Raw genomic sequence first — 57,671 nt, forward strand, 5'->3', positions numbered from 1 at the left:
TGTGGGCTTAGATAGGTCTGCTTTCTTATCAAGTATTTGAGTACACTCATGAGAAAAACGCTGTCGACACTCTTCACAGAAAGTTTCGAATTCTGATTTCTGTAACAATAAATAGCTTTGGTAATCTTGTTCTAGCGACTCCATAGCCTCGAAGTCTTCCTCCAATGTCTTAGCCAAAATATTTAGCTCTTCATGAACTGCTTCAAACTGTTGGTTAACTTCTTCCTTTATCTGAGAGACCTTCCTCATTGCTTTTGACTTAAGTGATGTAAATTTTTTTCTAGCTTCAATAGTTTCCCTCGTAATTTTTCCATAAGCTGGATACAGCTCATCTTTCAAAATAAGCTTGACTACAAAGAAAATAAAAATGCCGATCGTAACTGCAGTAAGCAACCAGCTCTCAAAAGTCCCAATCCCAAATGGCTCAATCAACCAACTGTCCACTGCGAGTGTGCTGGCGGATTCAATGTTGTCGTCCAAGGCCGATCGATAATGACCGACTAAGAGAGCGATGCCTAACATTATGAGGCCCGAAACGGCCATCCCTACAGCACCAGCAAGACTTCTTCCAGTCTTAACATGACGAAAATTTTGAAGCCCTATTACGAAGCATAACGCCATAGCCAAATTCACAAAGGATATTGCAAAGGCGAGTGCAAAACCGCCGGCCAATCCGAATTCACTGGCTTTGGAAAGAAAAAACGAATTGATGAGCCCTTCGGCTATCATTGCCAGGATAACGTGACCCCAAACTTTTCCTGGGTTATCGCTATATGATGCTGCGTGGGTCAATTTGTTATCTTCACGGAACTTACTTAAGCTAGCTTCTTTCTCATTCTTTGCTCGAAGACCTTCCTTTACTTCTCTTGAGATAGCGTCGATATATTCTTTTGCCTCAGGCAAGGCTCTTTGTTTTACCTGTTTTATTTTGGCAATACTGGACTCTATCTTCCCGCTCTTTACCAGTTCTTTGTGAGCAGCAGCGCGATTCAAAAGGACTTGTCTACTCTCGCGTTCACTATTCAGAACTTTATCGCGTCCTTTTCTTTCTATTACACCGTCATACATTTCACTATTTTGGTTCTGTAGAGTTGTTGTAATTATTCGATTCGCGTCAGTTTCACTTAAGATAGCTTCTGACTTAAAGACATCAAAAATTTTCATCAATAAATTCCTTGAAGTAAGAACCTCTATAAAGAACAGTTATCTCTTTCAGGAGTTCTGTATTCCACCAGAGGTTCACCTTTGTTTGTTATTGTTATCCCTATATCATCATCCCCAGGCAAGTCCTTGCAGGCCTCATATCGGCTGTCTTCCCAGTCATATGGGCTATCTTCAGCATCTTTAAAGTCAGTTCTGAAAATATGACTGATAGGGACACCATGCTGGGTATATCGCTTCTTGGCAGAGAGGGATGGATGACCATACCTGTGCCCTGATTGGAAAATCACATATTCAGGAGACACGGCTTTTATAAAACAAGAACTGCTGGATGAATCTGAGCCATGATGGGGAGCTAAGAGAATATCAGCGTCCAGAGACAATACAGCGTTGTTTAACACCATTTCCTTTTCCGAATATGAGCAACTATCATTGGCTGCGCCCGGTTTTCTCCCAACCGCATCGCCTGGAAAAAGAACAGCGCGGCCTGCATACTCTAATTTAGCTACTATACTGACCGCATTTCGTGCCTCAGAGCTTGATAAGTGCTCTCCATCCCAACGCTGTTTACCGTAAATAATCGTAATACTGGCCTCACCAAAACTAAACTCAAGCCCGGGTAAACTGCTCTGGGAGGCATCATATACCTTGGTTCCCGTGCGCTCAGCCTTACGAACTGCCTGGTCAAAATCCCTCCAGGTCTTTGAGTTGCGCTTGACTCCTGTTCGAAGTATGGTCTCAACCTTATAATTAGCCAGGATCGAGGCGGCGTCACCGATATGATCAGCATCACTATGCGATAACACTATTAAAGCAATCTTTTTGTTACCGATAAGTGCGTCTAGTGCTTGAATACAACGTTTGCCGCGCCAATAACCAGCATCGAAAATAACTATGCCTTCATCGCCAGGTAACTGAGCTATAGAACAGCTTCCTGACCCGACATCAACCACTGTGATCTTAAGCGTATGGCTAGAAGCTGGTGAACTTGGTACAACAAGCAAAAGCAACAGCAGGGAAAACGCAATGAAACAAAACCGATGCAATCGCCAATCCTTTTACAGCATTTATTATTTTTCTGGGTGTCCCATCATCCACATTTAGGTAGATAATGCGCGATTAAACTACTACAAAGCACAATTTCTACATATGTATCATACGTCTATGCGAAGAAGCATTACAAGAGTTCTTATGACCTGCCCGTTACATAACTCTCTTAAACAAATAGTATTTTAAGGCCAAAAGCGTCCTACGACGATACCGGATGGCGCTTGTGCGTTTGTATAAATGGTGAGGTAAATAAATCAGATGTGGTGCCCGGAGCCGGAAAATATTGCCGGGAGCAATATTTGACAGCTTTAGCTGGCCCGCAAAGCGGGTGAGCCACATGGATGTGGCGAGCACCTGAACCATACGCGAAGCGTCGGTTTAAGGCCGGCTATCCTGGATATAAAAATGATAGAAAGGTCTTGAATTACAGGGAGATACAAATCTATAGAATGGTGCCCGGGGCCGGACTTGAACCGGCACGACCTTACGATCGAGGGATTTTAAATCCCTTGTGTCTACCAATTTCACCACCCGGGCATCGGGGGATACTTGCTTGTATAACGAAGATATAAATATGGAGGCGGAACCCGGAGTCGAACCGAGATCCACGGATTTGCAATCCGCTGCATAGCCATTCTGCCATTCCGCCTGTGTAAGAATTGGAGCGGGAAACGAGATTCGAACTCGCGACCCCAACCTTGGCAAGGTTGTGCTCTACCAGCTGAGCTATTCCCGCATAATTCTGTTTTAACTTTTTAAAATCAGTCCTTTGCACTACTAATACCCGTTACCGGGATTCAGCAGCATAGCTGTGCTGAGCTATTACAAAATACGTCCTGTATTTTGCCACCGCCGATAAATTGCCAGCGGTAAAACGTGACGCTGAATTCTACCTTCAACGCCTTGTCTGTCAACCACAAAAGTGGCTTTTTCATGCCGAGTGCTGGTTTTTTGACTCAAGTGCGCTGTTTTCACACAAGTCTTATCGTCATCAATGACTATTCTGCCACCAGATGCTTCCATGCGGCTTTCAGATAGAGCAGCATTGACCAGACCGAGAGCACAGTGGCAATCGCCAGCAATATCTTGCCCAGCGTCACCCAGTAAATCGGTATGCCCATAAACACTTCCAGTTCAGATAACAGACCAATCAGCGCCAGCATCTGCGCCATGGTTTTGGCCTTGCCGATAAAAGACACCCGTACCTCGGCGCTTTTTCCCGATTCAGCCATCCATTCTCTTAGCGCAGAAACAAAGATCTCCCTCGACATCAGCAAGATCGCCGAAACGGTAATCCAGACCGTGTCGTAATGATGGATAATCATCAGCAGCGCGGCGCACACAATCAGCTTGTCGGCCACCGGGTCGAAAAACGCACCGAACGCAGTGGTCTGCCCTAATCTGCGGGCCAGGTAACCGTCAAACCAGTCGGTGATCGCGGCCAGCCAGAACAGCAATGCCGCAGTCTGATGAGCCCATTGCCAATCGAGAAAATACACGATAACAAATATAGGGATCAGAAAAACCCGCAGGGTAGTAAGAATATTGGGAATGGTCCACATACTGAATATCTGTCTCTGACTCTTAATGCTCTTTTCTGGGGCCAATATTAACCTAATCCGACCAGCTTGACCTGACTAATTTAATGATGAAGATGCTGATAGATATCCTCTGCCAGCTCTGCGCTAATACCCGGCACTTTTGCCAGTTCGGAAGTGCTGGCTTTGAGTACTTCCTGCATACCGCCGAGATATTTGAGCATACTCTGACGTCTCTTCGCCCCTACTCCGGGAATACTCTCAAGTCGCGACTGCGTTTTCACTTTCTGACGACGGTTGCGATGGCCGGCAATGGCAAAGCGGTGTGCTTCATCACGAATATGCTGAATCAGGTGTAATGCAGATGAATCGGCATTGAGCGGAATAGTGGCATGGCTTCCGGCCAGTATCAGCGTCTCCAGTCCGGGTTTACGACTGATCCCTTTGGCCACGCCAATCAGCATCGGCATTTTCTCGTGTGTCCAGTTTTCAAAACAGCTTTCGGCCTGGGCCAGCTGGCCCTTACCACCGTCGATAAACAGTATGTCGGGGATTTTCGCCGGATCTTTGATATTGCGGTAACGCCGAGTCAGTGCCTGCCCCATGGCCGCATAATCATCGCCGGGTGTAATACCCTCAATGTTATAGCGTCGGTAGTCGGTCTTAAACGGTCCTTCACGGTTGAATACCACACAAGAGGCCACGGTTTGCTGGCCCGACGTATGGCTGATATCAAAACATTCCATGCGCTGAATCGGATTATCCAGCTCCAGTACCTGCTCCAGTTCCAGGAAACGGGCAAACACCGACTTCTGATTATTCTGCTGAGTCTCCAGTGAATTCATCGCGTTGGTATTGGCCAGGTCCAGATAGCGGCGTTTCTCGTCACGCACACCCTGAAAAAACTTAACATTGTGGCCAGCTTGTTTACTCAGCACTTCAGCAATGGCTTCAGGTTCCTGCAACACCAGTGGTAATACGATCTGCCGGGGTATAGATTTGTTACCGGAAAGATAAAACTGCAACATAAAAGACTGAAACACTTCCTCTGGCTCCGCATCCCCTGGCACTTTCGGGAAAAAACTCTTGCTGCCGAGCAGTTTATTGTCGCGGATAAAGAAGCCCTGCACGCTGGCAATACCGTTTTTATAGGCAAAGCCAAATACATCCATTTCGGGCTGATCGCCACTTACCCATTGTTGCTCCTGCACCTTACGTAGTGCGCTAATCTGATCCCGGTAACGGGCCGCCGCTTCAAAATGAAGGTCTTCGCTGGCGCGCTCCATTTTTTTAACCAGAGTGTCTATCACCTCGGCATTGCGGCCCTTAAGAAACATCCGCGCCAGTTGCACCTGCTGAGTGTATTCTTCTTCGCTGACTAATCCCTCAACACAGGGGCCTGCACAACGCTTCAACTGGTATTGCAAACATGGCCGGGTGCGGGCCTTATAATAACTGTCTTCACACTGGCGAATGGGAAACAATTTCTGCATGGTGCGCAGGCTTTCGCGTACCGCCGTGGCGCTGGGATACGGACCAAAATACTCACCTTTTTTCTTGCGTGGCCCACGATGTACTGTCAGGCGAGGATGCTCGTGGTCAGTGAGCAGTATAAAGGGATAGGACTTATCATCTCGTAGCAGCACGTTATAACGAGGCTTGTACTTCTTGATGTAATTGTTTTCAAGAATAAAGGCCTCGGTCTCGGTATGGGTTACCGTTACGTCCATATCAGCAATCTGGCGCACCAGTGACTGGGTCTTTACACTGTCGAGATTGGCGCGAAAATAACTGGCCACACGCTTTTTAAGATTCCGCGCTTTACCCACGTAAATCACCTCATCCCTGAGGTTGTACATGCGATACACCCCGGGTTGCGGGGTCAGGTTTTTAATAAAGGCCTGATGATCGAAGCTGACGCTGTCTGTCATAATGAGTCGGGTCTGATTAGATGTCGCAAAGCTGTTTACAGATATGGCTTATGATTGCTCGTGGCTTATCAGCTTATGACGCAAGGCCAGGTGGGTCAATTCCACATCGCCGGTAACACCGAGTTTTTCAAACATACGGTAGCGATAGGTATTCACCGTCTTGGGTGTGATACTAAGCTTGGTGGCAATATCCGGCACTTTAATGCCCTTGGTGAGCATAATCATAATTTGCAGTTCACGATCGGACAGGTGCTTAAAGGGATCATCGTCATTAGAGTCAAGCCTTCCCAGTGCTATCTGCTGAGCAATTTCCGGGGCTATATATTTTTGCCCGGCACAAACCTGAAAAATAGCCCGGTTCATTTCTTCAGATTCTGCGTCCTTGGTGATAAATCCCCAGGCGCCTGATTGCATGACCTTACTGGGAATGGGGTTTTCCTTATACATTGACAGCACAATGACTTTTACATCCGGACTATATCGTAAGATTTTTTTAGTGGCTTCAAGCCCCCCCATGCCTGGCATATTCATGTCCATCAACACCACATCGGGTTCCTGACTACGGCAAAACTTAACAGCTTCCTCACCGCTGTTGGCTTCGCCGATCACTTTGAAGGAGGTTTCTGCTTTGAGGATCAATCTGATGCCGGTTCGCACCAAATCGTGATCATCCACCAGTAATATTTTTATCAAGGGTTAGCTCCGGCTATTGTTCTTTTCGAGCTTTATAGTGTTCCCTGACCACAAATTCTCTTTAGGTTCACTATGTTGCAATAAAACAAACTCCTCTACTTGCAACAAAATGTAATCAACGATAAAAGCTACTACTAAGTCGATTCCAGCCTTTTATGACGTCCTCTTTGCCCTGCCCGGCATTCATTGCCTCACAGACTTCCACAACGCAGGATATTCGCCATCGGTTATTGCACCCTGGCACTTCAACAGGGCCTTCAGCCTTACCACCACAGCGGCAGTCAAAAACAATCAGCTTAACTTTTTTTACCATCCGGCATTCTACCTCATCTAGTAACCGCAAAGAAACACTTGGGTACGGTTGCCTGTCTTCTACGTTCAGCACTAAGGCATTCAGGGGATACATACCACAAATTTATACCGATATGCAGGGCGTTTGGAGATATTACTGCTGATTTGTATTGTTCATCGTTACTACTGCCGATCTGGTATCGACAATCCGCCGTGTCATCAAAGGTTGTTCTCAGCACTGGTTGAGAATGCCCATAGCCAGTAGAATATGGCCAAATTCCTGTTCCGGCGTGTAATTTATGAAGAAGAACATTTACGTAGCCTATACCGGCGGCACCATCGGCATGCGGCCTTCCAGCAAAGGCTATGTTTGTGTACCCGGTTTTTTATCCCAGACCCTGGCAAAAATGCCGGAGTTTCATCGCCAGGAAATGCCCAACTTTACCATTCATGAATATGATGAGCTAATGGACTCGTCGGATATGTCGCCCTCTGACTGGCAGCATATCGCCGATGATATCAAGGCAAATTACCAGGATTATGACGGTTTTATTATTCTTCATGGCACCGATACCATGGCCTATACCGCCTCAGCATTGTCATTTATGCTGGAGAACCTCAGTAAGCCGGTAATTGTAACAGGATCTCAGATACCACTGGCAGAACTGCGTAGTGATGGTCAGGTAAACCTGCTCAACTCCTTGTTTCTGGCGGCCAACTACCCTATTCACGAAGTTTGTCTGTTCTTCAACAATCAGCTCTTACGTGGCAATCGCAGTCGTAAAATCCATGCTGATGGTTTTAATGCCTTTGGTTCGCCTAACTTTGGCCCGTTACTGGAGGCCGGCATCAATATTGAGGTGGTTGAGGGTAAAGTTCAGCCTATCGAAGCGCGGGAGCTACAGGTCAGCCCAGTCAAGGCTCAGCCTATCGGTGTGGTAACCCTATATCCCGGAATTAGCGCCCAAGTGATACGAAATACAATACAACAGCCGGTAAATGCGCTGATATTACTGAGTTACGGCGTCGGCAATGCCCCCCAGAATCCGGCCTTACTGGAACAGCTTCGAGCCGCCCGCGAGCAGAATATTATTGTCCTGAATTGCACGCAGTGTCTGCGCGGCAAGGTGAATATGGCCGGTTATGCTACAGGGAATGCCTTAGCCGAAGTGGGTGTGGTGTCAGGTGGTGATATGACCCTTGAAGCGGCGCTGGCCAAACTGCACTACTTACTCAGCCAGAATCTGAGTATCGATCAGGTCAGGGAAAAACTGATTACCAATCTGCGCGGGGAGCTCACTGGTTAACCCCTGCTGTTGTCTGACACAAAGGCGCATAAACTGCGCCTGTCAATTTACACAGCGCTTCAGGGGCCAATTCTATCTCCAGTCCGCGCTTCCCCCCGCTCACATAAATGCTATCAATATGTCGTGCGCTTTCATCTAACAGGGCAGGCAGTGCTTTTTTCTGCGCCAATGGGCTGACTCCACCGAGCAGATAACCAGTACTGCGTACCACCTGTTGCGCCTCTGCCAGCTTTGCTTTTTTCCCGCCCGCCGCTTTGGCAGCCTGTTTCAGATTTAGCTTTTCCAGCACAGGCACCATCGCCACCAGCAGTTCGCCACAATCAAGCTGCAACACCAGTGTTTTAAAGATATATGATGCATCTACCCCTAGCTTCTCGGCAGCCTCACCACCAAAGGATTCGGCGTCAGGTTCATGAGTATACTCATGCAGACAAAACGGTACCTGTTTTCGTTCAAGCAGTGTGATTGCTGGTGTCATCAGCGGTTACCACATCAAATCGTCTGGAATTTCATACTCGGCATACCAGTCATCGGCCTGTTCATCATTGCTGTTGTCCACCTTATCGGCTCTGAACAACAGCAGATCGGCATCTCGCTCAGCAATTTTCTCGGCTACCGGCATGGGTACCACTTCATAGCTGTCGGCAAATTTGACGATGGCCAGCTTGCCCTGACTGATATGTTTATGGGTGGTCTTGTCTACATAGATATGTTTTACCTTGGCGCCGTCAGTGAAATTGCAGGCAATATCCCCATTTCCTTTAGGCTGACGATTCACCTCAATCAGCTGCCTGATCTGCGCTGCTATGGCCTTTTTCTCCGCTTCCAGCCGGGCCTGCTCGTTCAATTCACGATCTTTGATCTTTTTGGCTTCCAGTGCTTTTTCTGCTGCTATCCTGGCTTCATCGGTTTGTTCCAGTTTGTGTTTTTTCTGTTGTTTAGCCTTTTTGCGCTTTTCCGTTTTGATCTTCTGCGCTTTCTGCTTATCCGCCAGGCCGGCCTTAAGTAATTGTTCCTGAAGAGAAGGTGCCATTTTGGGACTTACCTGTATTAGAATCAGGCGGTTATACTACCCCATTTCAACAGTTCGGAAAAACCTGCTCTGTGCAGATAAGTCACACTTAAAAGGAAGTCGCTATGGAAAAAATACGTCATGCACAATGGATCACCCTGCACCGCCAGTACGAGCACTATGAATACCTCGCACTGGTGATCAAGCTCGCAGGCGTGATGACCGCCCTTACCGGTTTATTCAGTGCAATGGATTGCTGGCCCGTATTACTGATACTGGCCGTGTTATGGCTGCTGGAAGGGATCTGGAAAACATTTCAGGCCAGACTGGAGGTCAGTTTGATGGCATTGGAAAACACCCAGGCCGAGACTACCTTGTTCCCCGTGTATAACAACTGGCAACAAAATCGCCCCGGATTAGTGACGCTGGTAGGGCAATATCTGCGCGCATCCCTGCGCCCCACAGTGGCCTTTCCTTATATTGTGCTGATGCTAATCATCCTGCTGCCTCTAATTTATTAGGCCGCAGTAAATTGCGTACACGGCAGAATACTCAGTGACAGCGGCCATCGTCTCCCCGGGGCTTGTCCCTCTCACAACCTGCTGACATATCTTGCTGATGGCTACAAAACCGGTCTAATCCAGGCCCTGTAGCCACTGAGCTACAGCTATCCATTTCCACTCCTGTATACCACAGCACTAAAGTAGTAGGTCGTTTTTTAACCTTCCGTCCTATTGTAGGGAGACTCATCCGAATCAGACTCTCCCTGAATCAGGGCAATAAGTCTCAGTTTGATGAGCGTTTTAAATGAAGTGATCTTCCGTAATCAGGGAATTGTTAGTTTCAGGAGCTGCATTGGGAGATAAGTACTCAAACACAGAGCTAATGACTGATTCAGCGCCTTGTAATTTAACTGTCGCACTAACCACAAAGCCAGTCATTCGCTCTTCGTCGGGGTGCTGGCTTCATCCGACAATAATTAATAATACGGAGAAAACAATGATTAAACGAACCCGGCACTGTATACAGTTGCCTTTTCTCGCTCTGGTAGCCCTTAGCGCAAGCTTTTTTGCCCAGGCGGGAAGCTGGCAGAATAACGTCAGCATCGGAGGATTTAGCAAAGTCCATATTTACACCCCGGATTCCACCTCAGCCATCGGCACAGGAAAAGGCCTGTTAATCGTGTTACATGGCTGTACTCAGAGTATTGATGCCTACCTGTCGGCCAATTTAGCGGTTGCCGCTGAAGAATTTGGTTTAGTAATTGCCGTCCCCGATGCTATGAATAAAGCAGGATTCGGTTGTTGGTCATATTGGCAGGGTACTAAGTCGCGAACCGCGGGTGACTATAAGAATCTGATAACGCTGGCCAACACCTTATCTGGTGACACTAACCGCGGTATCGATTCTAATCAGGTCTATATTGCCGGGCTTTCATCCGGTGCCAGCTTTGCCAATACCACCGCCTGCCTGGCTCCGGATGTATTTGCCGGTATGGGCGTCAGTGCCGGCCCCAGCATCGGAACAAGTTCCAATGGTGCACTTGGTCCCTGTGAAACAGCCGACGTGCAGGCAAGATGCAGCCAGTATGGCGTAAGCTATGGCGGATTTTTTGACTCGCAAATAGCCTCACTGGCCTTTGGTCGCGACGATGCCACAGTCAATCAGTGTTATAACGAACAAAACGCACAAGGAATGGCGGCGCTATATGGCGTCAGTCAACTACCAGGTACAAATCAGATTAGCGAAGGTGCTGGTCGCACCGCAGATGAAACACTGTGGCAGAATAACCGGGTTTCCATGCTCTGGTTTGATAATGTCGATCACGCCTGGTCGGGTGGCCAGGGAGCCAGTGGCAGTTATATCAATGGCAGCGGCATCAACTATGCCCGCTACCTCGGCCAATACTTCCTCGACAATAATCAGAGAGTGAACCGCAACACCGGCCCTGCCCTGTCAGATATTAATGTCAGTGTCAGCGCCGATGTCATCAGCGTCATCGGTAAAGCCATCGATACCGAAACCTCAGTACAACACGTCGAAGCTAGCTTTACCGACACCTCAGGTGTTGAGATCATTGTCAGTACTTCCGTGGATACAAGTAACAATTTTTTGCTGAACAGCCCGGCCCTTGTTGATGATCTCTATCTGCTTAGCGTCATCGCCACCGACAGTGAGGGATTGGCCGGTGAATCCTATCAAACTACAGCCAGAGTCGGCCCCGAGCCGCCACCTGAGGCTCCGGTATTAAGCAACCTGTTTGTCAGCACAGATGCTCAGTGTGCCACCGTCAGTGGTAACGTTGTGGATATAAACCAGGATCTGGCAAGTGTGATCGTCAGTTTCGATAACGGGGATGTTTCCGCCACAATCTCAGGTAGTGAGTTCACAGCCACCGCTTGTGATCTACCCGGTGGAAGCAATACCGCTATTGTCACGGCATCAGACGATACCAACCGGCTGATATCCGATAGTCTGAGCTTCGATATTGATGCCGGCCAGATGGCAACGCTGGACCAGCATATCAACGCCGGGCGCCTGGATTATACAAATTACGCCAATTGCTATCTGGAATACGGCACTGACAGCTTTAAACTTAACGAACTCAGCGTTGCCGCGAACCAGTGCCAATGGCAGGACGATGACAATTCCTGTGCCGGCCCGGTACAAAGTTGCAGAGATGCGTCTGGTGAGAACGGCGATGATAACAATCCACCACAAGCATCCTGTGAAGAATTCACCACCAGTAATTACTACCACAAAGTAGCGGGTCGGGCCTACAGCACGGGCAATTATTACAGTCCAGACTACTTTGCCAATGGCAGCGATGATGTCATGCCCGGTTCCACCTGGGGCAGCAACACACTCTCATCAGAAGATGGCGTAAACTGGTATCTGAGCTCTTGTGCTGACCAGACTTAGAAGCACAAACAAATGAACTGGCACATTGGCGCAGGCGTGTTTTTTAAACCTGTGCCTTACAGTATTTCTGCAATTCTGTGCAGGTACTTGATAAAAAACACCGCAATACCCGGTTTCACAGGCATTGCGGTGTTTCTGTAAAAAAAGCCGTTAACGTCAAAGCTTTCGTAATACTAAATGTCAGAGGTTATTTCTTGATAAAAAGGTACAGGCCCACAATAAAACTCGCGGCGCCGCCAATCAGCATCATCATGGTCTCGTCAGTATATGAACCGGTTACCGCTTCAGTGACCTGACCCGCCGTCGAATCCGCGTCTTTGAATCCCCATACCGCCAGACCAATGCCAACGATCATTAACACCAGACTGATGACTTTAGTGGTTGTATTTGTTGCCATGTTTTTTCTCTTTTTCAGCCTACAGGAAATCTCAGATTAACGGCTTCTTCGCGAAGTGTACAGTAATAGCGAATTCACTATTGACTCAGCCAGTGCATCCCCTGAATAACAGTGGTAGGAAAAGCCGTTGTGTTGTCCGCATCCGGCACCAGCAACAGCTTCAGTTCCAGGCCCGGATAACGCCAGGCCGCCAGGCGGGTGCGCAAACTAATGGCATCGCTGACCAGATCTTGTGCTCCATCCTGATAGATGGGCGTTTCCAGCTGTCCCACACCAATAAAAATCCTCGCCTGAGTCACTGAACTGGCATTTACTGCTTCAATCAACTGATTGAGACTGTTGTGATCGTCATACCAAAAAGCGGGGCTGCCAAGCAGCATATTGGTAAACAATCCCGGTTCATTGGCCATCAGATAGAGTCCCAGTAGTGCACTGCCATTCTGGCCAATAAAAGTTCTTTCTTTATCGGTAGCCCGATAACGGCGCTCTATCAGTGGGATAAGCTGGCGGGTTAAAAAACGCTGATATTCAAATAACTGTTCGCCATAGTGAACACGCTGAATGGCGGTTTCCGGCGCGCTGAAAGGCTGGCGGTTATGCTCCCGGGTCAGGCCCACCAGAATAGCAGGCCTGATACTTCCTTTCTGCATTGCCTTGCGGCTTGCACCCACCACCAGAGCAAAATCATTAATATCACCGAGCAGGTAGATAACCGGATATTGCTTTTTAAAGCCGCCAGGCTGGTAATAATCCGGCGGCAGTTGAATAGCAACCTGAAAACTCACTCCGGTACCGGCATCGGCTACGCTCAGCAGGTCTGTACCGGGTAAACTGACAGAGGCCTGCAATGCCCCGGGCAGAAAAACTAACACATATAACCACTTCAGAGTTTTCACTTTATTACCTTTTCATGGTAGTCAGGACAATATTCCATGGCCACATCGCAGCGCTCATAAGCACTGCCATAGCGTTGCATAATGCGCTGGCTATGTACAAATCCATTTTTCTCATAAAGGTGGATGGCAGCGGCACATTTCTTATTGGTCAGTAAATAAAGGCATGCAAGTGAAAGCTTTTCACTTTGCTCTAGCACATGGCGCAATAACTTCTCACCAACTTTAAGACCTCTGTTATGGCCTCTTACACCCATTTTTGTCAGCTCAAATACGCCTTCTGCCTGTCTGTGCAACGCACAGGTGCCCAGTATCCCCAGCTCCTTATGAGCGGCAAACCAGATATAGCCGCCTGGGGCGATAATATAGCGATACGGATCTTCCAGCATGGCAAAGTCCGAAGGCTCCATGACGAACATGTCTTCGATCCACTGACGATTAATGGATAAAAAATCCCCTGAAAGCGCCGTATTAAAAGGTACAAACTCCAGTTGCTCAACAGACATAATGTGCTTCTTGAAAGGCCGGAACAACGCCGACGGATTACCCGACAGCTTCTGATTTGCGGGCATACAGTGCCTGTTTGTCCTGCTCAGAAATAAACGCCGCAGTGACACCATTACGCTGAACCTGCTCAAGCTGGGCGTCACTCAGGCCGATTATTTCCTTGGCCACCCGATATTCATTTTCAAGATCGATGTTGGACACCGCGGGATCATCAGTGTTGAGCGTCACACACAATCCCCGTTCTATAAACAATGGCATAGGCGAGTCTGCAATAGCGCTCAGGGTAGCAGTCTGATAATTCGATGTCGGGCAGGATTCAACGGCTATCCGGTTTTTCGCCATATACTCCATCAGTTTGTCATCCTGAGTGGCGGCGACACCGTGACCGATACGACTGGCACCGAGCTTTTCAATGGCATTCCAGATGCTCTGTGGACCATCTGCCTCGCCGGCATGTACAGTAATTTTCCAACCGGCATCGCGTGCCAGTTTAAAATGTTCAAGAAACAGTTCGGCCGGATAACCCAGCTCGTCACCGGCCAGATCCAGGGCAGTGATTCTGTCTTTACACGCCAACAGGGAGTCCAGTTCTTTGCGGCAAATATCGGCACCAAAAGTACGGCTTAGAATGCCGATAAGATTGGCCTGAATGCCAAACTTCTCGCTGCCGGCCCGCACGCCGTCAATGACAGCTTCAACAACCTGCACCATATCCAGGTCGAACGTACGCGCCATATAGTAGGGTGAGAAACGTAACTCAACATAATCCAGACCCGATTCGTGAGCGTCTTCCATATTTTCCATGGCAACCCGGTAGCAGGCGTCGATATTCGCCAGCACGGAAACGCCATAATCCAGCTTTTGCAAAAAATCCAGCAAATCACTGGTTTGGCCCTGAACCTGGGTAAGAGGTAATAAGGCCTCATAGCTATCAGCAGGCAGCTTAATACCGTGCTGTTGGGCCAGTTCCCAGATAGTGCGGGGACGAATATTACCATCCAGGTGACGGTGTAAATCTGTCAGAGGCAGATTGGCATTGATCATAATGACTTCCCTCAGAGGTGCCTAAAAGGTCAGTATATCAATCCGCCGTGGCATTAACAGTGTCGGGATTCAGTCACCTGGTGCTGAGGATTGGGGGGGTTCCAGTTGTAATTTCTCAGCCAGTAATACCGCCTGGGTGCGGCTGTAGACATCCAGCTTGCGGAATATGGCCGTTACATGAGCTTTAACGGTAGCTTCGGTGATCCCAAGTTCATAGCCGATTTGCTTGTTCAGCAGACCGTTATGAATAAAACACAGAACTTTATATTGTTGCGGGGTCAGTTCCGCCACTTTGGCGGCCAGTTCACGGTTCTTCTCATCGATATGCTGAATTTCCCCCTGCAATTCCTGTGGCACCCAATTGTCACCCTGCAAAATCGCATTGATAGCATCGGCGATTTGTTCTGAGGAAGAAGATTTCGGGATAAAACCCAGCGCACCAAAGCTCATAACTTTGGCCACCACCTGTGGGTTTTCACTACCTGAAATTACCGCCACCGGTACCATCGGAAAGTCCTGACGCACCCGGATCAGGCCATACAGATCACCAGAACCGGGCATATGCAAATCCAGCAACACCAGATCCAGGTCTTCATGTTCCTGCATACAGGCCAGTGTGCTATCCAGTGAATCAGACTGTACCAGTTCAAGTGGAGAGAAACGCTGTTTTAACGCACCAGCCAGCGCTTCTCTGAACAAAGGGTGATCATCGGCAATCAAAAACTTAGCCATGAATTACTCAGTAAATCGGTTTAAACCGTCTGCCAGTGTCCAACATTTTCATGCCGGACACCAGTGGTGTGATATCACAAAGATTTACTTATTCAGCCGGTTTTCAATCAGCTCATCCACTACTGCCGGGTCCGCCAGCGTCGATGTATCTCCCAGGCTATCAAACTCGTTGGCGGCAATTTTACGCAAGATGCGGCGCATAATTTTACCGGAACGGGTTTTTGGCAAGCCCGGCGTCCATTGAATAAAATCCGGACTGGCGATAGGGCTTAAATCATCTCTTACAAACTGACGCACTTCTTTTGTCAGTTCCTCGGTAATCTCTGTGCCATCAGTGGGCAGCACATACACATAGATCCCCTGCCCCTTAATGTCATGAGGATAACCCACCACTGCCGCTTCAGCGACGGCCGGATGTTCAACCAGCGAGCTTTCAATTTCAGCCGTCCCCAGACGATGGCCTGAAACATTCAATACGTCATCCACACGGCCGGTGATCCAGAAGTAACCGTCTTCATCGCGACGAGCGCCATCACCGGTAAAGTACATATTGTCATAGGCACTGAAATAAGTTTGTTCAAACCTGTCGTGATCACCCCACACCGTCCTGGCCTGACCCGGCCAAGAGTCAGTGATCACCAGGTTGCCTGACACTGCCCCTTCTAAAAACGACCCGTTACTGTCTACCAGCGCCGGTTTTACTCCAAAAAATGGCAGCGTCGCCGAGCCCGGTTTAAGATCTGTGGCACCGGGTAACGGCGTGATCATGATTCCACCGGTCTCAGTCTGCCACCAGGTATCTACGATAGGACACTGACTATTACCGATTTTATCGTGATACCAATCCCAGGCTTCAGGATTAATCGGCTCACCTACGCTACCAAGGAGACGCAGAGACTCCCTGCTTGTACCCTGTGCCGGCAGATCACCTTTAGCCATCAGAGCACGGATAGCCGTAGGCGCGGTGTAAAGAATATCCACCTTGTGTTTGTCCACTACCTGGGCCATACGGCGCACGTCAGGATAGGTAGGCACCCCTTCAAACATCAGTGAAATGGCGCCATTAGCAAATGGGCCATAAACAATATAGCTGTGCCCGGTGATCCAACCTACGTCAGCGGCACACCAATACACATCACCAGGCTGGTAATCAAACACATATTCATGGGTGATTGCCGCATAAGCAAGATAGCCTCCGGTGGTGTGCACTACGCCTTTGGGCTTTCCGGTTGAGCCTGAGGTATAAAGAACAAACAGCGGGTCTTCTGCATTCATGGGTTCGGGATCACATACCGGCTCACAGACACCCGCTACGTCATGCCACCAGTAATCACGATCAGCAACCATCGCGGTATCATCTTCGAGCAGCTTATAGACAATGACGGATTCAATACTGCCCGTGTTATCCCGCTCCAGGGCTTTGTCCACATTGGATTTCAGCGGAACCTCATTGCCACCACGGCGCCCGAAGTTAGCAGTAATCACCATCTTCGCCTGACAATCCTCCACACGATCGGCAATGGCATTAGGCGAGAAGCCGCCGAAAATCACTGAGTGAACGGCACCAATGCGCGCGCAGGCCAGCATCGCAAAAGCCGCTTCAGGGATCATCGGCATATAAATTATGACCCGGTCTCCTTTGGTGACGCCTTTTGCTTTCATCGCATTGGCAAGCCGGCATACTTCATCATGCATTTGCTGATAGCTGATGGTCTTGTCCATTGCCGGGTCATCACCTTCCCAGATAATGGCAGTCGCGTCGGGATTTTTCTTTACATGGCGATCGATACAGTTGTAGCTGGCATTAAGCTGACCGTCGGCAAACCACTTAATATCCACCTTACCCTTTTCGAAACTGGTTTGTTTAACCTTGGTGTAGGGTGTCATCCAGTCCAGTCGTTTCCCCTGTTCAGCCCAAAATCCTTCCGGGTCTTCTACTGACCAATTATACAAACGCTGATATTCACTTTTGTCTGCATGGGTCTTGCGCGCGGGATAAGACGCAACGGGATGTACTTTATGCAACATAATCTGATCTCCAATCTGTTCGAACCTCAGAATGTTCGCATTTGAGGTTACTTGGTATGTAGACATGGTAAGGGGCAAGCGAAGTTAACATATTAGACCTTAGTCTTAAGGATTCCTTTAACAAAATATTAAAGCCACCTTAACCACAGCACAACAACGGGGTTGACCATAAAATCCGGACTCAGCCGACCTTAGTCGAATAGACCATGGTCTGATTGAGCAATTGTTATCCGTGCAGGATTGTTAACAAAAGGTAAAAACGAGGACTACAAATGAAACTCTGCACATTAATCAAAAATACTGCACTGCTGAGCGCCCTGGTAACGACATCGCTCCAGGCCGCCAGTTTGCAAGATACCCAATTTACTTTCGGCGGTTATATCAAGCTCGATGCCATTGCCAGTCAGTATTCTGATGGCAGTTTGCCGTCCGGTAATATTGGCCGGGATTTTTATATTCCCGGCCTGACCCCCGTGGGCGGTGAGGACGAGGGCACAGCCTTTGACATGCACGCCCGGCAAACCCGATTTAACTTTTCCAGCGATACAGCTCTGGCTAACGGAAAGTCACTTAAAGCCACAATTGAACTGGATTTTATGGCTACACCTAATGGTGATGAGCGGGTTTCCAATTCCTACAGTCCACGTCTGCGAATTGCCACTATTGCCTACGATGGCTGGCTGTTTGGTCAGACCTGGAGCACATTTCAGGACGTCGCAGTATTGCCGGAAACACTGGACTTTATTGGTGCCACAGACGGTACCATTTTTGTGCGTCAGGCGATGATCCGCTATTCCAAAGGCGGCTTCTCTGGTGCCCTGGAAAACCCGGAAACGACAATCACTCCCTTTGGCGGTGGCGGGCGTATTGTCTCCGATGACAACAGCATACCAGACTTAGTCTTACGCTATACTCACAAGCAAAACTGGGGGCATATCTCCGCCGCCACATTAATTCGCCAACTGGCCTACGACGATGGGAGCAGCCTGGACACAACCGAGAATGCCGTAGCACTGAGTATTTCAGCAAAACTTAACCTGGGTCGTGATGATGTACGCATGATGTATAACACCGGTAGCGGTATGGGCCGTTATCTGGGCATTAATGCGGCTAATGGCGCGGTACTCAATGCCAGTGGAGAGCTTGAGAGTATCGACTCCAGTGGCGGTTTTATCGCTTATCGGCACCTCTGGAATGAGCAATGGCGCACTACTCTAAGCTATTCATGGTTTAGTGCAGACAATGAGACCTCACTCACAGGTATGGGCGTCACCCAAAGTACCCGCAGCGCGCGCGTCAATGCCATTTACTCACCGAGCAAAGAACTCAGTTTTGGTGTTGAATACTCTCATGCCCGGCGTGATCTGGAGAATGAATCACAAGGCGATATGGACAGGCTTCAGTTTTCAGCCAAATATGCGTTCTGAAAAAATGTTCTTAACTATAGGTCCAGGTGCTGTTGTTATGATTGGAAACACGCGGTAAATCCTTCCTTGGACGCTCCGCCACAGCGTCCCTGCTGTGGAGGGTTTTCAACCATAAAACACCACCGGTCCGCATGGCCCCGTAGTTAGGTACAGCTATTCAGAGCCAAAGTACCAGTAAGCTCAACCTTACCGGTACTTTTTATTCCCCGGCGGCTGGGCTAAAATAGCTGCCTTTCGTGTCCCACTGACCCTGCTTATGATCTCCTCCTCAAAAGACGCCATCTATTCGCAACCGGCTGAGCAAGTATCTGATTTTCGTTTTGATGAAAACGTGGCTGAAGTGTTCCCGGACATGATCCAGCGTTCGGTGCCCGGATACAGCACCATTGTTGATGCAATCGGACAGATGGCGGGTCGCTACGCCGAAGCGAACTCTCATCTGTATGACCTGGGCTGTTCTTTAGGTGCAGTGAGTCTGGCCATCAGCCGTTATGTGCAGACGCCGGATTGTAAAATTATTGCCGTAGACAATTCCCCAGCCATGATAGAGCGTTGCCAGCGTCACCTGCAGGCGTTCAAATCGCCTGTTCCCATAGAAGTCGTCTGCGAAGATTTACAGAAAGTACCTATTCATAATGCCTCCATGGTGGTCATGAATTTTACCCTGCAGTTTATTCAGCCTGACCAACGCGCCGCTATTCTGGAGAAGATCTATCAGGGTCTGAAACCCGGCGGTGTACTGGTATTATCGGAGAAGGTCAGTCACCCCAGTGAGCAGGGAAATGCGTTATTGGTTGATCTTCACCATGAGTTTAAGAGGCGCAATGGCTACAGTGAGCTGGAGATCAGTCAGAAACGTTCAGCTCTGGAAAAAATCATGCTAACTGACAGCTTCTCAGATCACGAAGATCGGCTTAAAAAAGCCGGATTCAGCGACATCGTGATGTGGTTTAAGTGTTTTAATTTCGCCTCAATGGTAGCGGTAAAATAAAGGGTGACGATGCAGGCTTTTCAACAATTTTACCAACAGATAGCCGGTTCCAATCTCAGCCATTGGTTAGAGGTGCTGCCGGCTCAGCTCGCTGACTGGCAGCGTCAACATAAAAAAGATCTGCAAAAATGGCAGAAGTTACTGGATAAGCTACCGGCTATTGAAACGGACGAACTGGATCTGAAAGAGAGTGTCACTATTGGCGCCACAAATAGCATTGACGAGTACACCCGCCGTCAGATTACGGGCCTGTTGATGCAGTTCAAGCCCTGGCGCAAGGGGCCGTTTCATCTGCACGGTATTCATCTGGATACCGAATGGCGCTCCGACTGGAAATGGGACAGAGTGCGCCCCCATCTAAGTCCTCTGGCTGGCAGAAAAGTGCTGGATGTTGGCTGCGGCAGCGGCTACCACCTTTGGCGCATGCTCGGTGAGGACGCTGAACTGGTGGTGGGGATCGATCCCTTCCCGCTATTTTTGATGCAGTTTCTGGCCATACGCCACTTTTATCCGGCTCCGCATATCCATATGCTGCCGCTGGGTGTGGAGCAGTTACCAGAGCTGAAAGCCTTTGACACGGTGTTTTCGATGGGGGTGCTCTATCATCGCAGAAGCCCCATCGATTTTCTTTACGAACTCAAGGCCCAGCTTAAACCCGGCGGCGAACTGTTGCTGGAAACCCTGGTTGTTGAAGGGGATGAACATACCGTACTGGTGTCCGGCGAACGCTATGCGCAAATGCGTAATGTCTGGTTTATTCCAAGCACTGCTGCGCTGACTGCGTGGATGAAACGGGTGGGTTTCAGGCACATTCGTACCGTGGATATCAGCACAACGTCCACCGAGGAACAGCGCAGTACAGAGTGGATGACGAACCATTCCCTGGCTGATTATCTTGATCCGGGAAATTCAGACAAAACCATAGAGGGTTACCCCGCCCCTATGCGGGCGGTAATGATCGCATCGGTCTGACAATCCTGTTTGCGATTCAACACATCTCTGCAGCAAATCCAATGAACTCGCGCACCCGGCAATGCGCGTAATTCGCAGCAAGGTTATTCCTGAGTATTGCATATGTCAGCGTTTTTATAACAGCTGTTCGTTAGCGGATGGGGCCGGTCAAAGGTGTTTATCATCAAGTCGTTTTAGCAAGGCCGTATATTTGCCTTGCAGGTCCTGCTGTACTGACACAGACAGCAGGTGAAGTTTCTGTTTTTCAAACTCCTGCTTAAGATCAATGTAACGGCGTTTAAACTCAGCGTCGGTTGCTTCATGACTGAGAACCTGCATCTTTGACAGAGTCAGCCTCGCTGCCTTTTCTGTTTGCGCAGCCAGTTGCTGAAGCTGGTTGATCTCATTAAGCTTCTTGGTTGCCTGTGATTTCAATTGCGGATTAGGATGCTTCTTGCTGATGCGACTAAGCGCCTTGGGATCCTGTACTGATTCGAGTAGAGTTTCAGCCAGTCTGGCGTTGTCGGATTCGAATATCACTTGCTGATTCAGCCGGTCTTTGTTGAGCTTTTTCAGAATATTCAGGCTCAGCCCCGTATCCGGCAGGTGTTGCCATTGCTTAAGTAGTAACTTTTCCAACAAACTATGATTACGACATTCATCAACAAAGCGTTTGCGCTGGGCAGGAGGGAGTTCCGGGTGATTATCACTCAAAAGTACCGTTTCGCTGCGTCGCTGAGCAACCTTACGCACTCTTTCATTGTTATCGGTTTGTGCCAGCTTCCACCAAATCGCAAAACTGTCCAGACGCTCCAGCGCGGCCAGTCTTACCGACGTACTGGCATCGTTAAACGCCAGTTCGTGGAGCAGGCTCTTATGTTCTGCTTTGGCAGGGTCCAGTCTTTCTAATGATGCCAATCTGACGTTGGCATCAGGATGCTGATAGCCCGGCTGAAAAAGCCGTTTAAAGATCATCCACTTTAAACCTGGCGATATCGCCCTTGAAGGACTGTCGTAAGGCTTGTTTAGATTTCTGCACAATGTCGCCATCGGCGCCTATTGTCATGTGTTCATCGGATTTAAGCACCGTTGCCTGATAGAGCATAACCGCCTGCATACTGGTCTCTCTCTGTGACTCTGAGAGAACCTGACCATCGGGCCATTTCCCTGTTTCTACAGCCTGGGACAAGCGCTCATAGACCTGTGGTGTCATAGCGCTGACTATTTGTTGAATATTCATTAACCTGACTTCTTAATAAAGATCATACGAACACGGTTTACGATATACCAGATAAAGCCGATCACCGAACAGCCTATAGCCAGATTGTACTGCATCTGTCCGTGCCAGAGGCACAAGGCGCCGCCATCTTTAATCAAATTCAGGGAAAACTGACAACCCAACTCTCTTGAGGGGCCGTCTCCCCAATACAAAATGGCAAAACCGGCTACAAACATCAGCATTGCCAGCATTGACTGGGTCTGAATAGATTGCATCTTTTTAAAACGATTAAACCGTTCTTTACGCAGAATATCATCGCGACTGGCATGACCTACCGCAAACCCACAATGCTGACAGTTATCGGCCTTATCGGATATTTTCTTTTTACAGGATGGACAATCAATCAGCGCCATAATCACTCCTGTTACAAATAATTAAAAGACTATAGGAAAACCTGAATGACCTGTATTTCAGGCCTGCCTCCAACCTGAAGCTCTGATTAAACGCATACCGCGCGGCAGAAGCCGCGCGGCAGGGTCTCTCAATTTAAATCAGCTTAGATTACGGTTTCTCTGCTTTTGCTTTGTCGTAATCATCCCAGTATTCCTTCACTGTTTGCTTCATCTCTTTACGCAGTAAAAAGATACCAAACAAGTTTGGCAGGGTCATCACGACAATAGCAACAGCAGCAAGATTCCATACCAGTGTTGTATCTGAGAACGATGCCCAGAAAAACCCTGCTACGTAAAAAACCCGGTATGGCATCACAGAGCGAGGCCCCAGCAAATACGTCATCGCCCGGTCACCATAATATGACCAGGCGATGGCTGTTGAAAAGGCGAACAGCAACAAGCCGATTGAGACAATGTACTGACCGTAATCACCAAAATAGCCACGGGTAAAGGCTTGAGTGGTCAGTTGCGCCGAGTGAATCAGGGACTTACCAGAGACAACGATATTGTCTTTTTCGAGCCGTCCGTCCTGAATATTCAGCGTACCGGTAAATAGGTCTTCCCGCGAGCCCACACTAAATACTACATCTTCCGCCACAGAACGGGCATTGATAACAGTGAAGTCACGGTTTAGTGGCTTGCCAGAAACCACTTCCACCTTGCCGTTATAGCGCTCAACAGTGTGCCCCTGGGCGTCGTTCAGATAAAGATACAGCTGCTCTTTGTCCGTGTCTTTCTGGTCAGAATAGGTACCGGCCAGAATCTGCATATCGGCTCGCTCAAACACATTATCGAACTTTTCTTTCCAGACACCGGAAGAGAGGATCACCAACCCGGTGAGAGTACAAATAATGATGGTATCGATAAAGGGCTCAAGTATTGACACCATACCTTCCGATACGGGTTCATCAGCTTTGGCCGAGGCGTGAGCGATAGGCGCTGAACCCTGCCCCGCTTCGTTAGAAAACAACCCCCGGTTTACCCCACGGTTAAAGGCATAGGCAATAGTGGCACCTAAAAAGCCACCCGCTGCGGCAGAGCCGGTAAAGGCATCGGAGATAACCGAAGCAAAAGCAGGGCCGATGTTTTCAATATTGTAAAAAATCACCGCCAGCGCACCGATGACATAGAGCACAGACATCAGAGGCACAATTTTAGACGTCACTTTGGCAATACGGCGAATACCACCAAGGATGACCAGCGCCAGCAATACTGCCAGTACGGCGCCGGTAAGCATCGGATCTAGGCCAAACGTGGCTTGCATACCCTGGGCTATATTATTGATCTGGGGCAGATTACCAGTGCCAAAAGAGCTGATTACCGTAGCGATGGCAAACGCAATGGCCAGCCATTTCATATTCAGACGCCTATCCATGTAATACATGGGTCCGCCGGCCATAGTGCCATCTTCGGTTTTCACACGATATTTATGGGATAGCGTGACTTCCACAAACTTCGTGGTCATACCCAGAAATGCAGTGGCCCACATCCAGAACAGGGCCGCAGGTCCGCCGAGAAAAATCGCAAAGGCTACACCACCAATATTCCCTGTGCCCACTGTGCCGGACAACGCCGTAGTCAATGCCTGAAAGTGAGTCGTGTCACCGGGCATTCCTTTTCTATCCAGCTTACCCGTGACCACCAGCCAGGCATGTTTAAAGTAACGTACCTGTGGAAAACCCAGATAAAGGGTAAAAAACAATCCCACACCCAGCAATACATAGGGAAACCACACGGCTCCACCAAGCATGCCATCCAGAGAGAGCAATATCTGATTAAAGAATTCCAACACTAACCCCTTGTTATGATTATAATTTCAGTGATTGTGGACTTATTGCCGCAGGGCAATCAGGCCGAGCCTTGATTTATTTAAAGTTGATTCATTACGCCATGAATGGCTACCAATACATCTTCGCCGAGCTTTTTACAACGCACGGGCGACCAGCCGTAGACTGCATCCGGTAAATCGGCGTTATCCTTAAAAGGCATTTCCAGAGTATAAGCCAGACATTCAAAACTATTGCCAATAGCATTTGAGGCAACGGTAAGGTTAGCTTCACCCGGCTTGTCTTTAGGATAGCCATAGGTGTCCTGAAACTCGGGCGTGATGGCCAACAGCGTTTGCTTGAACGTTGCTTCCTGATGGGCCATTTTCTCCCTATATTTGGGAATACCTTCACTACCGGCAAGAAAATTATATGGCAGGGCTTCATCACCGTGCACATCCAGAAACATGTCTACACCAGTTGCCTGCATTTTCTCGCGTACGTAATACACTTCAGGACTGTTCTCCAGCGATGGATGAGCCCATTCACGGTTCAGATTAATGCCCTTGGCATTGGTGCGCAAATGGCCCCTGACTGAACCGTCCGGATTCATATTGGGTACGATATAGAATACAGCCTGCTCCAGCAGTGAGCGGGCCAGCCCGTCATCTTCATCCAGCAGGCGCTCCAGTAACCCTTCCACCAGCCATTCGGCCATGCTCTCACCAGGGTGTTGACGGGCAACAATCCAGATTGCCTTCTTGCCTTCTTCTTGCTGGCCAACAGTCAGCAACGACATATCACGTCCATCCAGAGTTTCCCCTAAATGACTTAATTCACAATCAAAAGATGTTTGTGCCCAGGCCAGCAAGTCAAGATGACGCTCATAGCTGTATGGGGCAAAATAGGCATAGTAGGTCGTTGTATACTCAGGGGTATGGTCAATGGTCAGAGTGTCACCGTCAAAAGTACTGTCTACTCTGAACCATTCTTCGCGGTCGTAAGATGCAACCGCCTGATATCCCTTCCAGCCTTCAGGATAGGCCGATTTGGCCAGCTCACCAATATGGAGTTTATGATTTATCATAGGGGTGGTTTCAAGGCGAAAATGAAACCACTGATAAAAATCTGACTGGTTATCTTTTCTTATTTTCAGGCGGATGTTATCGGGTGCATCAGCACTGATAAGTTGGATATTACCGCTATCAAAATTGCAGCTTATTCTCATTGTTATCTGACATATAGTGAATGACGACGCTAATCTACCACAATCCCTTTTGATTCTCATACTATGTGCTTATCGGTGCTGCACTGACGGTTAAAAATCGTTCAACGCCCGGCTGCGAGCCATTGTCTGACCCTGAGACCGAGCCCGGAACTGTAGCCCATATCCCGAGCCACAACCTTTGCGTCTTTATCGAGGATATAGTAGGTCGGATAGCCATATATACGGAATTGCTGCTTTAGCCCTTCGTGACCAAGCAGCACATCTCCCTGCACCTGATGGTCTTTTACGAACTTCCATACGTTTTCCAGGCTGGCATAATCCATCGCCACTTTCTTAATATTAATATGACGACTATCCAGATCATCCAGATTACCAATACTCAGACTGCAGATCTGACACCAGGGCGCAAAGAAATATATCAGGGTAGGTTTATCCTGCGCCTCTATCAGAGGTGCACTACCGCCCGCCAGTAAAGGTAAAGCGGTGGTATTGACCTGGCTGCCAGTGTCCAGCAGATCTCTTGTTTGCCAAAGATATATGCCAGCCAGAATCACCACCAGCAATAGCCACTGCCACCAGCTTTTCGTTTTTCTTTTTCCCGGTTCCTGCATAAATTTATCTTTTACCTGTTTTCTGTCCGGCATAAGACCCGGCTGTTGTGGCTTATCTTTCAGAATTGATCTAAGACGCAATATCCCGTCAGATTTAAACATTCAGAAAAGCGAAAAAGTGGTTATAATTTGCACAACCCTGTTACTGAACTAAAGTAATGCTGTTACCTAAACGGCCCGGAGAATGGACTAATGGCCTCCCGTAATCTCAACGATCTAGTACCCGCAGCAAAATCCAAAGCCGAACAGGTTATCCAGGCCTGTCAACAGGCGACGGGGTTTGAACTGTTGATTTACTGCACTTTAAGAACACTGGAGGAGCAGGCCCGACTCTATCGCCAATCCCGCTCACGGTCAGAAATTGATATCAAGATAGCAAAGTTCAATCAACGTGGCTTTGCCTTTTTAGGTGAAGTTCTGGAATCAGTGGGCCCCTGTTATGGCCCTCACGTTACCAATGCTGCACCGGGTGAGTCCTGGCACAATTATGGTGAAGCCTGGGATGCGGTCCCGTTGATTGCGGGTAAGCCTGCATGGAACTACCTTCAATCAAAAATCTACTGGGATGCCTATGGCGAAGCCGTTCGGCAGGTGGGTATGTTCTGGGCTGGTGACTGGACCAGTTTTCGTGAATACCCCCATGCGCAATTACAGGCAGGCGGCAACCCGCTCAAGAGTCTGCCCGCCGACACGTTGCACGCCACATTAATGAAAAACAACCTGATCAGGTCAATCTAGGAGAAACCTCATGTTGCAACTTGTTGCTGCCATTCCCGGTATTCTGAACGCCGTGGGCAAAGTGTCTGAGCTTTTCAGCAAAGGCAAAGAAGCGGTAAAGGAGATTACCGGCCAACCGTCATTATCATCAACACCCGAAGAATTGCAGACAGAAATACAGCACATGCCCGTCGACCAGCAAAATCGTTGGGCCGAGATCATGGCTAAAGAAGTGGACAAATATGTGGCTCAGAATGAACGTCTGGCCATAGAGATCGGACTGATCGACAAAAGCCTGACAGAGAACCTCAGTCAGGGTGCCGCTTCACATATTGCAATGATGCGTATGACGACCCGCCCATGGGCCGTGCGCTGGATGGTCTACTATGTACTGTTTCCTTTCTTTCTGGTGATGGTCGATCTGATTCAGCATCTGATTGTCACTTGGCTGCCTTTTCTGAAGCGCTGGATTGAGCCTTTTAATGCTTTTGAGTATGTATTCGGCGTAATGCGCTTTCCTGAAAGTGCCGATCCCGGTGCTCTGGATGCACTGGCCAGAATGTTTACCGAGGGACAGGGGCCGGCAACGTTTGCCGGTAAACTCTATGTGGAGTCCATGCCCTGGGTTGTGGGCATCATTATCAGTTACATGGGGTTAAGAGAGATCGGTAAAGCTCGGGGGGTGGCAGACAAAGCGCCTGAAGGTCAGTTAGCACCACATTCTGTGGTTAAAAGCAGCCTGACTCAGGGAATCAGTCTGGTATCCGACATCCGTAGCTGGTTCAGAAAATAACCGTTTTCCCAAACAATGCCGGAGAGCTGTTCCCGACTCCCCGGTATACGACCGCCAGGGAAGGCGGAAGTGCAGATAACGCAAGGAGCAGTTCTCTGCCGACCGCCAGGGAAGGCGGAAGTGCAGATAACGCAGGGAGCAGTTCTCTGCCGACCGCCAGGGAAGGCGGAAGTGCAGGTTATGCAGGAGCACCATGGCGTATGGAACGCCATGGAACAGCTTTAGCTGGCCTGCGCAGCAGGTAAGCTACAGGGAGGTAGCTTATAATCACCTGCCCGTCCATCCATGGACATCGCCGGGTAATTGTTCCCGACTATCCCGGCATACGACATAATAAAGGCTTCATTAAAGAAGCCTTTATTGGATAATACCCCGTGTATCAGGTTGGGTAAATCAGCCTAATTTTTCCGTTGAGGCAGGTAAGGTCGGCACCCGCTGGCCTGCCATATCCTGAACCACACGCATAACCTGGCAACTGTAGCCAAACTCATTGTCGTACCAGACATACAGCGTCGCCCGATTACCTGATGCAATGGTCGCCTGAGAATCTACCACAGAGGCAAAGCGTGAGCCCACCAGATCCGTAGATACCAATTCGGTTGAAGCGGTGTAATCAATCTGATGCTGCAGGTCGGTAAACAGCGCTGCTTTTCTCAAAAATTCATTCACCTCATCACGGCTTACTTCCTTGCCCAGATTCAGGTTAAGGATGGCAAGTGAGACGTTAGGAGTGGGCACTCGAATGGCGTTACCAGTAAGTTTGCCAGAAAGCTTGGGGTAGGCCTTAGCTACCGCTTTAGCGGCACCCGTCTCAGTAATAACCATATTCAATGGTGCGGCCCGGCCTCGGCGTTCGGCTTTGTGGTAATTATCAATCAGGTTCTGGTCGTTAGTATACGAGTGCACTGTCTCCACATGACCATTGTCGATGCCAAATTGCTCATCCAGCGCCCTTAATACAGGCGTGATCGCATTGGTGGTGCAACTGGCAGCAGACAGAATATGATCTTCAGCGGCAATATCCTGATGATTAACACCATAAACGATGTTCTTGATATCACCTTTGCCGGGGGCGGTAAGTAATACCTTTTTCGCACCTTTGGATGTCAGGTGTTGTCCCAGGCCGTCACGATCCCGCCACATACCGGTGTTGTCTATGACAATGGCATCATCAATCCCATACCGGGTATAATCTACTTCGGCCGGGCTATTGGCATAGATCACCTGAATATAGGCGCCATTAGCTTTAATCGCGCTACGTTCATGGTCAACGGTAATACTGCCATTAAATGGTCCATGCACAGAATCACGACGCAACAGGCTGGCCCGTTTTTCCAGATCGCCTTCTTTTCCACCGCGCACCACGATGGCACGCAGGCGCAATTTATTATTGCGACCATGGCGCTCTATTAGCAGCCTGGCCAGCAAACGTCCTATACGACCAAACCCGTAAAGCACCACGTCCTGAGGCTGGTGATCATCATCCATATCAACAATCTGTGCCAGTTCATCACGTAAATAGCTATGTACATCCCGGCCCGCCGCTTTGTCGGTGAAATGATAGTTATACGCCAGTTTACCCAGGTCAACCTGCGCCGGAGCCAGCTTCATCTCACTCATCGCTTCCAGCAATGGCCAGCTTTCACGCAGTCTCAGCTTATTTCCCGTATGCAAACGCACCATGCGATGGGCTTTGATAATATCGATACTGTTGGCACCGAGCAGCGGGCGACCATACAAATTGATCTCTACGGCTTTATCCCGATATAACTTACCCAGCAGAGGCTGCATTTTCTCAGCGTATTCCTGTCTTTCCTGCCAGCTATTCAGTAGTTCTTGCTCATGTTGGTGATTCATTCAGTCAGCCTTTACTTCGTTACAGTTGATTAAGGGTCTGCGGTGAACTGTCAATGCCAGCTAAAATCAGGTAAATCATCAGCGCTTTGCTTCATATTTACGGGTTGTCTGCTACAGAAGTACTTGGCATTGTCAGAAGCGGCCGCTATTTTAATGAAACACCGGGCCCTAGCCAAATTGTGATAAAGTTTCAATATCGGCATAAAATGTCCATTTAGTCGCCATTTGTAGGTAATTTTTCTTCAATTTCGGAATCCTTATGAGCAAAATCATACTTCTGTCTATACTGACGATGCTGCTGAGTGCGTGCGATGGACTGGGTTCAATAACGGTAAAAGACATCTGTGAAAAACACCCTGAGATGTGCTCTGACCTGAACCCCGACAGTTGGTGCCGCGCAGAAAAAGCCAACATCATCAAAAACCGATACAACCAGTCCAGAGCATCGACTGATCGTGGCACGTATGAGCAACTTCTGAATTTTGAAGCCTATAAAAAGTGTATTGCTAAAGCGTCTCAGATAGAGCACATCAAACTTAAAGAAAGAAAGTCTGAGCGGGTAAAGGGGCTGCTCACAGCAGAGCGCGAACTGAAGCGTCTGGCGCAGATGACCCGCAACAATAACAGCCCTCACTTACTTTACTACCATTGGTCCCGCTTCCAGAATGAAGATGCATTAAAGGGTTTTCTGGCCTACGAAAATACACCACAGATGGAGTATCCTGAAATGCAGGTGGCCCTGGCCACTTATTACATTAAGTTTGATCGTATCAAAGCGATTCAGCTGTTATATCGCGCGCTGGAGTTGTATGGCGAAGGGGACGACATCGACAATGAGATTTTTCTCAGCCTGAGCAGCTTATTTATGAAAGAAGAGCAGTTTGACTGGGCGTATCTGTGGGGTTACGTTGGCCGGGAATTTGGCGTAGAAGATCTCAATCTGACCAGTATTGAAGTGATTTTGCATCAGCAATCGAGGCAATCAGGACCCATAGAGGACAAAGCCGATACAATTATCGAGCAACTGAACGAAGGGCGCTTCAGAGCCCCCTGAACAGCCATGCAGTTCAAATAAAACACCAGAACACTTGAAACACGTGCATCCGGCAGAAAAACTCCTGATTTACACCCGCTAAACATCGAAAAATTCTATTTTTTGCGTGTTTTTCGGGTGCTCTCGCTGGCGTTGTTTATTAAAACGACTTGCGCTCTTATTGTAATAAACTTTCAACAATTATTTTTTGATTTGCACCTGAGGTTGCCCCGGCTGGCTCCATTCCACATGGAATTTTCGCCCTTCCGGCATATCAACACGTTCAAATGTATGCGCACCAAAATAATCACGCTGACCCTGCAACAAATTAGCAGGTAAGATTTCACTGCGATATGAATCATAATAATTGAGTGCCGACGACATGGCTGCGCAGGGAATCCCCATCAATGTTGCGTCCGCCACTGCCTGACGCCACTTACTCTGAAATGCCTGGATCTGGCTGGCAAAAAATGGGTCGAGCAACAGGTTGGCCAGTTCATCATTGTTAGCATAGGCCTGAGTAATGGATTGCAAAAATACCGCGCGAATAATACAACCTGCACGCCAGATTTTAGCGATTTCAGCAAAATCCAGTTTCCAGCCGTGTTCCTTGCTGGCCATATCCATCAGCTGAAACCCCTGTGCATAAGCACAGATTTTTGAGCAATATAAAGCGTCCTGAAGATTATCAACGGCCTGTTGCTTTTCCGCGCTACTCAGTTCCACAGGTTCAGGGCCTTTGAGCATAGAAGCTGCATGCACACGCTCTTTCTTCAGACTGGAAATGCTGCGGGCAAAAACAGCCTGAGCAATGGTCTGTGCCGGGCTACCCACCTGCAAAGCGCTAACCGCAGTCCATAAACCGGTTCCTTTCTGGCCCGCTTTATCCATAATCATATCGACAAGCGGCTTACCCGTTTCCCGGTCCTGCTTTTCAAGCACCTCGGCGCTGATTTCAATCAGATAACTGTTTAACACGCCCTGATTCCACTGCCTGAATGTCGCCGCGATATCTTTCGGTGACATTGCCAGCCCCTGACGCATTACCTGATACGCTTCACAGATCAACTGCATATCCGCGTACTCAATGCCGTTATGCACCATTTTGACATAATGGCCGGCGCCCACCGGACCAATATAGGTAGCACAGGGCTCCCCGTCTGTAACCGGTTGCCCCGGCCCTTTGGCAGGCAGAGGTTTGCCCGTAGCGGGATCCACTTTGGCAGAAATGGCTTCCCAGACCGGTTTGATCCGGGTCCAGGCATAGGGGTCCCCTGATGGCATCAGAGAGGGGCCGAATCGGGCTCCTACTTCCCCCCCGGATACAGCGGTGGAGAAGAAAATAAACTTGCCTTTAAAGTGCTGTTCTCTGGCAACTGAATCTGTCCAAAGGCTATTACCGGTATCGACAACAATATCATCCGCACCAATACCCGCATCAATCAGGTGATTGCAGACGTGATCGACGGGCTCACCGGCAGGCACAGAGACGATGATCAAATGAGGTGCTTTGAGTCGGGACAGTAACTCTGTGTAAGAACGGCAACCAATGATACGGGCCGCTTTGTTGCCTCGCTCGGCTGTGTCCTGCGCCAGGATCCCGTCAACTTTGGTCTGATCAAGATCGAAACAGGCGATACGGTATCCATTGTCGGCCAGGTTCAGCGTCAGATTTTTCCCCATCACCCCCAGGCCAATAAAACCAATGTCACAAAGCTGCTTATCGTCTGTCATCTGTGCGTCCTGTTTATTGTCGTTCGGCCACCAGAGCCAAAAAATTGCGCCGGATTATATACCCAATATACCATAAAGTGCCAGTTTCAGAGTCACTGGGCGCTTTCAATGCAAGGCGCACTGGTGAAGGAATGTCGTCTACCTTTCTAACCAGTGCAACGCAGCAGTGGCAGCGCCCATTGACTCCCGAAGGGCGGGGCCAGAAACGCTTTATACTGCGTTAGGTATTGTCGATTTGGAACCACCAGACCTTCCAACACCTGCCTTGTCTAAAGCGTTTCTATCACCCGCTGAAATCGGCACTTTATGGTATTTTGGGTATCATACCTAAACACACTTTAAGTGCCAGTTCCGGCGTCCTCAAATGCGCTTTGCAGCCTCGTTGACGTGAGCCTGTCTGCAAGCACGCAAAGACTTTTGTAAGCCAGAGTAAACTGGCTGCAATAGCCTGACTCAGTGCAGGCTGAAAGAGCCGTTTCGGCAGTGTTGAGCAATAAGTACCAGTTGGTATCCTTTGACGGCAAATGAAATTCCACATCATGCTCACTGGCATTAAACAGTATCAGCCAATGCTCTGGCTGAACCCCCTCCCCCTTTAACTCCACAGCGAAAGCCTGATTATTTTCATCATGCCAGTCATCCACTACTTTTCTGGCTCCATCGGGACGATACCAGCCCACTTTTTCTACATTAAACTGATTACTGTAATCATCATCCTGCAGATTCAGATGGTTTAACAGATCACTCTGTCTGCGCAGATGGATCGCTTTCTTACAAAAAGCTAAAAAATCACTGGTGCGACGAGTCAGGTCCCAGTTCCACCAATTGATCTCATTGTCCTGACAATAGGCATTGTTATTTCCTCCCTGTGTGCGGCTTAGCTCATCCCCGCCAAGAATATGGGGGATGCCCTGTGAAAACAGCAGGGTGGCAAACAGGTTACGTTTCTGACGCTCTCTTAAGGCAAGGATATTCTCGTCCTCTGTAGGCCCCTCTGCACCATGATTGGCTGACACATTATGGCCATGGCCGTCACGACTCTGCTCCAGATTTTCTTCGTTGTGTCGTTCATTGTAAGAAACCAGATCCTGCAATGTGAAGCCGTCGTGATAGGTGATCATATTCACCGAACTGTGAATGCTGCGGTGGCCCTTATGAAAAATATCACGGGAGCCTAACAAACGGGTGGCAAAAGCACTGGTCATCCCCTTATCGCCACGCCAGAATGAACGTACCTGATCGCGGTATTTGTCATTACACTCATGCCAGTGTGATGGAAACTGACCTAGCCGGTATCCGCCCATGCCTATGTCCCAGGGCTCAGCAATCAGGTGGGTATTGCTGAGTACCGGATCCTGACGGATAGCCCGTAAAAATCCCGACTGAATGGTATAGTCATAAGGGTCGCGGCCCAGTCCTGCAGCCAGATCGAATCGAAAGCCGTCCACGCCCATGTATTCCACCCAGTAGCGCAGTGCATCCAGTACCAGTTTCATGACAACCGGATGTGCTGTGTTAACGGTATTACCACAGCCTGAATTATTCAGATAGCGGTGGAAGTCAGGAATACCAAACTCACTTTGTTCAAACAGGTAATATGACTGGTTATCAAATCCCTTAAAGCTCAGCACGGGCCCTTCGTTTCCGCCTTCTGCGGTGTGATTGAACACCACATCCAGGATCACTTCAATTCCCGCCTGGTGCAGAGCCTGTACCATATTTCTGAATTCAGTCACCGGATCCTCAACTGCATAACGGGGATCGGGACTGAAAAAATTGATCGGATTATAACCCCAGTAGTTGGTCAGACCCTTCTCGGTAATATAAGGCTCCGGCATAAAGGCCGCCACCGGCATCAGCTGCACGGCCGTTATGCCCAATTGCTTTAAGTGGTCGATAATCGCCGAGTCGCACAGCCCAAGATATTTCCCCCGATGGCTCTCATTAACCTGCGGGTGCAGTTGGCTGATTCCTTTGACATGCACTTCGTACAATACCAGGTCGTGTATGCCATGATGAGGCCGGGAACTTAGCGCATAAGGCTCGGGGTGCTCACACACTAAAGCTTTAGCGACCATAAACTGACTGTCATCTTGGTATTGGCGGGCATTCCAGCTCATTGACCGGTTCAGGCAGCGGGCATAGGGGTCAATTAAAAGTTTATTGGGGTCGAAACGGTCCCCCCTGTCGGAATTTGCAGGCCCTTCGAGGCGATATCCATAGAGCATACCTGCAGTGATATCGGCAATATGAACATGCCAGATTTTACCGGTTTTGACCGGCATCTCCACTTCAAACAATGGCTCTTCGGTATCCCGATGAAAGAAACACAATGTCACTCTCTGTGCTCGCGGAGCATGTACTGCAAAGTTGCAGCCGGCATCTGTAAGGGCAGCGCCCAGAGGTTCAGGCACGCCGTTATTTACCCGATACTTATCATTCATCAGCATTGTATAGCAGGTATAATGTCGCTAATGGCGGCAGGTTAAAACGCACGGAATGAGCCCTGCCATGCCAGGGCTGAAGCTCGGCCTCAAGATGCGTTGAAGTTTCATACCCACTGCCCCAGTAGTCGCTGTCATCAGAATTCAGCAGCAACTGGTAGTCTCCGGATTCATCTACGCCTAGTCGAAAGTGTTCTCTGGGCACCGGGGTAAAATTGCTGATTGCATAAACTTTCTGGCGTCCATCGGCAGATTTGCGCATAAATGACAGAATACTCTGCTCAGCATTATGATGATCGATCCACTCAAAGCCATGGGGCTGATGGTCACATTCGTACAGCGCCGGTGTCTGGCGATAAAGGTGATTTAATTTCCGGTAAAGCGTCTGAATACCCAGATGTTTATCAAAGTCGAGTAAATGCCATTGTATAGAGCTGTCATGATTCCACTCCGCCGCCTGACCAATTTCATTTCCCATAAAGTTAAGCTTTTTGCCGGGATGCGCATACATAAAGGCCGCATAACAGCGCAGGTTTGCAGCCTGTTGCCATTCATCACCGGGCATCTTGCGTAGCAGTGACCCTTTACCATGTACCACTTCATCATGGGAAAGCGGCAGGACGAAGTTCTCATCAAAGGCGTAAACCATTGAGAAGGTCATTTCATTATGATGGTAGCGGCGATAAGACGGGTCTTTGGTAATGTAGTGCAGTGAATCATGCATCCAGCCCATATTCCATTTAAAGCCAAAACCTAAGCCCCCTTCAAATACAGGCCGGGACACCCTGGCAAATGAGGTGGATTCCTCAGCTATAGTCATGGCGTGGGGAAAGGCCTTGTAAACTTCCTCATTCATCCATTTAAGCAGACTGATGGCTTCATAATTATGATTACCACCGTCAACATTGGGTACCCATTCTCCCTCTTCCCGGGAATAGTCGAGGTAAAGCATGGAGGCCACGGCATCAACACGCAGACCGTCAATGTGAAACTTATCAAGCCAGTATAACGCACTGGCAACAAGAAACTGACGCACGGTATCTTTACCGAAATCATAAATGCAGGAATTCCAGTCCGGATGCCAGCCTTTGCGTGGATCCTCATATTCGTACACATGTGTACCATCAAATCGTGCCAGACCATGACCATCTTCGGGGAAATGTGCAGGAACCCAGTCAATGATCACACCGATTCCCTGTTGGTGACACTGATCGACAAAATACTTAAAATCATCCGGGCAGCCAAAACGGCTGGTCGGCGCAAACAGGCCAACAGGTTGATAGCCCCAGGAACCATCAAAGGGATATTCAGACACAGGCAATAGTTCCAGGTGGGTGTAGCCCATATGTTTCACATAAGGAATCAATTGCTCTGCCAATTCCCGGTAGCTCAGATATGAAGCTTCGTTCCCCTGTATTTTACGTTTCCATGACCCCAGCTGAACCTCGTAGATGCTCATGGGGTGAGTATATTTGTTCTTCTCAGCTTGTTCGCGCCAGCTTTCATCCTGCCACTGATATTGATCATGATCATATACCAGGGATGCATGAGAGGGATATTGGTCGGCATAAAAGCCCACCGGATCGGCTTTATGTGGCAAGACATTCCCGTATCGGTCTTTGAGCTGGTATTTATACCGGGCACCCTCCTCAATACCGGGAACAAACAACACCCAATAACCTAAATCGGTTTTTTGCATCGGCAACGCGGAGCCGTCCCACCAGTTGAATTCACCAATTAACGATACGGCGGAAGCATTCGGCGCATACACGGCAAACCGGGTGCCACAGACAGTTTCTGACAGCCCGGTATCCAGCTTAAGCAACTGCGCACCCAGCTGGCTATATACATTATGGGGCTGATGATCGACAAAATGCACCGCATGGTAAGCCTGTTCCTGAAACTGATACGGGTCGACCCGCTTGTAGCCCCCCTCTTTTGTCGACACGTCAAAATAGTACGGCTGAATGGGCGTTTTAGTCTTCAGCGTCAGGCAAAAAAAGCTACTGTCTCCCTCAGAACTGGCCTCACCAAGCAGTTTGCCCGACCCGAGCGACCTTACTTTCACCTGCCTGGCACCCGGCAACCAGGCATTAATCACATCCCCATGCTCTGTATGCTGGTGACCCAGGCAAGCAAACGGATCTGAACAGGAAGCCTGGGCCAGTTGCTCAATATTCGCCTGATTCATGCTAATCTCCCTCGCTTACGTGCTTTCTTCGCTCGGTAAGCCCCCGGGCGAGGTCCTGCAATTCGCCACGACTGAAAACAGACTCCAGCGGTTTACTGAGTTTACGTTGCCAGTTGGGATACTCAGAGTAGGTTCCCGGCACATTCACCGGTTTATCCATTTCCAGCCAGTCTTCCAGTTGCAAGCTCAGCAGCGCACTGCTACCCGATGCCATATGCATCTGCAGCCCATGATTCAGTTCCTTACTCATACCAACCTGCTCAACCTCGCGCCCGATCCAGTCTGGAATCGAACCATGGGCATGCAAAGAATCCAGGATCCGCTGTTTATTATTGTGGCGGGAATCATAAAGACTGCGCAAGATCTCCTCAGACGGATATAGATTCAGGGTCTTGCCCAGTTCAAGGTCCAGACAATGCCAATAACCAGTCAGAGTCGGCATATCATGTGTAGTGAGCGTCGCCATTGACTGTTCAGGATAATGAGACGGAGAGAAGAAACCGCCATCTTTAGCCTGTTCGAAAAAGAACACCCGATATGAATACACACCGTTATTGGTCAGCGTTTCACGAATTTCTTCCGGCACCGTTCCCAAATCTTCACCGATAACCAACACCTTATTGCGTTCGCTTTCAAGTGCCAGGATGGCGAGTAAATCGTCCACCGGATAGTAAACATAACTGCCCGTTTTCGCATTATTGCCCTTGGGCACCCACCACAAGCGTAACAACGCCATAACGTGGTCAATACGCAACGCACCGCAAGACTGCATATTGGAGCGGAATAAATCTATAACGGGCTGATACTGCTGCCGATAAAGCTGTTTAGGATCCATAGGTGGCAGCCCCCAGTCCTGACCCAAGGGGCCAAGTATATCCGGTGGGGCACCGACACTGGCATCGGTGGCATAGAGTGATTGATTGCCCCAAATTTCAGCACCGCCTTCACTGACGCCTACAGCCAGATCACGGTAGATGCCGATGCACATCTGTTTTTCCGCTGCCAGTTTATGCGCGTTTTCCAGCTGTATTGAGGCCTGCCACTGTAAAAATAAAAAGAACTTAATTTGTTGGCTATGAGTCTTTTTAAATTTTTCAACTTGCGGTGTGCCGTATTGTTTTACTGCCTCGGGAAATACCGGCCAGCCCCAATAGTCTTTACCCTGTTGTTTCAGATGTGCCTGCAGGGCATCGTAACAGGCCAGAATCTGCAAACTTTCACCGCCGGTATCAACGAAAGCTTTAAAAGCCCTGTTCTGCCGGGTATTACCTTTGAGATATTGGTTGTTATAGTGCTCAAATAACAGATTCAGCGCCTCAAGTTTTAGCGCCATAACTCCCTGGTAGTCTACATAATCCGCATCCCGCAAATGCCCGAGCCGGGCCTGAAACTCACCGCTGCTGATAAGCTTTTGCACTTCAGGGTGCCCGTATCCTTCAATCGCGCTGACATCAAGATAAATGAAATTCAGCCAGCGCCGGGATGAAGGGCCATATGGACTGCAAGCATCCGGATTCGCCGGGTACAGAGCATGAATGGGATTCAGACCAACAAACTGTGCTCCCCGCTCTGCAGCTTCGCCGAGCAGGAAACACAGATCAGAAAAATCGCCCACTCCCCAATTACGTTCGCTACGCAGGCAATAGAGCTGCACGCTAAGGCCCCATACCTTGTCACCCTTTTTAATGGCATCGGGTTTGTAGCAAGCAGGGGGCGCAATGATCAATCGCATACAGGCGATTTCATCTTCATCGTCAGCTAGCAATCTGAGTTGATGATATCCCTGCTCCACCGTCGTACTGATTTCTATCAGGTACTCCTGGAATTCACCGTCCTGGATGTGGGTCGCATCGATCAACACCCCATCAGACGCCACTATTCGTTGGTCAGCCAATGCGCCCTGCTCGTCCACAATACGCAGGATCATCTCGTCATTGACCAGCTCAATTGGCAGTCGCAATGCCAGCACCAGCTGTTCACCCTGGCGTTTAACCAGTACCGGGTCCAGCGGCTCCAGCCAGGCTTGCTCAGACTCCTGCCCGAGCTGTTGTTGAAGTTTCTGTTCATCTTCTATGACATACCCCATGGCCTCGAGTATACGAACTTTACTCTGCGGCTCGACTTCCATGGGTTTGCCCCAGGCATCAATATAATTGGATTCAATGCCACGCATTTCGGCGAGCTGATCGACTAGCGATAATTTCATTAATTCTTGACACCTAAATGGGGTTGATATGCAGGCTGAGTATTTATCAGAAATCTAACATAGCTCATGCCGGTTCCCTTTGCACACATCCGTCGCTGTAATTTAACAACAATAATATGACATTGTTTTGCCTTATCCGGCAGTTTGATCCATAATTTCTGTAATTTATTTTCATATGAACAGCAAATAAGGAGTCCAGATGACAATTAAAGTCGCTATCAATGGTTTTGGTCGCATAGGACGCAATATATTGCGGGGCCTGTACGAAGCAGAAAAAAAATATGATCTGCAAATTGTTGCTATCAATGATCTCGGTGATGCTGCCATAAACGCCCATCTGGTTAAGTATGATACCGCTCACGGACGTTTTGCCGCTAAAGTCGATCATGATGAACAGGCAATTTATATCAATGACGACAAAATTCTTACTTTTAGTGAGCGCAATCCTGCTGATTTACCCTGGAAAGAACTGGGTATCGATGTCGTCTTTGAGTGCACGGGCCTGTTTACTAAAAAAGCTGATGCCGAAATGCATATTCAGGCTGGCGCCAGAAAAGTCATTATTTCTGCACCGGGCAAAGATGTAGACGCTACTGTGGTCTATGGCGTTAACCATGATGTGCTGACGTCAGATATGACGGTTATTTCCAACGCGTCCTGTACCACTAACTGCCTGGCGCCTATCGCCAAGCCCCTGAATGACGCTCTTGGCATCGAAAACGGGTTGATGACGACCATTCATGCTTACACCAATGATCAGCGCTTAAGTGATGTATATCACACCGATGTTCGCCGCGCCCGCGCTGCCGCTATGTCTATGATCCCTGCTAAAACAGGTGCTGCTGCGGCAGTAGGTTTAGTGGTACCCGAACTCAATGGTAAAGTCGATGGTATGGCAGTAAGGGTACCGGTACTCAATGTATCTGTGGTCGATCTGAACTTCGTTGCCAGCCGCGAGACCAGTGTTGAAGAAGTGAATAAAATCATCGCCGATGCTGCAGCAAAGTCGCCCATGAGTGAAGTTCTTGCGGTGAATGAGCTGCCGCTGGTTTCGGTAGATTTTAATCACGTTCCTTATTCATCTATCTTTGATGCCACTCAGACTAAAGTACAGGGCAACCTGGTCAAAGTCATGTCATGGTATGATAACGAATGGGGCTTCAGTAACCGTATGCTCGACAATGCACAGTATTGGTTAAGCCTTTGATTTAAAAATAAAATATAAAACAAGGCGACTGCGGTCGCCTTATTTTATTAATGAGGGGAACTTTGTGAAACTTTCCGCCAATGTGTCTCAGCGCACTTCAGATCAGGGACTGAAACTAATCAATGTGGATAATCAGGCAGCCAGCCTTGAGCTGTCGCTGTTTGGCGGGCACATTCTCAGTTTTGTACCAAAAGCTGACAACCGTCAGCGACTGTGGCTTAGCCCTGATGCGGTTATGGATGGCAGTAAAGCGATTCGTGGTGGTATTCCCGTTTGCTGGCCCTGGTTTGCTGCCCACCAGCAACCTGGTCTTCCCGCCCATGGTTTTTTACGCAATCAGACTTGGCATATTGGCCGAATTGATGATGAACCTAATCGCACTGAGTTGGTGCTGACGCCCGGGCAAGTTGAAGGTGAAGGGTTTGATGGCGACGCCGATGTGTCATTGGTTATTGTTGTCAGCGAACAGTTAAGTATCAGCCTGGTGACCCGGAATACAGGCGACACTCCCTTTGAATTTCGTGCAGCGCTGCATAGCTACTTTAACCTCAGCGACATCAGTCAGGCTCAGATACAGGGTCTGAGCGGTGAGTATATTGATAAAGTACAGCAGAACAGCCTGCAGACCACTCCCGCTCCTTATACTATCTCGGGAGAAACAGATCGGATTCACCTGAGTAGCGCACAAAAAGTACTGTTACAAGAAGATAAAGACCAAACCACCATTGGCTCAGCAGGCCACGACAGTATCGTTGTGTGGAACCCCGGCCCGGAAAAAGTCCGTCAAATGGCAGATATGCCTGACCAGCACTATAAGCACATGCTGTGTGTTGAAACCGCCATTACACAGGGCAAGAGCCTGCAGGCTGGCGAAACACATATACTGACACAGACGATTGGATAATAATAAACACAACCAGGTCGATTGCTCTTTATTTCTATTCAGTTAAAGGTAACGGTGTGAATCTCACCGTACAATTAATAATCTGATTGGATGTACTGCATATTTCTCTATTCTTTTTTCAGAGCAGAACAACTAGATTCAGTATCTTTAACTGCGTAAAAAAGTGACGTAAGGAAAGAGAAGGCCTTGCCAGTCGTGTCATCAGCAAGGCCCGGTGGCGGGATCTCAGGATTCGGTTACCGCACCCGCACCTTTAACAGCCTGAGTAGCCAGTTCGGTGATTCTGCTCCAGTTGCCAGCTTCAACCACATCATCCGGAGCCAGCCAGGAACCGCCCACACAGCGTACATTAGGCAGTGCCAGATAATCCAGATAATTATTTGCGGAAATGCCGCCTGTGGGGCAAAACACCACATCAGGAAATGGCCCGCCAATGGATTTAAGTGCTTTTATACCTCCGGAGGCTTCGGCCGGGAAGAATTTAAAGTGGGTGTAACCCAGATCCCGCCCCTTCATCAGTTCAGAGATAGAAGATACGCCAGGAATCAGGGCAATATTGGCCTCGTTGCCGGCTTCCAGCAGCTCTGTAGTGAGACCCGGACTGATGGCAAACTTGGCGCCGGCTTCTGCCACTTCTTTTAACTGAGCAGCATTGGTTACTGTACCTGCACCTATCATCGCCTCGGGCACTTTATCGGCTATCTCCCGGATCACATCCAGTGCCGCAGGAGTACGTAACGTGACTTCCAGTACCCGAATCCCCCCTTCAATAAGGGCCTTGGCCAGTGGTACCGCATGAGCAACCTCTTTTATCACCAGAACCGGCACTACAGGCCCCTGATTGAAGAGTTGCTCAGAAGAAATCATCCAGTCTTTGTTCATGAAATTAACCTTTGTAATGCTGCGTCAGATAGGCAGATGTGCCAATCAAGCCATGTTCAGGCTCAGTAATCAGATAAGTGGGTATGTCTGCCACATAGGGTGCAAAACGCCCCTTGGCTTCAAAACGAGTACGAAATTCGCTGTGCACCAGAAAATCGACAAAGCGGGAGGCAATACCACCGGCGATATAAACACCACCGAAGGTGCCAAGATTAAGAGCCAGGTTACCGGCAAAGCTGCCCATTATGCGGCAAAACTGGTGCAATGTTGCGACACAAAGATCACATCGATTGCCAAGTGCTCGCTCGGTGATATCCGCAGGCTCAGTAAGGTCTGCAAAACGCTCCTGGTGTTCAGCAATGGCCTGGTATATCTGCACCAGCCCGCGGCCTGACAACACTTCTTCGGCGGAAGCATGGCCGTATTTGGTACGCAGGAATTGCCACACCACCAGGTCCATCTCATCCGTCGGGGCGAAATCCACATGACCGCCCTCACCATCGAGGCTCATCCAGCCTTCAGTGGTCATCACCAGATGCCCTACACCCAGCCCGGTTCCCGGACCAAATACCGCAATCGGCTGGTTCTCGACGGGTGCCCCACCACCTATCTGCAGCTTCTGATCACCGCTGAGCTGAGGCAGAGACATAGAAATAGCCGTATAGTCATTGATGACCCCCAGCCAGTTTAAACCGAGGTCCTGTTGTAACTGGCTTTTGGAAAACTGCCAGTGATGGTTGGTCATCTTGATCACATCTTTATCTACCGGGCAGGCAATAGCGATACAACCGGCAACAAATTCGGTGTCAGCATGACCACTACAGTAGTGCTCAATGGCATCACTGATAGTGTCAAAGTCATTACAGAGATACTTTTCAATATCACTTAGCTGGCCATCAATGACTTTAGCCAGCCGGATATTGGTTCCACCGACATCAGCTACAAAACTTGCCTTCACAGTGCCTGCTCCTGCTTCACAAACAAGGAGCAGGCGCCCTCTTCTGCACCGGTCAGATTAGAGCGCATCCCGGCAAACAATTCACGCCCCATTCCCTGGAGGTGGTGTTCAATATCTGCTGGCTGGTTCTCTCTCTGTGCCAGCTCTTTATCATCAACCAGCAGGCTGATTTCGCCCGTATCGGCGTTGAGCTCAATCATATCGCCATTGTGTACTTTGGCCAGCAGGCCGCCATCGTAGGCTTCGGGTGTCACATGGATGGCAGCGGGAACCTTCCCGGATGCCCCTGACATACGTCCGTCTGTGACTAACGCGACTTTGTAGCCCCGGTCCTGCAATACGCCCAGTGGTGGTGTCAGACTGTGCAACTCGGGCATGCCGATGGCCTTAGGGCCCTGAAAGCGCACCACAACGATACAGTCCTTGTCCAGCTCACCGGCTTTAAAGGCGCGATTAAGATCAAACTGATCTTCAAATACCACCGCAGGTGCCTTGATATGTGTTTTGTTGTCTCGCAACGCCGAGGTTTTGATCACGCCACGGCCAAGATTACCGTTCAGCACACTTAAACCACCGTTGGGTTTGAAGGGCGCATCAACACTGGCCAGTACTTCCGGATCCAGGGATTTTTCCGGTCCGTCACGCCATACCAGTTTGCCATCTTCAAGTATGGGTTCTTGTGTATAACGACGCAGGCCTTTGCCGCAAATAGTGTTTACATCTTCATGCAACAGCCCGGCATCTAACAACTCCCGTATCAATAGTGCAGTACCACCGGCAGCGGTAAAGTGGTTAATGTCCGCAGAGCCATTGGGGTAAATCTTTGTCATCAACGGAACGGCATTGGAAATATCGGAAAAATCGTCCCAGTTAATCAAAAAGCCTGCTGCACGAGCAACCGCTACCAGATGCATAGTGTGATTAGTGGAGCCACCAGTAGCCAGCAGGCCAACAAGCCCGTTAACAATGGCTTTTGCGTCGACAATGTGACCAATAGGCATGTAATTATCACCGAGATCCGTCAGGCGGGTTGCCTGCACGGCAGCCGCTTTGGTCAGCGCATCACGAAGGGGAGTACCCGGATTAACAAACGAGGAGCCGGGCAAATGCAGCCCCATGATCTCAACCACCATCTGATTGCTGTTGGCAGTACCGTAGAACGTGCAGGTGCCTGCCGAGTGGTAGGAATTAGATTCTGCTTCAAGCAGGTCTTCACGACTGGCCTTGCCTTCGGCATAAGCCTGGCGCACCCGCGCTTTCTCTTTATTAGGAATACCTGATGGCATCGGCCCGGCTGGCACAAATACCGTGGGCAGATGCCCAAAGCTCAAAGAGCCGATCAACAGCCCGGGAACAATCTTGTCACAGATCCCCATCATCAGTGCGCCGTCAAACATATTGTGTGAAAGGCCTACGGCGGTAGCCTGGGCAATCACATCGCGGCTCATCAGACTCAGATCCATCCCGGGATTACCCTGGGTTACACCGTCACACATGGCCGGTACCCCACCGGCAAACTGCGCCACACTGCCAACCTCTTGCACCGCCTGTTTGAGTAACTGCGGGTATGTTTCGTAAGGCTGGTGAGCAGAAAGCATGTCGTTATACGCAGAGACAATGGCCAGATTCGCCTTGGTCATACTACGCAAAGAAGACTTATCATCCTGATTACAGGCAGCAAAACCATGGGCCAGGTTCCCACAGGACAGCACCCCACGGTGCGGGCCCTCACGACGGGCTTTATCAATCTTCTGAAGATATTCGTCGCGGGTTTTCTGACTGCGCTTAATAATCCTGTCGGTGACTTTCTGGATAGTTGGATTCATGGATTTCTCCTGTTTTAGGGTGCCCACATCAACTCCACATCCGTATTACTTAATACGGCTCTGATGGGCATCTCGAATTCGTCAGTTCCGGCCAATGCCTGATCCAACACGGCCTTTTTCTTGTCACCCTGTAAATGCAAAAACACCTGTCTGCTGTTAAGCAGCGCAGTGAGTGACAATGACATACGCCAGTTAGGTGCCGTAGTGGGTTGCACGGCCAGATAGGCATCCTGATTATCACGATCCAGGCCATGACTGATCTGCGCTGAACAAGGGAACAAAGAGGCGGTATGGCCGTCTTCACCCATCCCCAGAATCAGCACATCAAAAGGCATGGGTATCTGACTCAGATGTTCAATACAACTTGCTACCCCGTCTTCAGCGTTCTCAGCCTCGGTTTTAAGCCCGACAAACGTCGCTTTCCCTGCCTTGCCCCTGAGCAAATGCTCTCGCACCATTTTCTCATTACTGGCATCATCTGAGGTCTCCACCCAGCGTTCATCCGCCAGGCTTACCACTACTTTCGACCAATCCAGGTCCGTCTCGCTCAGCTCGGCAAACAGCGCCTGAGGCGTTCTGCCCCCGGACACAATTAAACTGGCCCGGCCATTGTTTTCAATGCCCTGCTTCAGCAATGTGACAATACGCTCTGCAAAGCTCTTATTCAGTGCTTGAGCACTGCTGAAAAGATTCTTTTTCATTTCGTTTTCCTGCCTACTTTGCTCTCATACCAGGCTCTTTCGTCACGTGCCAATAAGGCAATAGAGGCCACTGGCCCCCAGGTGCCCGCCTGATAAGCCTCTGGTGGTTCATTGCTGTTATTCCAGGCGTCGATAATGCCATCAACCCAGGTCCAGGCCTGTTCGATTTCATCACGGCGAACAAACAATGCCTGATTGCCCAGCATCACTTCCAGCAACAGCTTTTCGTAGGCATCAGCGATGCGCTCATCACTGAAGGTTTCCGAGAAGCTCAAATCCAGCTTGGTCTTTTGCAGATTCATAGAGCTGGAACCGGTTAACCCCGGAACTTTATTCATCACTGTCACTTCAACCGCTTCATCGGGCTGCAGGCGGATAGTTAGTTTATTTGGAGGTAATTTGCTGAAGCTGTCTTTAAACAGATTGTGGGGCTGTGACTTAAAGTAGATCACAATTTCACTGACCTTAGTAGGCATCCGCTTACCGGTACGCAGATAGAATGGCACTCCGGCCCAACGCCAGTTGTCCAGCTCTACCTTCAGTGCCACAAAGCTCTCTGTTTCACTCTTCTGATTCGCATCAGGTTCTTCCAGATAGCCCGGCACTTCCTGCCCCCTGACAAACCCGGTCGAATATTGCCCTCGTACCGTTTTCTCAGACACATTGGAGCTGTTGATCGGGCGCAGCGCTTTCAGTACTTTGAGCTTTTCATCGCGAATCGCATCAGCATCCAGTGTTGTCGGCGGCTCCATAGCGATCAGGCTTAAAATCTGCAACAGGTGGTTCTGCACCATATCCCGCATCTGACCGGCTTCATCGAAATACCCCCAACGCCCCTCAATGCCCACAGACTCGGCCACACTGATCTGTACATGATCGATACAGTTGTGGTCCCAGTTAGTCGCAAAAATAGAATTGGCAAAACGCAGGGCTATCAGGTTAAGTACGGTTTCTTTGCCGAGATAATGGTCTATACGGTAGATCTGGTTTTCTTTGAAGTAAGTCGCAACCTGTTCGTTGATCACCTTAGAAGAAGCCAAATCGTGACCGATAGGTTTTTCCAGCACCACACGCATAGAAGGATCGATCACCCCGGCCTGATGCAGCCCCTTACAGATATCACCATAAATGGAATGCGGAGTAGCCAGATAGCACACCATGGTCCGGTCAGCATCAACATGCTCTTTGAACACAGCGTATCCGGCATGATCCTTCATATCCACACACAGGTAGTCCAGCTTGGCTGAGAAGGTCTTCCAGACCGCCGCATCCAGCTTCTCGGACATAAATTCCTGCAGGTTTTCTTTTACCAACCCGACATATTCTTTGAGTTCCATCTGATTTCGCGCAACACCAATAATGCGTGTATCCGCGTGTATCAGCCCGGCTCTTTCCAACTGATATAGTGAAGGAAGCAATTTGCGACGGGCGAGATCACCTTTGGTGCCAAAGATAACGAAGTCACATGCTTCAACGGTATTTTCCAACGCCATATGTTTCAACCTGAATAAAAATAATTCGAAAAAAATTACCAAAACGCGGTAAATTTACTAAATAACGCTCGGCTGACTTGGTAAACTTGCTAATAGTTAACATTAAATGTAATAAAATTACAAGATTGAGGCCGGTTTTTTCTCAGCAGAGAAAATAATTTGCCGATTCTGCGGGCAAATCCCCCGCAAATCTGTTAAAAAATTACAGATACTGTTTTACACATTATAAGTAGAAGCTGTCATTACTATGAACATTTTAGAAAAAATTACCCAGAGTCAGGCCGTTTTCAGTAAATCTGAACGCAAAGTAGCCGAAGTCATCCTGGCCGATCCCCAGACAGCCATCCATTCAAGTATTGCCACCCTGGCGAAACAGTCTAATGTCAGCGAGCCCACGGTTAACCGGTTCTGCCGTCGTCTGGATACTAAAGGTTTCCCGGATTTTAAACTGCATCTTGCACAAAGCCTGGCTAACGGCACGCCTTATGTAAACCGGCATGTTGAGGAGTCAGACGGGCCACAGGAATATACCAAGAAGATTTTCGAGTCCACCATGGCCTCATTAGAAGTGGCACGCCAGTCACTGGATATCAATGTGATCAACCGGGTGGTGGATCTGCTCACTCAGGCGCAGAAGATTTCTTTTTTTGGTCTGGGTGCCTCGGCTTCTGTGGCCCATGATGCACTGAACAAATTCTTCCGTTTCAATGTGCCGGTGATCTACTTTGATGACATTCTGATGCAACGCATGAGTTGCATGAACAGCTGCGAAGAAGATGTGGTGGTGCTGATTTCGCATACTGGCCGCACCAAAAGTCTGGTGGAAATCGCCCAGATTGCGCGCGGCAATGATGCCACAGTCATCGGTATTACCTCAAAAGACAGCCCGCTGGCAAAAGAGTGTTCACTGGTGATCTCACTGGATGTGCCGGAAGATACCGACATGTATATGCCAATGGCGTCGCGTATCGCACAACTGACACTTATTGATGTACTGGCCACAGGCTTCACCCTGCGTCGGGGTACCAAGTTCAGGGAGAACCTTAAGCGCGTCAAAGACACGCTGCGCGAGTCCCGTTACGACAGAAAGCAGTAATACCGCACTACTGGCAGCTAAAGCCGGACAGGGTTTGATGCCAGTGAATTAAATCGTCAAAATATTTCACATTTCCAACCTTTTTCGCTAAAATTTTGTAATAAAATTACAAATCGCGCTATCCTTCCTGTAGTCTTATCGGAAGCTGATATTTTCTGAACTGTGACAAGAGAGACATTCCGCATGTTAAGAAGAACTAAAATCGTTGCCACACTGGGTCCCGCGACAGACACTGAGCAGTCCATTGAGGCAGTGATTGCAGCAGGTGCCAATGTGGTCAGAATGAACTTTTCCCACGGCAGTGCTCAGGATCATATAGAACGAGCCAAAAAAGTCAGAGCTGTAGCGCAAAAGCTGGGGAAATATGTGGCCATTCTGGGCGACCTTCAGGGGCCGAAAATACGGGTTGCCCGTTTTAAACAGGGTGCCGTAGAGCTGAGCATAGGCGATAGTTTCAGCCTCGATGCCGATATGGATAATGACAGCGGTGATGCCCATTGTGTCGGTATCGATTATAAGGCACTTCCGGGTGATGTTAGTGCCGATGATATACTGTTACTCGACGATGGCCGTATTCAACTTAAAGTCACAGATGTTCAGGGTAACAAAGTGAATACCAGAGTGACCGTAGGCGGTAAGTTATCCAATAATAAGGGTATCAATCGTCTTGGTGGCGGACTCTCGGCAGAAGCACTGACAGAGAAAGACAAGCAGGACATTAAGACAGCCGCAGCTATGTCAGTAGACTATCTGGCAGTATCTTTCCCACGTAACGGTGATGATCTGCGTTATGCCCGCAAACTTGCTGAAGAAGCAGGCTGCAACGCTAAGATCTGTGCCAAGGTTGAGCGTGCAGAAGCGGTTGCCAGTGACGAAGCCATTGATGATGTGATTATTGCCAGCGATGCGGTAATGGTAGCCCGTGGCGATCTCGGTGTTGAAATTGGTGATGCGGAACTGGTTGGGGTACAGAAAAAACTGATTTCCCGCTCCCGCCAGTTGAATAAGGTGGTGATCACCGCCACGCAGATGATGGAATCCATGATATCAAGCCCGATGCCAACCCGGGCGGAAGTAATGGATGTCGCCAACGCGGTACTCGATGGCACAGATGCGGTGATGCTGTCTGCCGAGACCGCAGCGGGGCAGTTCCCGGTAGAGACTGTTCAGGCCATGGCACGGGTTTGTGAAGGCGCCGAGACTCATCCAAGTGTGCAGATATCCAAACATCGCATGGATGAGCATTTTACCTCCATCAGTGAAACCACTGCCCTTTCTGCGGTCTATGCTGCAAATCACCTGTCTACCATAAAGGCCATCGTGGCATTGACGGAAAGTGGTGGCACTGCCAGGCTGATGTCGAGGATCACCAGCTCATTGCCTATATATGGCTTATCCCGCCATCAGGGCTCGCTCAATGTCATGGCATTATATCGTGGGGTTAAACCTGTCTATTTTGATTCCACGCAATGCTCACCGGGCAAGCTCAAGCAAAGCGTGATTGACTGTTTACGAAAAAGGGATCTGGTGCAATCGGGAGACCAGTTTATTATGACCTACGGAGATGAAATGGAAACCGAAGGCGCGACCAACGGCTGTAAAATTGTCACCGTTCCCTGAACACGGCAGGTAAGAAACACTTTTTATGCAGCTTACTGAGCAAGGAATGCCGGCATTTGGTTTGCCGGCATGGGCCTGGCGTACAGAAAACCCTGGGCCAGATCGCAGCCCAGGCTTTTAACCAGGCTGTCCTGCTCTTGCGTCTCTACCCCCTCAACCACTACGCTTAACCCCAGACGATGCCCAACTGTGATAATCGCCTGCATAATCGCCATATCACTTTCATTTTCCATCGCGTGATGAAGAAAACTACGATCAATTTTGAGACTGCAAACCGGTAACTTCCGTAAATAAACCAGAGACGAGTACCCCGTACCAAAATCATCAATGGAAATATGCACCCCTGCTTGTTTCAATCTCTCTAACTGACCTATTTGCTCGTTATCCCCACCTATCACTTCATTTTCTGTCAGTTCCAGCCCCAACTGACCCGGCTCCAGGCCATATTTTTTCAGCGTTTGCAGTATATGATCTGCCAGATGCAGGTTTGTCAGTTGTCGGCCGGATAAATTAATATCGATTCTGGTCTGCTCCAGTGCCGTCCCCTGCCAGGCTTTGAGTTGCTTACAAGCCGCTTCTAACACCCAATCTCCGATACGATTTATCAGCCCTGACTTTTCAGCCACCGGGATAAAGATTGCTGGTAACACCGGCTTCCCCTCATCAGTGAAACATCGCAATAACGCTTCACAGGATTGTATCCCTCCGGATTTCAAATCAATTTGTGGCTGAAAATACAGTTGCAGATGATCGGCAGCAATAGCGCGTCTGAGTATCGCCGTCATATCCTGATAGTGAACCAGTCGGTCATTAATATCCGAGGTATAGAAGCAAATACTGTTTTTGCCTTTCTCTTTAGCCTGATACATCGCTGCATCAGCATTACCCATCAACTCCGCCATCGTTACGCCGTCATCCGGGAACAAGCTCACACCAAAACTTGCCGTGACCTGGTAACAGTCACCGTCGAGCATAAATCCCTGATCCAGTGCATTGATAAGTCGCTGCAACAACTCATGAATTCCCTCTGCACCATCAAAATCAAGCAACAGCAAAACAAACTCATCACCACCAAACCGGCTCAGAAGATCACAGTCACGAATTTCTGTTTTCAGCGCCTCTGCAACCTCCAGCAATAGCTTGTCACCATAATGATGGCCCAGGGTGTCATTGATCAGTTTAAAATTATCCAGATCGATAAACACCACCGCCACATCCCGTTTCAACCGTTCAGCCTCGGCTAACCGCGCTGATAACTCAACCTCCATTAATCTTCTGTTGGGAAGATGGGTCAAATCATCAAAATTGGCCATGTTACGCAGCTCTTTCCGCGCCTTTTTCTGCTCCTCCAGACTGATATCAATACAGAACATTTCGCAGTCACCGGTATCCTGCTTGATCATCACATGACTTGAATATACAGGCACCAGGTGGCCGTCTTTATGCTTAAGTTCAATTTCTTCTGCGGGAATACTGATATTTTTATCCAGCCAGTTTTGATGGGCTTTAATAACATCCTTGCGCATAAAATCAGGGATAATCAATTCTTCCAGTAACCGACCCTGCGCTTCCTCCCGGGTATAGCCATACAAGCGTCTGCTCGCTTCATTCCAGTAAATTACCTGACGCTTTTTGTTGTACCCCTGTACAGCAACCATAGGTAGACTCTCGATTAACTCATAAAACTTCTCCTCACTCTGTTTAACAGCTGAAAGAGACATGTTACTACTGAGCACCGGAAAATGAGGCACTGTCAGGCCTTGCTTATTTGTCATCATCTGTACCTCCCTATACCTTCTCAGGAGTGAGTTGCGCAACAACAGTATTGCAATTCCCCGGAATGAATCTGGGGCCATCAATACAGTTTAGGTAACTTTCTGAAAGAAATGGAAATAAATCAAAAACAGCGAAGAGATAAGCGGCGGAAAAGGCAATTTTTAAGCTGTATACCCGTCAGGATGCTCTGAACCATGTCTGGTGTGCAAAAAAAAGCCTGTTCATTGCTGAACAGGCTTTATGTATGTGGCGTCCCCTAGGGGATTACTCCGGGCTGTCCCTGCCCTACGCCCTTCGGGCCAGCCTTCGGCTGTTCTAAAACGCTCCCGGCGTTTTAGTCGAACCGCAGGGGTTCTCACCCCTAAGTGACACAATCAATTTTGCGTGCACTTTCAGTTCTCAGATATGGCGTCCCCTAGGGGATTCGAACCCCTGTTACCGCCGTGAAAGGGCGGTGTCCTAGGCCTCTAGACGAAGGGGACAAGGACTTTTTAAACTATTACTTACCAATCGGCGTTCTGAATCCCCTGGGGATTACTCCGGACATCCTGTCCTCCGCCCTTCGGGCCAGCCTGCGGCTGTTCTAATTTGCTCCCGGCAAATTAGTCGAACCCCTGTTACCGCCGTGAAAGGGCGGTGTCCTAGGCCTCTAGACGAAGGGGACAAGGACTTTTTAAACTGTTACTTTGGCAAAACATTGAATCTTGGTGGAGCTAGGCGGGATCGAACCGCCGACCTCTTGCATGCCATGCAAGCGCTCTCCCAGCTGAGCTATAGCCCCGACAAAATGTCATATTCAGAACGATAAACGTCAAACTAAGCATCTTAATTCTGCATTTATCATTCTGCATTCAATATGGCGTCCCCTAGGGGATTACTCCGGGCTGTCCCTGCCCTGCGCCCTTCGGGCCAGCCTTCGGCTGTTCTAAAACGCTCCCGGCGTTTTAGTCGAACCGCAGGGGTTCTCACCCCTAAGTGACACAATCAATTTTGCGTGCACTTTCAGTTCTCAGATATGGCGTCCCCTAGGGGATTCGAACCCCTGTTACCGCCGTGAAAGGGCGGTGTCCTAGGCCTCTAGACGAAGGGGACAAGGACTTTCTAAATCGTTATTTACCAGCCGGCATTCTGAATCCCCTGGGGATTACTCCGGACTTCCTGTCCTGCGCCCTGCGGGCCAGCCTTCGGCTGTTCTAAATTGTTCCCTACAATTTAGTCGAACCACAGGGGTTCTCACCCCTTAGTGACACAATCAATTTTGTGTACACTTACAGTTCTTATATATGGCGTCCCCTAGGGGATTCGAACCCCTGTTACCGCCGTGAAAGGGCGGTGTCCTAGGCCTCTAGACGAAGGGGACAAGGACTTTCTAAATCGTTATTTACCAGCCGGCATTCTGAATCCCCTGGGGATTACTCCGGACTTCCTGTCCTGCGCCCTGCGGGCCAGCCTTCGGCTGTTCTAAAACGCTCCCGGCGTTTTAGTCGAACTCTGTTACCGCCGTGAAAGGGCGGTGTCCTAGGCCTCTAGACGAAGGGGACAAGGACTTTTGCATTTTGCTTTAGCAAAACACCTAATCTTGGTGGAGCTAGGCGGGATCGAACCGCCGACCTCTTGCATGCCATGCAAGCGCTCTCCCAGCTGAGCTATAGCCCCGGCATTGCCGTTGTGTGACAGCGGGGCGCATTCTAGATACCCCCCCTTTTTATGTCAACGCTTTTTTTAACAATTCTCTCTGTTTGCTATATATTTGAGCGCTTTGTCTAAACGCTGCTCAACCTGTTTAATAGTCAATAAATTCAACGTGATATCTAAAGAAGGCGAATTTCCTGATCCCGTAACTGCAACCCTGAGCGGCATTCCAACTTTTCCCATACCAACCCCTAACTCTTCAGCCGTATCATTAATGGCCTGATGCAAGCTTTGGGGCTCCCAGTTTTGCACCTTGAGCAACTTGCTTTTTACCGTTTCAAGCGCTTCTCTGGCGACCGGTCGTAAATGCTTTTTGGCAGCTTTTTCATCAAAGTCATCGAAGTCCTGATAAAAATAGGTACTGACCTCTGCCAGCTCTTTTAAGGTTTTCACCCGGTCTGCCTGGATTTCTATAACGTTTTCCAGTGCCGGACCATTGCTTGTATCTATTCCCTGTTGTTTAAAATGCCACTGTGCATGGGCAGCCACCTCTTCAACTGGCAAGGACTTAATATAGTGCTGATTCAGCCAAATCAGTTTTTCTGTATTAAAGGCTGAAGCCGACTGGCCAATATCATCCAGACTGAAGTGTTCGATCATTTCATCAATACTGAAAATTTCCTGATCACCATGAGACCATCCAAGTCTGACCAGGTAATTCAACAGTGCCTGAGGCAAAAATCCATCCTCGCGATACTGCATAACCCCGACTGCACCATGGCGCTTGGAAAGCTTCTTGCCATCATCTCCCAGAATCATGGAGACATGAGCATATTCAGGCACCGGGGCACCTAAAGCCTTGAGAATGTTGATCTGTCTGGGGGTATTATTGATATGGTCTTCCCCTCGCACCACGTGAGATATTCCCATATCCCAGTCATCCACCACAACACAGAAATTATAAGTGGGAGTGCCATCAGTACGCTGAATAATCAGATCATCGAGTTCGTTATTGCTGATTTCAATCCGACCACGAATATGATCTTCAATGACCACACTGCCCTGCTGCGGATTTTTAAAACGAATAACATAATCACCCGGTTGTTCTTCACCGTCCCGGCATTTACCGTCGTACTTGGGCTTCAGTCCCTGCTCCATTTGCATTTCACGTAGCTTTTCAAGCCGCTCTTTTGAGCAATAGCATTTATATGCCTTACCTTCATTCAGCAATTGCTGAATGATTTCTTTATAGCGATCAAAGCGCTTAGTTTGGTAGTGAGGACCCTCATCCCAGTTGAGTCCTAACCATTCCATACCCTCAAGAATGGCGTCTATCGCAGCCTGAGTGGAACGTTCAATATCGGTATCTTCAATTCTCAGTACGAATTTTCCGCCCTGACTTTTTGCATAAAGCCAGGAGTAGAGTGCAGTGCGCGCTCCTCCTACGTGAAGATAACCGGTGGGACTTGGGGCGAAACGGGTAACCACTGTCATTTTTATGTTCCTGCAAACTGTATTGTCTAATGCTGGCGCATTTTACCAGCCTTGTCGTACGCAATACAGAACAACTACAGTATGCTTTTTCGTCTCGCTGGCGGCTTTTTGTTCACTTACCTGATAATTCTAAAATTAGAGTTGACAGTTTTAACTGCCTCCCTATAATACGCCTCCACTTGCCGGGGTTAATTTCTCGCAAGGTACAGTCAACGAGGGATGGTTAGCTCAGCTGGGAGAGCACCGCCCTTACAAGGCGGGGGTCACTGGTTCGAGCCCAGTACCATCCACCACGATTCAGCACTCGTTAACTGCACATGATGTGATAACTCCCTGGATGGTTAGCTCAGCTGGGAGAGCACCGCCCTTACAAGGCGGGGGTCACTGGTTCGAGCCCAGTACCATCCACCACGATTCAGCACTCGTTAACTGCACATGATGTGATAACTCCCTGGATGGTTAGCTCAGCTGGGAGAGCACCGCCCTTACAAGGCGGGGGTCACTGGTTCGAGCCCAGTACCATCCACCACGATTCAGCACTCGTTAACTGCACATGATGTGATAACTCCCTGGATGGTTAGCTCAGCTGGGAGAGCACCGCCCTTACAAGGCGGGGGTCACTGGTTCGAGCCCAGTACCATCCACCACGATTCAGCACTCGTTAACTGCACATGATGTGATAACTCCCTGGATGGTTAGCTCAGCTGGGAGAGCACCGCCCTTACAAGGCGGGGGTCACTGGTTCGAGCCCAGTACCATCCACCACGATTTAACACTCGTAAATTACAAGTTATACAACATCTCCCTGGATGGTTAGCTCAGCTGGGAGAGCACCGCCCTTACAAGGCGGGGGTCACTGGTTCGAGCCCAGTACCATCCACCAATCTCAACAGTATTCTAAAACTTATCCAGGCCGGTGCAGGCACCACCCATTCTCGTTACAACACGGGCATCACTGGTTCGAGCCCAGTACCATCCACCAATCTTCTCAGTATTTTAAAGCTTATCCAGGCCGGTGCAGGCACCACCCGTTCTCGTTACAACACGGGCATCATCGGTTCGAGCCCAGTACCATCCACCAATCTCCACAGTATTCTAAAACTTATCCAGGCCGGTGCAGGCACCACCCGTTCTCGTTACAACACGGGCATCACTGGTTCGAGCCCAGTACCATCCACCAATCTCCTCAGTATTTTAAAGCTTATCCAGGCCGGTGCAGGCACCACCCGTTCTCGTTACAACACGGGCATCATCGGTTCGAGCCCAGTACCATCCACCAATCTCCACAGTATTCTAAAACTTATCCAGGCCGGTGCAGGCACCACCCGTTCTCGTTACAACACGGGCATCACTGGTTCGAGCCCAGTACCATCCACCAATCTCCACAGTATTCTAAAACTTATCCAGGCCGGTGCAGGCACCACCCGTTCTCGTTACAACACGGGCATCACTGGTTCAAGCCCAGTACCATCCACCATTTTTTCCACTGCTAAAATAATTACAAATTCTGAAATACGTCTCTGCCCGCACAATTAGCTCAGAAGAGTAGCCCGTATGGAGCCCAGCGGAATACGGGAATAAACCCGGCAGAACCACAGACTACCCGCAATCCGCTTCGCTCCTTGACGGGCTACAAGCTGAATTCTATGCAGCCCGGTGGGGGCACCACCCGTTCTCTTTACAACACGGGCATCACTGGTTCGAGCCCAGTACCATCCACCACCTCTTTCAGTCATCAGTTTTCAGCTACCAGTCCTCAGACTGACAAACTGATAGCTGATAGCTGATAGCTGATAGTTAACATTTTCGTCTTTTTCCTTATTTCCTCACTGCAATCTACGATAAACTACTTACAGCATTGTGATTTTTAGACGGGTTATGGACGTAAAACTGGCTTCATCATGTAAGGTACTGATCGTTGATGATCAGGTTCTGGCGCAAGGATATATGAAATATGCGCTGGAAGAACTCGGCATGCGTAATGTGATCTATGTTGATAAAGCAGCCAGTGCCCTTAAGTATGTTGAAGAAGAGCACTTTGATCTGATTGTGTGCTCATATAATCTTAAAAAAGATCAGGACGGTTACTATCTCTATGATCAGTTGAAAAGTACCAACGCTCTGCCCCTGAGCACAGCTTTTGTATTTATTAGTGCTGACACCAACTCCGAACTGGTGCATAGCATTATCGAGTTGCAACCCGACGATTTTCTTGCCAAGCCTTTCAGTGTCAGAGATTTGGACAAGCGTCTGTCAAAAGTCCTTAAACGCAAACGGGCCCTTCGCACAGTCTATCAGTTGATGGAAAAAGACGAACTGAACAAGGCACTCGATGAAGTTGAAAACTTTCTCACTGTTCCGGGCAATGCTGAGTTCTTCCCGCTGGCGCTTAAAACCAAAGGCGAGCTATTACTGGCATGTGATATGACTGAACAGGCAAAAGATTTTTATCGCGCCATTATTAATGTGCAACCTTTTGCCTGGGCACAGCTAGGCCTCGTTAATGCGTTGATTAAGCTGGATGAAGATGAAGAAGCCGAGAAACTCATTCTGCAACTGGCATTTAAACCAGATTCTCAGTTGATGGCATATGACCTGCTCTACGGGCTCAATGTCAAACAGGAAGACTTTGAGTCTGCTCTGGAAACCGTATTGATGGCTTCAGAGATATCTCCCCGTAATTTGCGCCGCCATAATGCAGCAATAGCCTTATCCCGCCTGACTCATGATTATGAAAGCCAGTTCGAAGCGGCTAAGCGCATCGTAAAGTATGCCAAACACTCTATTCATGACAAACCACAGAATTATATCAATGTGGCCCGAGCCGGTATCGATTACGCCATGACTGCTGATGATAAGGATACTGCCGATTTGCTAAAGCAGGCTAATGACTATATTCGCCAGTTCCAGATTGCATTTCCCAAGGCAGAGCTTCAGGAACAAATGAAGGTAATAA

47 protein-coding genes and 14 tRNA genes (1 of these 61 running past the window's edge) are annotated in these 57,671 nt (G+C 49.0%); 20 read left to right on the top strand and 41 right to left on the bottom strand.

Going from position 1 to position 57,671, the window contains the following annotated elements:
• The 10 genes from CDA54_RS05960 to CDA54_RS06000 all read right to left on the bottom strand — a co-directional run.
• The coding region (locus tag CDA54_RS05960; RefSeq protein WP_143452266.1) for an ABC-2 transporter permease at positions 1 to 1,164 on the bottom strand (1,164 nt) is incomplete at its 3' end.
• A 26-nt stretch (positions 1,165 to 1,190) separates the two neighbouring features.
• The gene (locus CDA54_RS05965; RefSeq protein WP_099034103.1) at positions 1,191 to 2,207 is read right to left on the bottom strand and encodes a ComEC/Rec2 family competence protein; all 1,017 of its coding nucleotides are present in this window, start codon (positions 2,205 to 2,207) and stop codon (positions 1,191 to 1,193) included.
• A 454-nt stretch (positions 2,208 to 2,661) separates the two neighbouring features.
• Positions 2,662 to 2,748: transfer RNA gene (locus CDA54_RS05970), tRNA-Leu, on the bottom strand.
• Between the two features lie 38 nt (positions 2,749 to 2,786).
• Positions 2,787 to 2,860 (bottom strand) — tRNA-Cys (locus CDA54_RS05975).
• 11 nt (positions 2,861 to 2,871) lie between these two features.
• A tRNA-Gly gene (locus CDA54_RS05980) sits at positions 2,872 to 2,947 on the bottom strand.
• A 61-nt stretch (positions 2,948 to 3,008) separates the two neighbouring features.
• Positions 3,009 to 3,146 (bottom strand): hypothetical protein, encoded by a 138-nt coding sequence (locus tag CDA54_RS19560; RefSeq protein ID WP_180237124.1) that lies wholly within the window; start codon positions 3,144 to 3,146, stop codon positions 3,009 to 3,011.
• Positions 3,147 to 3,209: 63 nt separating this feature from the next.
• Entirely contained in the window at positions 3,210 to 3,773 is a 564-nt protein-coding gene (pgsA, locus tag CDA54_RS05985; protein WP_099034104.1) for a CDP-diacylglycerol--glycerol-3-phosphate 3-phosphatidyltransferase, read from the bottom strand.
• Between the two features lie 80 nt (positions 3,774 to 3,853).
• Positions 3,854 to 5,680: an excinuclease ABC subunit UvrC gene (gene uvrC, locus CDA54_RS05990; protein ID WP_099034105.1), complete on the bottom strand. Its 1,827-nt coding sequence runs from the start codon at positions 5,678 to 5,680 to the stop codon at positions 3,854 to 3,856.
• 48 nt (positions 5,681 to 5,728) lie between these two features.
• Positions 5,729 to 6,373 carry a UvrY/SirA/GacA family response regulator transcription factor gene (uvrY, locus tag CDA54_RS05995; RefSeq protein ID WP_099034106.1) on the bottom strand — a complete coding sequence of 215 codons (645 nt, stop codon included), beginning with the start codon at positions 6,371 to 6,373 and terminating at the stop codon, positions 5,729 to 5,731.
• Between the two features lie 115 nt (positions 6,374 to 6,488).
• Complete coding sequence (locus tag CDA54_RS06000) at positions 6,489 to 6,686, bottom strand: hypothetical protein (protein WP_099034107.1); 198 nt, start codon at positions 6,684 to 6,686, stop codon at positions 6,489 to 6,491.
• A 277-nt stretch (positions 6,687 to 6,963) separates the two neighbouring features.
• On the opposite strand from CDA54_RS06000, the gene ansA reads away from it, so the two are divergent.
• On the top strand, positions 6,964 to 7,971 hold the full coding sequence (gene ansA, locus CDA54_RS06005; RefSeq protein ID WP_099034108.1) for an asparaginase: 1,008 nt from the start codon (positions 6,964 to 6,966) through the stop codon (positions 7,969 to 7,971).
• Here ansA and ybaK read toward each other — a convergent pair.
• Positions 7,961 to 8,449: a Cys-tRNA(Pro) deacylase gene (gene ybaK / locus CDA54_RS06010; RefSeq protein ID WP_099034109.1), complete on the bottom strand. Its 489-nt coding sequence runs from the start codon at positions 8,447 to 8,449 to the stop codon at positions 7,961 to 7,963. The genes ansA and ybaK overlap by 11 nt on opposite strands.
• A 6-nt stretch (positions 8,450 to 8,455) precedes the next feature.
• Entirely contained in the window at positions 8,456 to 9,004 is a 549-nt protein-coding gene (locus CDA54_RS06015; protein ID WP_099034110.1) for a DUF2058 domain-containing protein, read from the bottom strand.
• A 104-nt stretch (positions 9,005 to 9,108) separates the two neighbouring features.
• Between CDA54_RS06015 and CDA54_RS06020 the strand changes: the two genes are divergently transcribed.
• Positions 9,109 to 9,504 (top strand): hypothetical protein, encoded by a 396-nt coding sequence (locus CDA54_RS06020; RefSeq protein ID WP_099034111.1) that lies wholly within the window; start codon positions 9,109 to 9,111, stop codon positions 9,502 to 9,504.
• 478 nt (positions 9,505 to 9,982) lie between these two features.
• Complete coding sequence (locus tag CDA54_RS06025) at positions 9,983 to 11,905, top strand: extracellular catalytic domain type 1 short-chain-length polyhydroxyalkanoate depolymerase (protein WP_099034112.1); 1,923 nt, start codon at positions 9,983 to 9,985, stop codon at positions 11,903 to 11,905.
• 187 nt (positions 11,906 to 12,092) lie between these two features.
• Here CDA54_RS06025 and CDA54_RS06030 read toward each other — a convergent pair whose 3' ends face one another.
• The 6 genes from CDA54_RS06030 to acs all read right to left on the bottom strand — a co-directional run bounded on the left by CDA54_RS06030 (position 12,093) and on the right by acs (position 17,506).
• The gene (locus CDA54_RS06030) at positions 12,093 to 12,302 is read right to left on the bottom strand and encodes a DUF3185 family protein (RefSeq protein WP_099034113.1); all 210 of its coding nucleotides are present in this window, start codon (positions 12,300 to 12,302) and stop codon (positions 12,093 to 12,095) included.
• 77 nt (positions 12,303 to 12,379) lie between these two features.
• Complete coding sequence (locus CDA54_RS06035; protein WP_099034114.1) at positions 12,380 to 13,198, bottom strand: alpha/beta hydrolase; 819 nt, start codon at positions 13,196 to 13,198, stop codon at positions 12,380 to 12,382.
• Positions 13,195 to 13,767 (bottom strand): GNAT family N-acetyltransferase, encoded by a 573-nt coding sequence (locus CDA54_RS06040; protein ID WP_229748107.1) that lies wholly within the window; start codon positions 13,765 to 13,767, stop codon positions 13,195 to 13,197. The genes CDA54_RS06035 and CDA54_RS06040 overlap by 4 nt, the downstream gene beginning before the upstream one ends.
• Positions 13,739 to 14,746, bottom strand: coding sequence for an adenosine deaminase (gene add, locus CDA54_RS06045; protein ID WP_099034115.1), 1,008 nt, complete (start codon positions 14,744 to 14,746; stop codon positions 13,739 to 13,741). Before add ends, CDA54_RS06040 begins: the two co-directional genes overlap by 29 nt.
• Before the next feature lie 69 nt (positions 14,747 to 14,815).
• The gene (locus CDA54_RS06050) at positions 14,816 to 15,478 is read right to left on the bottom strand and encodes a response regulator (RefSeq protein ID WP_099034116.1); all 663 of its coding nucleotides are present in this window, start codon (positions 15,476 to 15,478) and stop codon (positions 14,816 to 14,818) included.
• 84 nt (positions 15,479 to 15,562) lie between these two features.
• The gene (gene acs, locus CDA54_RS06055) at positions 15,563 to 17,506 is read right to left on the bottom strand and encodes an acetate--CoA ligase (RefSeq protein WP_099034293.1); all 1,944 of its coding nucleotides are present in this window, start codon (positions 17,504 to 17,506) and stop codon (positions 15,563 to 15,565) included.
• A 272-nt stretch (positions 17,507 to 17,778) separates the two neighbouring features.
• Here acs and CDA54_RS06060 point away from each other — a divergent pair, with 272 nt between their 5' ends.
• From CDA54_RS06060 to cmoB, 3 genes are all read left to right on the top strand, one after another.
• Complete coding sequence (locus tag CDA54_RS06060) at positions 17,779 to 18,933, top strand: DcaP family trimeric outer membrane transporter (protein WP_180237125.1); 1,155 nt, start codon at positions 17,779 to 17,781, stop codon at positions 18,931 to 18,933.
• 259 nt (positions 18,934 to 19,192) lie between these two features.
• Positions 19,193 to 19,924, top strand: a complete 732-nt coding sequence (gene cmoA, locus CDA54_RS06065; RefSeq protein ID WP_099034295.1) for a carboxy-S-adenosyl-L-methionine synthase CmoA — start codon at positions 19,193 to 19,195, stop codon at positions 19,922 to 19,924.
• A gap of 3 nt (positions 19,925 to 19,927) precedes the next feature.
• Positions 19,928 to 20,896, top strand: a complete 969-nt coding sequence (cmoB, locus tag CDA54_RS06070; protein ID WP_180237127.1) for a tRNA 5-methoxyuridine(34)/uridine 5-oxyacetic acid(34) synthase CmoB — start codon at positions 19,928 to 19,930, stop codon at positions 20,894 to 20,896.
• A 147-nt stretch (positions 20,897 to 21,043) separates the two neighbouring features.
• On the opposite strand, the gene CDA54_RS06075 is transcribed toward cmoB, so the two are convergent.
• From CDA54_RS06075 to CDA54_RS06100, 6 genes are all read right to left on the bottom strand, one after another.
• Positions 21,044 to 21,850: a hypothetical protein gene (locus tag CDA54_RS06075; protein ID WP_099034118.1), complete on the bottom strand. Its 807-nt coding sequence runs from the start codon at positions 21,848 to 21,850 to the stop codon at positions 21,044 to 21,046.
• Positions 21,840 to 22,115 carry a YeaC family protein gene (locus tag CDA54_RS06080; RefSeq protein ID WP_099034119.1) on the bottom strand — a complete coding sequence of 92 codons (276 nt, stop codon included), beginning with the start codon at positions 22,113 to 22,115 and terminating at the stop codon, positions 21,840 to 21,842. Before CDA54_RS06080 ends, CDA54_RS06075 begins: the two co-directional genes overlap by 11 nt.
• On the bottom strand, positions 22,115 to 22,507 hold the full coding sequence (locus tag CDA54_RS06085) for a hypothetical protein (RefSeq protein ID WP_099034120.1): 393 nt from the start codon (positions 22,505 to 22,507) through the stop codon (positions 22,115 to 22,117). Before CDA54_RS06085 ends, CDA54_RS06080 begins: the two co-directional genes overlap by 1 nt.
• A 148-nt stretch (positions 22,508 to 22,655) precedes the next feature.
• Positions 22,656 to 24,296: an alanine/glycine:cation symporter family protein gene (locus CDA54_RS06090; RefSeq protein ID WP_180237136.1), complete on the bottom strand. Its 1,641-nt coding sequence runs from the start codon at positions 24,294 to 24,296 to the stop codon at positions 22,656 to 22,658.
• Between the two features lie 119 nt (positions 24,297 to 24,415).
• Entirely contained in the window at positions 24,416 to 25,540 is a 1,125-nt protein-coding gene (locus CDA54_RS06095) for a M14 family metallopeptidase (RefSeq protein ID WP_099034122.1), read from the bottom strand.
• Positions 25,541 to 25,641: 101 nt separating this feature from the next.
• Positions 25,642 to 26,184: a TlpA family protein disulfide reductase gene (locus tag CDA54_RS06100; protein ID WP_229748106.1), complete on the bottom strand. Its 543-nt coding sequence runs from the start codon at positions 26,182 to 26,184 to the stop codon at positions 25,642 to 25,644.
• Positions 26,185 to 26,343: 159 nt separating this feature from the next.
• On the opposite strand from CDA54_RS06100, the gene CDA54_RS06105 reads away from it, so the two are divergent.
• Together CDA54_RS06105 and CDA54_RS06110 are read left to right on the top strand one after the other, a co-directional pair.
• Positions 26,344 to 26,889, top strand: a complete 546-nt coding sequence (locus tag CDA54_RS06105) for a M15 family metallopeptidase (protein WP_099034123.1) — start codon at positions 26,344 to 26,346, stop codon at positions 26,887 to 26,889.
• A gap of 10 nt (positions 26,890 to 26,899) precedes the next feature.
• A complete protein-coding gene (locus tag CDA54_RS06110) occupies positions 26,900 to 27,661 on the top strand; it encodes a hypothetical protein (RefSeq protein WP_099034124.1) in 762 nt (253 codons plus the stop codon).
• Positions 27,662 to 28,054: 393 nt separating this feature from the next.
• Here the strand turns inward: CDA54_RS06110 and CDA54_RS06115 are convergent, their stop codons facing one another.
• Positions 28,055 to 29,518: a glyceraldehyde-3-phosphate dehydrogenase gene (locus CDA54_RS06115; RefSeq protein WP_099034125.1), complete on the bottom strand. Its 1,464-nt coding sequence runs from the start codon at positions 29,516 to 29,518 to the stop codon at positions 28,055 to 28,057.
• A gap of 259 nt (positions 29,519 to 29,777) precedes the next feature.
• On the opposite strand from CDA54_RS06115, the gene CDA54_RS06120 reads away from it, so the two are divergent.
• Positions 29,778 to 30,572, top strand: a complete 795-nt coding sequence (locus tag CDA54_RS06120; RefSeq protein ID WP_099034126.1) for a DUF2989 domain-containing protein — start codon at positions 29,778 to 29,780, stop codon at positions 30,570 to 30,572.
• A 180-nt stretch (positions 30,573 to 30,752) separates the two neighbouring features.
• Here CDA54_RS06120 and gndA read toward each other — a convergent pair whose 3' ends face one another.
• The 4 genes from gndA to malQ all read right to left on the bottom strand — a co-directional run bounded on the left by gndA (position 30,753) and on the right by malQ (position 39,126).
• Positions 30,753 to 32,285 carry an NADP-dependent phosphogluconate dehydrogenase gene (gndA, locus tag CDA54_RS06125; RefSeq protein WP_099034127.1) on the bottom strand — a complete coding sequence of 511 codons (1,533 nt, stop codon included), beginning with the start codon at positions 32,283 to 32,285 and terminating at the stop codon, positions 30,753 to 30,755.
• Positions 32,286 to 32,623: 338 nt separating this feature from the next.
• Positions 32,624 to 34,735, bottom strand: coding sequence for a glycogen debranching protein GlgX (gene glgX / locus CDA54_RS06130; protein WP_373286087.1), 2,112 nt, complete (start codon positions 34,733 to 34,735; stop codon positions 32,624 to 32,626).
• On the bottom strand, positions 34,722 to 36,920 hold the full coding sequence (gene glgB, locus CDA54_RS06135) for a 1,4-alpha-glucan branching protein GlgB (RefSeq protein ID WP_099034128.1): 2,199 nt from the start codon (positions 36,918 to 36,920) through the stop codon (positions 34,722 to 34,724). The genes glgX and glgB overlap by 14 nt, the downstream gene beginning before the upstream one ends.
• 1 nt (position 36,921) lies before the next feature.
• Positions 36,922 to 39,126: a 4-alpha-glucanotransferase gene (malQ, locus tag CDA54_RS06140; protein ID WP_099034129.1), complete on the bottom strand. Its 2,205-nt coding sequence runs from the start codon at positions 39,124 to 39,126 to the stop codon at positions 36,922 to 36,924.
• A 199-nt stretch (positions 39,127 to 39,325) separates the two neighbouring features.
• On the opposite strand from malQ, the gene gap reads away from it, so the two are divergent.
• Both gap and CDA54_RS06150 read left to right on the top strand, forming a co-directional pair.
• Positions 39,326 to 40,333 (top strand): type I glyceraldehyde-3-phosphate dehydrogenase, encoded by a 1,008-nt coding sequence (gene gap / locus CDA54_RS06145; RefSeq protein WP_099034130.1) that lies wholly within the window; start codon positions 39,326 to 39,328, stop codon positions 40,331 to 40,333.
• A 64-nt stretch (positions 40,334 to 40,397) separates the two neighbouring features.
• The gene (locus tag CDA54_RS06150; RefSeq protein WP_229748105.1) at positions 40,398 to 41,237 is read left to right on the top strand and encodes a D-hexose-6-phosphate mutarotase; all 840 of its coding nucleotides are present in this window, start codon (positions 40,398 to 40,400) and stop codon (positions 41,235 to 41,237) included.
• Between the two features lie 225 nt (positions 41,238 to 41,462).
• On the opposite strand, the gene CDA54_RS06155 is transcribed toward CDA54_RS06150, so the two are convergent.
• The 5 genes from CDA54_RS06155 to zwf are packed head-to-tail and all read right to left on the bottom strand — an operon-like array spanning position 41,463 to position 47,097.
• Positions 41,463 to 42,119, bottom strand: a complete 657-nt coding sequence (locus CDA54_RS06155; RefSeq protein ID WP_099034131.1) for a bifunctional 4-hydroxy-2-oxoglutarate aldolase/2-dehydro-3-deoxy-phosphogluconate aldolase — start codon at positions 42,117 to 42,119, stop codon at positions 41,463 to 41,465.
• A gap of 4 nt (positions 42,120 to 42,123) precedes the next feature.
• Entirely contained in the window at positions 42,124 to 43,077 is a 954-nt protein-coding gene (locus CDA54_RS06160) for a glucokinase (RefSeq protein ID WP_099034132.1), read from the bottom strand.
• A complete protein-coding gene (edd, locus tag CDA54_RS06165) occupies positions 43,074 to 44,903 on the bottom strand; it encodes a phosphogluconate dehydratase (RefSeq protein ID WP_099034133.1) in 1,830 nt (609 codons plus the stop codon). Before edd ends, CDA54_RS06160 begins: the two co-directional genes overlap by 4 nt.
• Before the next feature lie 14 nt (positions 44,904 to 44,917).
• Positions 44,918 to 45,604, bottom strand: coding sequence for a 6-phosphogluconolactonase (gene pgl, locus CDA54_RS06170; RefSeq protein ID WP_099034134.1), 687 nt, complete (start codon positions 45,602 to 45,604; stop codon positions 44,918 to 44,920).
• Positions 45,601 to 47,097 (bottom strand): glucose-6-phosphate dehydrogenase, encoded by a 1,497-nt coding sequence (gene zwf / locus CDA54_RS06175; RefSeq protein WP_099034135.1) that lies wholly within the window; start codon positions 47,095 to 47,097, stop codon positions 45,601 to 45,603. The genes pgl and zwf overlap by 4 nt, the downstream gene beginning before the upstream one ends.
• Positions 47,098 to 47,344: 247 nt before the next feature.
• On the opposite strand from zwf, the gene CDA54_RS06180 reads away from it, so the two are divergent.
• Together CDA54_RS06180 and pyk are read left to right on the top strand one after the other, a co-directional pair.
• Entirely contained in the window at positions 47,345 to 48,193 is an 849-nt protein-coding gene (locus tag CDA54_RS06180; RefSeq protein WP_099034136.1) for a MurR/RpiR family transcriptional regulator, read from the top strand.
• Between the two features lie 183 nt (positions 48,194 to 48,376).
• Positions 48,377 to 49,813, top strand: coding sequence for a pyruvate kinase (gene pyk, locus CDA54_RS06185; protein WP_099034137.1), 1,437 nt, complete (start codon positions 48,377 to 48,379; stop codon positions 49,811 to 49,813).
• A 32-nt stretch (positions 49,814 to 49,845) separates the two neighbouring features.
• On the opposite strand, the gene CDA54_RS06190 is transcribed toward pyk, so the two are convergent.
• The 7 genes from CDA54_RS06190 to gltX all read right to left on the bottom strand — a co-directional run bounded on the left by CDA54_RS06190 (position 49,846) and on the right by gltX (position 54,715).
• The gene (locus tag CDA54_RS06190) at positions 49,846 to 51,591 is read right to left on the bottom strand and encodes a putative bifunctional diguanylate cyclase/phosphodiesterase (RefSeq protein ID WP_244903103.1); all 1,746 of its coding nucleotides are present in this window, start codon (positions 51,589 to 51,591) and stop codon (positions 49,846 to 49,848) included.
• Positions 51,592 to 51,995: 404 nt separating this feature from the next.
• Positions 51,996 to 52,071, bottom strand: a tRNA-Glu gene (locus CDA54_RS06195).
• Positions 52,072 to 52,294: 223 nt separating this feature from the next.
• Positions 52,295 to 52,370 (bottom strand) — tRNA-Ala (locus tag CDA54_RS06200).
• A gap of 235 nt (positions 52,371 to 52,605) precedes the next feature.
• Positions 52,606 to 52,681, bottom strand: a tRNA-Glu gene (locus tag CDA54_RS06205).
• Positions 52,682 to 52,873: 192 nt separating this feature from the next.
• A tRNA-Glu gene (locus tag CDA54_RS06210) sits at positions 52,874 to 52,949 on the bottom strand.
• Between the two features lie 220 nt (positions 52,950 to 53,169).
• Positions 53,170 to 53,245 (bottom strand) — tRNA-Ala (locus tag CDA54_RS06215).
• A 66-nt stretch (positions 53,246 to 53,311) separates the two neighbouring features.
• A complete protein-coding gene (gene gltX, locus CDA54_RS06220) occupies positions 53,312 to 54,715 on the bottom strand; it encodes a glutamate--tRNA ligase (protein WP_099034138.1) in 1,404 nt (467 codons plus the stop codon).
• Between the two features lie 217 nt (positions 54,716 to 54,932).
• Here gltX and CDA54_RS06225 point away from each other — a divergent pair.
• From CDA54_RS06225 to CDA54_RS06255, 7 genes are all read left to right on the top strand, one after another.
• Positions 54,933 to 55,008: transfer RNA gene (locus CDA54_RS06225), tRNA-Val, on the top strand.
• Positions 55,009 to 55,050: 42 nt separating this feature from the next.
• Positions 55,051 to 55,126, top strand: a tRNA-Val gene (locus CDA54_RS06230).
• A 42-nt stretch (positions 55,127 to 55,168) separates the two neighbouring features.
• A tRNA-Val gene (locus CDA54_RS06235) sits at positions 55,169 to 55,244 on the top strand.
• Between the two features lie 42 nt (positions 55,245 to 55,286).
• A tRNA-Val gene (locus CDA54_RS06240) sits at positions 55,287 to 55,362 on the top strand.
• A 42-nt stretch (positions 55,363 to 55,404) separates the two neighbouring features.
• Positions 55,405 to 55,480 (top strand) — tRNA-Val (locus tag CDA54_RS06245).
• 42 nt (positions 55,481 to 55,522) lie between these two features.
• Positions 55,523 to 55,598: transfer RNA gene (locus CDA54_RS06250), tRNA-Val, on the top strand.
• A gap of 995 nt (positions 55,599 to 56,593) precedes the next feature.
• Positions 56,594 to 57,671, top strand: the 5' portion of a protein-coding gene (locus CDA54_RS06255) for a response regulator (RefSeq protein WP_099034139.1). Its footprint extends 545 nt past the window's final position; 1,078 of the gene's 1,623 nt are visible here — the first part of the coding sequence; it begins with the start codon at positions 56,594 to 56,596; its stop codon lies off the right edge, out of view.

This window comes from Lacimicrobium alkaliphilum (genome assembly GCF_002591895.1).
Taxonomy (GTDB): Bacteria; Pseudomonadota; Gammaproteobacteria; order Enterobacterales; family Alteromonadaceae; genus Lacimicrobium; species Lacimicrobium alkaliphilum.

Coding starts and splice junctions, on each gene's coding strand:
- CDA54_RS19560 (WP_180237124.1), bottom strand. CDS start 3,146: ATGAAAAAGCCACTTTTGTGGTTGACAGACAAGGCGTTGAAGGTAGAA.
- pgsA (WP_099034104.1), bottom strand. CDS start 3,773: ATGTGGACCATTCCCAATATTCTTACTACCCTGCGGGTTTTTCTGATC.
- uvrC (WP_099034105.1), bottom strand. CDS start 5,680: ATGACAGACAGCGTCAGCTTCGATCATCAGGCCTTTATTAAAAACCTG.
- CDA54_RS06000 (WP_099034107.1), bottom strand. CDS start 6,686: ATGGTAAAAAAAGTTAAGCTGATTGTTTTTGACTGCCGCTGTGGTGGT.
- ansA (WP_099034108.1), top strand. CDS start 6,964: ATGAAGAAGAACATTTACGTAGCCTATACCGGCGGCACCATCGGCATG.
- ybaK (WP_099034109.1), bottom strand. CDS start 8,449: ATGACACCAGCAATCACACTGCTTGAACGAAAACAGGTACCGTTTTGT.
- CDA54_RS06015 (WP_099034110.1), bottom strand. CDS start 9,004: ATGGCACCTTCTCTTCAGGAACAATTACTTAAGGCCGGCCTGGCGGAT.
- CDA54_RS06020 (WP_099034111.1), top strand. CDS start 9,109: ATGGAAAAAATACGTCATGCACAATGGATCACCCTGCACCGCCAGTAC.
- CDA54_RS06025 (WP_099034112.1), top strand. CDS start 9,983: ATGATTAAACGAACCCGGCACTGTATACAGTTGCCTTTTCTCGCTCTG.
- CDA54_RS06030 (WP_099034113.1), bottom strand. CDS start 12,302: ATGGCAACAAATACAACCACTAAAGTCATCAGTCTGGTGTTAATGATC.
- CDA54_RS06040 (WP_229748107.1), bottom strand. CDS start 13,767: ATGCCCGCAAATCAGAAGCTGTCGGGTAATCCGTCGGCGTTGTTCCGG.
- add (WP_099034115.1), bottom strand. CDS start 14,746: ATGATCAATGCCAATCTGCCTCTGACAGATTTACACCGTCACCTGGAT.
- CDA54_RS06050 (WP_099034116.1), bottom strand. CDS start 15,478: ATGGCTAAGTTTTTGATTGCCGATGATCACCCTTTGTTCAGAGAAGCG.
- acs (WP_099034293.1), bottom strand. CDS start 17,506: ATGTTGCATAAAGTACATCCCGTTGCGTCTTATCCCGCGCGCAAGACC.
- CDA54_RS06060 (WP_180237125.1), top strand. CDS start 17,779: ATGAAACTCTGCACATTAATCAAAAATACTGCACTGCTGAGCGCCCTG.
- CDA54_RS06075 (WP_099034118.1), bottom strand. CDS start 21,850: ATGATCTTTAAACGGCTTTTTCAGCCGGGCTATCAGCATCCTGATGCC.
- CDA54_RS06080 (WP_099034119.1), bottom strand. CDS start 22,115: ATGAATATTCAACAAATAGTCAGCGCTATGACACCACAGGTCTATGAG.
- CDA54_RS06085 (WP_099034120.1), bottom strand. CDS start 22,507: ATGGCGCTGATTGATTGTCCATCCTGTAAAAAGAAAATATCCGATAAG.
- CDA54_RS06090 (WP_180237136.1), bottom strand. CDS start 24,296: ATGCTTGGTGGAGCCGTGTGGTTTCCCTATGTATTGCTGGGTGTGGGA.
- CDA54_RS06095 (WP_099034122.1), bottom strand. CDS start 25,540: ATGAGAATAAGCTGCAATTTTGATAGCGGTAATATCCAACTTATCAGT.
- CDA54_RS06100 (WP_229748106.1), bottom strand. CDS start 26,184: ATGCCGGACAGAAAACAGGTAAAAGATAAATTTATGCAGGAACCGGGA.
- CDA54_RS06105 (WP_099034123.1), top strand. CDS start 26,344: ATGGCCTCCCGTAATCTCAACGATCTAGTACCCGCAGCAAAATCCAAA.
- CDA54_RS06110 (WP_099034124.1), top strand. CDS start 26,900: ATGTTGCAACTTGTTGCTGCCATTCCCGGTATTCTGAACGCCGTGGGC.
- CDA54_RS06115 (WP_099034125.1), bottom strand. CDS start 29,518: ATGAATCACCAACATGAGCAAGAACTACTGAATAGCTGGCAGGAAAGA.
- CDA54_RS06120 (WP_099034126.1), top strand. CDS start 29,778: ATGAGCAAAATCATACTTCTGTCTATACTGACGATGCTGCTGAGTGCG.
- gndA (WP_099034127.1), bottom strand. CDS start 32,285: ATGACAGACGATAAGCAGCTTTGTGACATTGGTTTTATTGGCCTGGGG.
- glgX (WP_373286087.1), bottom strand. CDS start 34,735: ATGCTGATGAATGATAAGTATCGGGTAAATAACGGCGTGCCTGAACCT.
- glgB (WP_099034128.1), bottom strand. CDS start 36,920: ATGAATCAGGCGAATATTGAGCAACTGGCCCAGGCTTCCTGTTCAGAT.
- malQ (WP_099034129.1), bottom strand. CDS start 39,126: ATGAAATTATCGCTAGTCGATCAGCTCGCCGAAATGCGTGGCATTGAA.
- gap (WP_099034130.1), top strand. CDS start 39,326: ATGACAATTAAAGTCGCTATCAATGGTTTTGGTCGCATAGGACGCAAT.
- CDA54_RS06155 (WP_099034131.1), bottom strand. CDS start 42,119: ATGAACAAAGACTGGATGATTTCTTCTGAGCAACTCTTCAATCAGGGG.
- edd (WP_099034133.1), bottom strand. CDS start 44,903: ATGAATCCAACTATCCAGAAAGTCACCGACAGGATTATTAAGCGCAGT.
- pgl (WP_099034134.1), bottom strand. CDS start 45,604: ATGAAAAAGAATCTTTTCAGCAGTGCTCAAGCACTGAATAAGAGCTTT.
- zwf (WP_099034135.1), bottom strand. CDS start 47,097: ATGGCGTTGGAAAATACCGTTGAAGCATGTGACTTCGTTATCTTTGGC.
- CDA54_RS06180 (WP_099034136.1), top strand. CDS start 47,345: ATGAACATTTTAGAAAAAATTACCCAGAGTCAGGCCGTTTTCAGTAAA.
- pyk (WP_099034137.1), top strand. CDS start 48,377: ATGTTAAGAAGAACTAAAATCGTTGCCACACTGGGTCCCGCGACAGAC.
- CDA54_RS06190 (WP_244903103.1), bottom strand. CDS start 51,591: ATGATGACAAATAAGCAAGGCCTGACAGTGCCTCATTTTCCGGTGCTC.
- gltX (WP_099034138.1), bottom strand. CDS start 54,715: ATGACAGTGGTTACCCGTTTCGCCCCAAGTCCCACCGGTTATCTTCAC.